60 protein-coding genes are annotated in these 44021 nt (G+C 67.0%); 16 read left to right on the forward strand and 44 right to left on the reverse strand.

The window, feature by feature from the left end:
* Positions 1-53 precede the first annotated feature (53 nt).
* The 29 genes from MNI96_RS21090 to MNI96_RS21225 all read right to left on the reverse strand — a co-directional run bounded on the left by MNI96_RS21090 (position 54) and on the right by MNI96_RS21225 (position 21170).
* Entirely contained in the window at positions 54-449 is a 396-nt protein-coding gene (locus MNI96_RS21090; RefSeq protein ID WP_249696408.1) for a hypothetical protein, read from the reverse strand.
* Positions 449-727, reverse strand: a complete 279-nt coding sequence (locus MNI96_RS21095; protein ID WP_249696410.1) for a hypothetical protein — start codon at positions 725-727, stop codon at positions 449-451. Before MNI96_RS21095 ends, MNI96_RS21090 begins: the two co-directional genes overlap by 1 nt.
* 195 nt (positions 728-922) lie before the next feature.
* Positions 923-1843, reverse strand: coding sequence for a lysozyme (locus tag MNI96_RS21100; protein ID WP_249696411.1), 921 nt, complete (start codon positions 1841-1843; stop codon positions 923-925).
* A 77-nt stretch (positions 1844-1920) separates the two neighbouring features.
* Positions 1921-2169: a hypothetical protein gene (locus tag MNI96_RS21105; RefSeq protein WP_249696413.1), complete on the reverse strand. Its 249-nt coding sequence runs from the start codon at positions 2167-2169 to the stop codon at positions 1921-1923.
* A 46-nt stretch (positions 2170-2215) separates the two neighbouring features.
* A complete protein-coding gene (locus tag MNI96_RS21110) occupies positions 2216-2533 on the reverse strand; it encodes a DUF7936 family protein (protein WP_249696415.1) in 318 nt (105 codons plus the stop codon).
* Positions 2534-2557: 24 nt separating this feature from the next.
* The gene (locus tag MNI96_RS21115; RefSeq protein ID WP_249696417.1) at positions 2558-3265 is read right to left on the reverse strand and encodes a phage tail-like protein; all 708 of its coding nucleotides are present in this window, start codon (positions 3263-3265) and stop codon (positions 2558-2560) included.
* A 76-nt stretch (positions 3266-3341) separates the two neighbouring features.
* Positions 3342-3860 (reverse strand): hypothetical protein, encoded by a 519-nt coding sequence (locus MNI96_RS21120; RefSeq protein ID WP_249696419.1) that lies wholly within the window; start codon positions 3858-3860, stop codon positions 3342-3344.
* Between the two features lie 2 nt (positions 3861-3862).
* Entirely contained in the window at positions 3863-4123 is a 261-nt protein-coding gene (locus tag MNI96_RS21125; RefSeq protein WP_249696421.1) for a hypothetical protein, read from the reverse strand.
* Between the two features lie 2 nt (positions 4124-4125).
* Positions 4126-4674, reverse strand: a complete 549-nt coding sequence (locus MNI96_RS21130) for a hypothetical protein (RefSeq protein ID WP_249696423.1) — start codon at positions 4672-4674, stop codon at positions 4126-4128.
* Entirely contained in the window at positions 4674-7319 is a 2646-nt protein-coding gene (locus MNI96_RS21135) for a phage tail protein (RefSeq protein ID WP_249696519.1), read from the reverse strand. The genes MNI96_RS21130 and MNI96_RS21135 overlap by 1 nt, the downstream gene beginning before the upstream one ends.
* Positions 7319-7774, reverse strand: coding sequence for a DUF6950 family protein (locus MNI96_RS21140; RefSeq protein ID WP_249696425.1), 456 nt, complete (start codon positions 7772-7774; stop codon positions 7319-7321). The genes MNI96_RS21135 and MNI96_RS21140 overlap by 1 nt, the downstream gene beginning before the upstream one ends.
* Positions 7771-8358 carry a hypothetical protein gene (locus tag MNI96_RS21145; RefSeq protein WP_249696428.1) on the reverse strand — a complete coding sequence of 196 codons (588 nt, stop codon included), beginning with the start codon at positions 8356-8358 and terminating at the stop codon, positions 7771-7773. Before MNI96_RS21145 ends, MNI96_RS21140 begins: the two co-directional genes overlap by 4 nt.
* Position 8359: 1 nt before the next feature.
* On the reverse strand, positions 8360-9001 hold the full coding sequence (locus tag MNI96_RS21150; protein WP_249696430.1) for a hypothetical protein: 642 nt from the start codon (positions 8999-9001) through the stop codon (positions 8360-8362).
* A gap of 4 nt (positions 9002-9005) precedes the next feature.
* Complete coding sequence (locus MNI96_RS21155) at positions 9006-11213, reverse strand: tape measure protein (RefSeq protein WP_249696432.1); 2208 nt, start codon at positions 11211-11213, stop codon at positions 9006-9008.
* The gene (locus tag MNI96_RS21945; RefSeq protein WP_283776620.1) at positions 11206-11331 is read right to left on the reverse strand and encodes a hypothetical protein; all 126 of its coding nucleotides are present in this window, start codon (positions 11329-11331) and stop codon (positions 11206-11208) included. The genes MNI96_RS21155 and MNI96_RS21945 overlap by 8 nt, the downstream gene beginning before the upstream one ends.
* 56 nt (positions 11332-11387) lie before the next feature.
* On the reverse strand, positions 11388-11753 hold the full coding sequence (locus MNI96_RS21160) for a gene transfer agent family protein (RefSeq protein ID WP_249696433.1): 366 nt from the start codon (positions 11751-11753) through the stop codon (positions 11388-11390).
* Positions 11753-12208: a phage tail tube protein gene (locus MNI96_RS21165; protein WP_249696436.1), complete on the reverse strand. Its 456-nt coding sequence runs from the start codon at positions 12206-12208 to the stop codon at positions 11753-11755. Before MNI96_RS21165 ends, MNI96_RS21160 begins: the two co-directional genes overlap by 1 nt.
* 74 nt (positions 12209-12282) lie before the next feature.
* The gene (locus tag MNI96_RS21170; protein ID WP_249696438.1) at positions 12283-12711 is read right to left on the reverse strand and encodes a DUF3168 domain-containing protein; all 429 of its coding nucleotides are present in this window, start codon (positions 12709-12711) and stop codon (positions 12283-12285) included.
* On the reverse strand, positions 12708-13184 hold the full coding sequence (locus MNI96_RS21175) for an HK97 gp10 family phage protein (protein ID WP_249696440.1): 477 nt from the start codon (positions 13182-13184) through the stop codon (positions 12708-12710). The genes MNI96_RS21170 and MNI96_RS21175 overlap by 4 nt, the downstream gene beginning before the upstream one ends.
* A complete protein-coding gene (locus MNI96_RS21180) occupies positions 13184-13525 on the reverse strand; it encodes a head-tail adaptor protein (protein ID WP_249696442.1) in 342 nt (113 codons plus the stop codon). The genes MNI96_RS21175 and MNI96_RS21180 overlap by 1 nt, the downstream gene beginning before the upstream one ends.
* A gap of 4 nt (positions 13526-13529) precedes the next feature.
* Positions 13530-14048 (reverse strand): hypothetical protein, encoded by a 519-nt coding sequence (locus MNI96_RS21185; RefSeq protein ID WP_249696444.1) that lies wholly within the window; start codon positions 14046-14048, stop codon positions 13530-13532.
* Between the two features lie 14 nt (positions 14049-14062).
* The gene (locus MNI96_RS21190) at positions 14063-14656 is read right to left on the reverse strand and encodes a head-tail connector protein (protein WP_249696445.1); all 594 of its coding nucleotides are present in this window, start codon (positions 14654-14656) and stop codon (positions 14063-14065) included.
* Between the two features lie 2 nt (positions 14657-14658).
* Positions 14659-14970: a hypothetical protein gene (locus MNI96_RS21195; RefSeq protein ID WP_249696447.1), complete on the reverse strand. Its 312-nt coding sequence runs from the start codon at positions 14968-14970 to the stop codon at positions 14659-14661.
* 68 nt (positions 14971-15038) lie between these two features.
* Entirely contained in the window at positions 15039-15479 is a 441-nt protein-coding gene (locus tag MNI96_RS21200) for a hypothetical protein (protein WP_249696449.1), read from the reverse strand.
* 78 nt (positions 15480-15557) lie between these two features.
* Complete coding sequence (locus tag MNI96_RS21205) at positions 15558-16829, reverse strand: phage major capsid protein (protein WP_249696451.1); 1272 nt, start codon at positions 16827-16829, stop codon at positions 15558-15560.
* A 10-nt stretch (positions 16830-16839) separates the two neighbouring features.
* Positions 16840-17685, reverse strand: coding sequence for a head maturation protease, ClpP-related (locus MNI96_RS21210; protein WP_249696453.1), 846 nt, complete (start codon positions 17683-17685; stop codon positions 16840-16842).
* A complete protein-coding gene (locus MNI96_RS21215; RefSeq protein WP_249696455.1) occupies positions 17682-18971 on the reverse strand; it encodes a phage portal protein in 1290 nt (429 codons plus the stop codon). The genes MNI96_RS21210 and MNI96_RS21215 overlap by 4 nt, the downstream gene beginning before the upstream one ends.
* An 8-nt stretch (positions 18972-18979) precedes the next feature.
* Positions 18980-20689 (reverse strand): terminase large subunit domain-containing protein, encoded by a 1710-nt coding sequence (locus tag MNI96_RS21220; RefSeq protein WP_249696457.1) that lies wholly within the window; start codon positions 20687-20689, stop codon positions 18980-18982.
* Positions 20676-21170 (reverse strand): hypothetical protein, encoded by a 495-nt coding sequence (locus MNI96_RS21225; protein ID WP_249696459.1) that lies wholly within the window; start codon positions 21168-21170, stop codon positions 20676-20678. Before MNI96_RS21225 ends, MNI96_RS21220 begins: the two co-directional genes overlap by 14 nt.
* A 982-nt stretch (positions 21171-22152) precedes the next feature.
* Here MNI96_RS21225 and MNI96_RS21230 point away from each other — a divergent pair.
* Complete coding sequence (locus MNI96_RS21230) at positions 22153-22839, forward strand: hypothetical protein (protein WP_249696461.1); 687 nt, start codon at positions 22153-22155, stop codon at positions 22837-22839.
* 184 nt (positions 22840-23023) lie between these two features.
* On the opposite strand, the gene nusG is transcribed toward MNI96_RS21230, so the two are convergent.
* The 13 genes from nusG to MNI96_RS21295 form a co-directional block, all read right to left on the reverse strand.
* Positions 23024-23593, reverse strand: coding sequence for a transcription termination/antitermination protein NusG (nusG, locus tag MNI96_RS21235; protein ID WP_249696463.1), 570 nt, complete (start codon positions 23591-23593; stop codon positions 23024-23026).
* A 343-nt stretch (positions 23594-23936) separates the two neighbouring features.
* Positions 23937-25535: a DUF5906 domain-containing protein gene (locus tag MNI96_RS22050; protein WP_249696465.1), complete on the reverse strand. Its 1599-nt coding sequence runs from the start codon at positions 25533-25535 to the stop codon at positions 23937-23939.
* Positions 25532-26791 (reverse strand): DUF7146 domain-containing protein, encoded by a 1260-nt coding sequence (locus MNI96_RS21245; protein ID WP_249696467.1) that lies wholly within the window; start codon positions 26789-26791, stop codon positions 25532-25534. Before MNI96_RS21245 ends, MNI96_RS22050 begins: the two co-directional genes overlap by 4 nt.
* Positions 26792-26895: 104 nt before the next feature.
* Complete coding sequence (locus MNI96_RS21250; RefSeq protein ID WP_249696469.1) at positions 26896-27102, reverse strand: hypothetical protein; 207 nt, start codon at positions 27100-27102, stop codon at positions 26896-26898.
* Positions 27099-27293: a hypothetical protein gene (locus MNI96_RS21255; protein WP_249696470.1), complete on the reverse strand. Its 195-nt coding sequence runs from the start codon at positions 27291-27293 to the stop codon at positions 27099-27101. Before MNI96_RS21255 ends, MNI96_RS21250 begins: the two co-directional genes overlap by 4 nt.
* Positions 27290-29152, reverse strand: a complete 1863-nt coding sequence (locus MNI96_RS21260) for a DNA cytosine methyltransferase (RefSeq protein WP_249696472.1) — start codon at positions 29150-29152, stop codon at positions 27290-27292. Before MNI96_RS21260 ends, MNI96_RS21255 begins: the two co-directional genes overlap by 4 nt.
* Positions 29149-30462: a DNA polymerase III subunit beta gene (locus tag MNI96_RS21265; protein WP_249696474.1), complete on the reverse strand. Its 1314-nt coding sequence runs from the start codon at positions 30460-30462 to the stop codon at positions 29149-29151. Before MNI96_RS21265 ends, MNI96_RS21260 begins: the two co-directional genes overlap by 4 nt.
* A 17-nt stretch (positions 30463-30479) precedes the next feature.
* Positions 30480-31958, reverse strand: a complete 1479-nt coding sequence (locus MNI96_RS21270) for a DNA-methyltransferase (protein ID WP_249696476.1) — start codon at positions 31956-31958, stop codon at positions 30480-30482.
* Positions 31958-32317 carry a hypothetical protein gene (locus MNI96_RS21275; RefSeq protein WP_249696478.1) on the reverse strand — a complete coding sequence of 120 codons (360 nt, stop codon included), beginning with the start codon at positions 32315-32317 and terminating at the stop codon, positions 31958-31960. The genes MNI96_RS21270 and MNI96_RS21275 overlap by 1 nt, the downstream gene beginning before the upstream one ends.
* Positions 32314-32646, reverse strand: coding sequence for a helix-turn-helix domain-containing protein (locus MNI96_RS21280; RefSeq protein ID WP_249696480.1), 333 nt, complete (start codon positions 32644-32646; stop codon positions 32314-32316). Before MNI96_RS21280 ends, MNI96_RS21275 begins: the two co-directional genes overlap by 4 nt.
* Positions 32643-32906, reverse strand: a complete 264-nt coding sequence (locus tag MNI96_RS21285; protein ID WP_249696482.1) for a hypothetical protein — start codon at positions 32904-32906, stop codon at positions 32643-32645. The genes MNI96_RS21280 and MNI96_RS21285 overlap by 4 nt, the downstream gene beginning before the upstream one ends.
* Complete coding sequence (locus MNI96_RS21290; protein ID WP_249696484.1) at positions 32903-33421, reverse strand: thermonuclease family protein; 519 nt, start codon at positions 33419-33421, stop codon at positions 32903-32905. Before MNI96_RS21290 ends, MNI96_RS21285 begins: the two co-directional genes overlap by 4 nt.
* Positions 33418-33885, reverse strand: a complete 468-nt coding sequence (locus tag MNI96_RS21295; RefSeq protein WP_249696486.1) for a hypothetical protein — start codon at positions 33883-33885, stop codon at positions 33418-33420. Before MNI96_RS21295 ends, MNI96_RS21290 begins: the two co-directional genes overlap by 4 nt.
* A 320-nt stretch (positions 33886-34205) precedes the next feature.
* Here MNI96_RS21295 and MNI96_RS21300 point away from each other — a divergent pair, with 320 nt between their 5' ends.
* Both MNI96_RS21300 and MNI96_RS21305 read left to right on the forward strand, forming a co-directional pair.
* Positions 34206-35006: a WYL domain-containing protein gene (locus MNI96_RS21300; protein ID WP_249696487.1), complete on the forward strand. Its 801-nt coding sequence runs from the start codon at positions 34206-34208 to the stop codon at positions 35004-35006.
* Positions 35007-35009: 3 nt separating this feature from the next.
* Positions 35010-35639, forward strand: coding sequence for a hypothetical protein (locus tag MNI96_RS21305; protein ID WP_249696489.1), 630 nt, complete (start codon positions 35010-35012; stop codon positions 35637-35639).
* Between the two features lie 5 nt (positions 35640-35644).
* Here the strand turns inward: MNI96_RS21305 and MNI96_RS21310 are convergent, their stop codons facing one another.
* Positions 35645-35863 carry a helix-turn-helix domain-containing protein gene (locus MNI96_RS21310; RefSeq protein WP_249696492.1) on the reverse strand — a complete coding sequence of 73 codons (219 nt, stop codon included), beginning with the start codon at positions 35861-35863 and terminating at the stop codon, positions 35645-35647.
* 17 nt (positions 35864-35880) lie between these two features.
* Here MNI96_RS21310 and MNI96_RS21315 point away from each other — a divergent pair, with 17 nt between their 5' ends.
* From MNI96_RS21315 to MNI96_RS21375, 13 genes are all read left to right on the forward strand, one after another.
* The gene (locus MNI96_RS21315; RefSeq protein WP_249696493.1) at positions 35881-36306 is read left to right on the forward strand and encodes a helix-turn-helix domain-containing protein; all 426 of its coding nucleotides are present in this window, start codon (positions 35881-35883) and stop codon (positions 36304-36306) included.
* A 164-nt stretch (positions 36307-36470) separates the two neighbouring features.
* Positions 36471-37106, forward strand: coding sequence for a hypothetical protein (locus MNI96_RS21320; RefSeq protein WP_249696495.1), 636 nt, complete (start codon positions 36471-36473; stop codon positions 37104-37106).
* 112 nt (positions 37107-37218) lie between these two features.
* Positions 37219-37437 (forward strand): hypothetical protein, encoded by a 219-nt coding sequence (locus MNI96_RS21325; protein ID WP_249696496.1) that lies wholly within the window; start codon positions 37219-37221, stop codon positions 37435-37437.
* Positions 37434-37703, forward strand: coding sequence for a hypothetical protein (locus MNI96_RS21330; protein ID WP_249696498.1), 270 nt, complete (start codon positions 37434-37436; stop codon positions 37701-37703). Before MNI96_RS21325 ends, MNI96_RS21330 begins: the two co-directional genes overlap by 4 nt.
* An 11-nt stretch (positions 37704-37714) precedes the next feature.
* Positions 37715-38140: a beta-sandwich lipoprotein gene (locus MNI96_RS21335; protein WP_249696500.1), complete on the forward strand. Its 426-nt coding sequence runs from the start codon at positions 37715-37717 to the stop codon at positions 38138-38140.
* A gap of 39 nt (positions 38141-38179) precedes the next feature.
* Positions 38180-38449: a DUF2312 domain-containing protein gene (locus MNI96_RS21340; protein WP_249696501.1), complete on the forward strand. Its 270-nt coding sequence runs from the start codon at positions 38180-38182 to the stop codon at positions 38447-38449.
* On the forward strand, positions 38442-38732 hold the full coding sequence (locus tag MNI96_RS21345) for a hypothetical protein (protein ID WP_249696503.1): 291 nt from the start codon (positions 38442-38444) through the stop codon (positions 38730-38732). Before MNI96_RS21340 ends, MNI96_RS21345 begins: the two co-directional genes overlap by 8 nt.
* Positions 38729-39286, forward strand: a complete 558-nt coding sequence (locus MNI96_RS21350) for a hypothetical protein (RefSeq protein WP_249696505.1) — start codon at positions 38729-38731, stop codon at positions 39284-39286. The genes MNI96_RS21345 and MNI96_RS21350 overlap by 4 nt, the downstream gene beginning before the upstream one ends.
* Positions 39283-39939, forward strand: a complete 657-nt coding sequence (locus tag MNI96_RS21355; RefSeq protein ID WP_249696507.1) for a hypothetical protein — start codon at positions 39283-39285, stop codon at positions 39937-39939. Before MNI96_RS21350 ends, MNI96_RS21355 begins: the two co-directional genes overlap by 4 nt.
* 106 nt (positions 39940-40045) lie before the next feature.
* Positions 40046-40423, forward strand: a complete 378-nt coding sequence (locus MNI96_RS21360) for a CobD/CbiB family protein (RefSeq protein WP_249696509.1) — start codon at positions 40046-40048, stop codon at positions 40421-40423.
* A gap of 242 nt (positions 40424-40665) precedes the next feature.
* Positions 40666-41724: a DUF5131 family protein gene (locus MNI96_RS21365; protein WP_249696511.1), complete on the forward strand. Its 1059-nt coding sequence runs from the start codon at positions 40666-40668 to the stop codon at positions 41722-41724.
* Complete coding sequence (locus MNI96_RS21370) at positions 41721-42149, forward strand: ASCH domain-containing protein (protein ID WP_249696513.1); 429 nt, start codon at positions 41721-41723, stop codon at positions 42147-42149. The genes MNI96_RS21365 and MNI96_RS21370 overlap by 4 nt, the downstream gene beginning before the upstream one ends.
* A gap of 166 nt (positions 42150-42315) precedes the next feature.
* Positions 42316-43491 carry a tyrosine-type recombinase/integrase gene (locus MNI96_RS21375; protein ID WP_249696515.1) on the forward strand — a complete coding sequence of 392 codons (1176 nt, stop codon included), beginning with the start codon at positions 42316-42318 and terminating at the stop codon, positions 43489-43491.
* Positions 43492-43676: 185 nt separating this feature from the next.
* Here MNI96_RS21375 and MNI96_RS21380 read toward each other — a convergent pair whose 3' ends face one another.
* The gene (locus tag MNI96_RS21380) at positions 43677-43904 is read right to left on the reverse strand and encodes a hypothetical protein (protein ID WP_249696517.1); all 228 of its coding nucleotides are present in this window, start codon (positions 43902-43904) and stop codon (positions 43677-43679) included.
* Between the last annotated feature and the right edge of the window lie 117 nt (positions 43905-44021).

Genomic DNA, 44021 nt, shown 5'->3' on the forward strand with positions numbered 1-44021 from the left:
GCCCGGCGGGTCGACCCGCCGGGCTCGCGCATGTCCGCCGCATCTCGTGTCGCCTATCGTCCGCCCCACCCCCTTATTGCCCCAAGGATCTTGTCCCAGTTGCTGGCCGTCCAGACGGCCATCACCATCACGCCGCCGCCGATCCACCACAGGGCGCGCGCCAGCTTGCCGCCCGTTTCCAGCTGCACCTGGCGCTTATTATAGTCGTCGACGGCCGGCTCCATCCGCTCGACCCGCGAGGACACGTCTCTGATCTCGCTCGCCGCCCTGTGCTGCTCGTGCCGCAGGTCTTCCAGCGCCTGATACACCGCCTTGCGGCTCTTGGCCGACGAGTCCCGCTCGCTGCGAAATTCGGCCACCATCGCCTCGACAGTACCCGTCAGCCGTCCGACCGACATTGTCAGGTCCGTGACGGCCTTGCGGATCCCGTCGCTTTCGGAATCCGCCATCACCACCCGCCCCCGCTCGTCGCCGCGTCATGCCGGGCGCACTCCGACCGGGTCCACACGCCGGCTCCGCAAAGGCCGGCGGCCGTCTCGTCGATCGCGTCCTGATCGCGCGGGCTTGCCCCGCGCGCACCGACCAGCGACGTGCCGACGATCAGCCGGGCCGAGCCCTTGAGGTCATCGCGCTGCGCACTCGTCGTCTGCGAGCCGCCACATGCCGCCACGCTCAAGGCAAAGACGACGCTGCACGCGAGCCCTGTCCGCTTCAGATGCCAGTTCATTGATTGCCGCCTCCGTTTCCCGTCTCGCCTGCTCCAGCGCGCTTGCCGCACCGGCATCGCTGCCCCGCTGGTATTGCCACTCGCCATGCGCCCACAGCGCAGCGGCGGCGATCAGACCGGCCAACACCAGCCGGCCGGCCTCGCTGCCCAGCAGCCACCGCAGGGCCGACCACGCCACGCCTGCCAGGGCGCCCATCAGCCGCCCCGAAACAGGTTTTCGACAGCGCCGCGGACGCCGGCCGGCACGGCGGCCCAGATGCGGCCGCGGTTGACCCAGGCCAGATAGCCGAGCACCGCGAGCGCACCGGTCGTGCCGAGGGCATAGGCGATGGTCGTCCAGTCGACATCCGCCACCTGCTCCGCAGCGACACCGGTGGCGCCGGCCGCCGGCGCCATCACCTTGGCCGCGGTGCCGGCACTCTGCGCCGTCAGCCGGCGCTGCGCCGTCGAGCGGCTGGCCGGCCCCCAGATGCCATCGACGACGAGCGGCGGATTGTCCTGCTGGAACTTGCGGATTGCCGCCGGCAGGTCCGTGACCGGATAGCCGAGCTGAGCCAGCATCTCGCCGGCCTCGGCTGCCGCATCGCCGCGCGCTGCAGCGCTTCGCGCAGCCTCGCCGCTGGCGGCCCGGCCATCGCCGTAATCGCCATCGCGCAGCAGCCGCGCCTCCTCCCGGCGGCGACGCACCAGCCCGGCCAGCTTGCGCCCGCCAGCGGTGTTGTAATTGGCGCCGAGGATGTTGGCCGCCCCGCTCACGTTGCCGGCCTTGAGCGCAACAGCCCATCGCCAGGTCAGCGCCCGCGGACCGAGGTTGAAGGCGACCGAACAGGACGCGTCGTGCTGGTGCTGCGGCAGCGGGCCAAGCACCCGCGTCACCTCGCGCCCGTATTCCTCGTCGATCATCTTGCGCAACAGCATGTCGGCCGTGGCGCGGTCGATGGTGTCGCCCATCATGAGGCCTCGACCATACCTGGCGCGCCAGTAGTCGGCAAAGATCCGGCTGCCCATGGTGAAGCCGTAACCGATGGTCAGCACCCCCACCGGGTCCTTGTAAGCCCGGCTGACGAAGCCCTCGTGCCGGGCGACGAAGGCAAGTCCCCTATCGCTGATCTGCATGTTGTCCGCCTCTTGAAACGACAAAGGGCCGCCCGCCGGCAGCCCCTTGGTCTTCAGTCCGTTGTGATGTCGCCCCGTCAGGCTTTCGCCTTCTCCGGCGCTGCCTTGGCCTCGCCGGCCGCCTTGGTCAGCCGCTCGTTGTCGGCCTTGAGCCGCGCGATCTCCTCCTCCAGCATCGCCTTTTCGGCGAGTACGCGGGCGATCTCGCCGGCATAGTTGGCCGCCTTGGCCGCCATCTCTTTCACGATGTTGCCGAGGTTGTCGTAGGCTCCGTTGATACGGATCGAGTTGAGGTCGAGCGGCTGGCCGCCCTGCGGTGTCGTCATGTCCTGTCCTTTCATTGGTGCGGGAAATCGGTCCGGAGCGGTCGGCTCACTCCCAGGGCACGGCGCGCGGCACCACGGCCGGCGCCTGCTGGTCGGCGATCAGATCCGCAATCGTGGCCTCGGCTGCGGCCATGTCCATCGCGTCGGCCAACCAGTCGAGAACCTGAGCCTTGGTCAGCGTGTCGTAGTCGCTGAAGGCCTCGGGGATCGGATCCGCCATATCGGCAGCCCCGTAGATCTCGGCGCGGTGCTCGCCCTCCTCACCGGCGAGGCGCCAGTGCACACAGGTGACGACATCCGCCAGCTCGCCCACGCTCGGCGCGGTGTCCAGCCGCTCGATGGTCCATGTGTAAGTGATGCTCATGATCGCTCCTTGTCCTCGGCGGCGTCAGTGCAGGTCGGTCCATGCTCCGCCGGCGCGGACCTGCAGCTTGTTGGTGCTGGAGTTGTAGAGGACCAAGCCATTCGGCGGGCTGCCGATCGCGTCGCGCTGCGCCGTTGTCATGCGCGGCGGCAGAAAGCCCCGCGCCGTCGATGTGATGTCGAGCGCAGCCGCTGCGTTCGGGCTGCTGGTGCCGATGCCGACACCCGTCGCCGTGACGCGCATCGCCTCGCCGGCCGATGAATGAAAGATGGGTCCTCCTGCGCTGTATCGGATCTGATCGTTCCGCCAGAGCTGCCCGACGCTGTCGTGAAATACGACTGAGGTCACGGCGTTCGCCAGAAAGTCATTGCGGATACGGCCGGACCCGCCAACATGCAGCGCTGCGGAGGGCGCGACGCCGACGCCGAGAAATCCCCCGACGGACAGACCGGCTGCAAATGTCGCAAATCCCGTGCTCCTGCTGACGCTGAGCACGTCGGTGTAATCCACCGCCGCGCCCGTCGGCGAGCGCTGCAGCGCGAAGGCATCCGCCCCGAACTGCCCCAGGCGCCAGCGCTCGGCGCCGCCCTGCTGGATGACCACCGCCGCCGTGTCGCCGGAGCCCCCGCGGTCGAGGGTCAAGAGCTTGCTGTTGCCGCTGACCGACAAGACCCCGTCATAGGCCGCCAGCAGGCTGTTGAGCCTGTTGAGAATGTCTTCTTCGGTCGCCACGGTGGCACCTCTTGCGCGCATGAAAAAGCCCGCTCGCGCGGGCCGGGAAAAACGGGAGATTGGGAAGGCCGAAGCGTCAGTTGAAACCGCCGACGGCGATGACATAGTCGATGGTCGCGGCCGGCAGGTTGAAGCCGAAGCCCTGCATGCCGGTGCGGCCTTTCACCCCATGGTCTTCGACCATCACGAGTTCGTTCGACTGGATTTCCAGGGTCAGATACTGGAGATGCGTTTGAACGTGCCGCCACCCGACATTGGCCACGTTGTAAAGCGGCGCGCGCTGGATGGTCACGAGCGAGCCGCCTATCGCCATCCACTCGCGGTTCCAGATCTGCTGGCTGTCGAGCTGCATCTCGATCCGGATCATGCCTTGGGCGAACGTCGAGCCAGCCTTCAGCGGCCCACCGGAGAGTGGCCAGATCCGTTGCCCGCGATAGTCGTCCTGGTTGGCGTTGTTGCTGACCACCGGCAGGTTGAGCGTGCCCGCAAAAATGTCGGTCAGGTACATCGCGCTTTCATCGGAATCGAAGGTCTTCACACCTGCGCCGCTCCACATCCGGAGCCGGCCGGCGTCGAGCACCACGCTTCCTGCCATGGTCAAACCCCCGTGGGTAGTGGCGGACGGTCGATCTCCATCACGTATTCTCGCGACGACCAGCCGAGCCCTGCGACGCCGAACGACGCAAAGACCAGGGCTTGCCCATAAGGACTGTACTGAGGGTCGAAGGTTCGGCCGAAATAGATCGGGATAGATGTCTCGCCCGCGTTCAATCGGATATGGCGCGTCTCATTGGTGACGACGGTCTGCCCGCCCTGCATGTAGAACTCTGTTGCGGATAGCCTGAAGACATCTGGCATGATCACACCGGCAGAGCGAAGTTTGTGATTGCGACCTCGTAGTCGAGCGCGTACTCGAACGTGTCGAAGGGGGTGAACCCAGGGCTGGTGCCCAGAAGGACCGTGACATCGGTGATGGTGATGTGCGTTTCGTCAACACCGAGCTGGATGTTCTTGTGGACGTATTGACCCCCATAAGGTTCCTGCTGCGAACTCCCGATTTGCAGCGTCCCCGAAAACGGCGCCGGGCCCGTTACCAGTGGCAGCGGAAAGAGCATCTCGCCCTCGGTGTTGATGGCGCGCAAATTGAGCACCTTGCCGAAAATGAGAGGGGCATATCCGCGCCCGTGCGGGTGTACCGGGTAGATCTTCTTGCCGCTGGCGTCATAGCCGCCGGCCGTGAGCGTCACTGTGCCGCTGATGACCTCAGACCCCACGATGTAATTCAGCGCCGAGTGGAACAGGACACGAGAGATATCCGCGTGCGGGTCGGCCTCGATGGGATCGGATTGCGGGCCGCGGTAGATCGCGACCTTTCCGTCCGGCAGGACGGTGGTAATCAGGTCTGTCATCAGCTCGTCACTCTCAAAATGCCGTTGTCCAGGTCGAACATCACCTTGCCGTTGGCGCTTTGGAGCACGCCGGCCGTGATGATGTTCGCCGACAGGGTCGGGATCACCGCCTCGTTGACGTAGAGCACACCGTCGACGAACAGGAATGGCCTCTGCGCCTGCCCGGTATTGGCCGGGTTGACGATCCAGAAGCTGTTGGCCTGGATGCCAAAATCGACCACCGGCGAGCCGTCGAGCGGCTGCAGTCCGGTGATCGTGAACCCACCGACCACGCCGCCGACCTGCACCGCCACGCCGTAGCGCGCTTCCACGCCGTCGATTGCCTCTGCCAGCACCGTCACGTCGGACGTGAGATCGTCCACCGTCGACTGCACCGCCGTGATGGCCGTGGCGCGCGCGCCCGCTTCCGTCGCGACCGCATCGTCGACATAGGTGATCGTCGCGCGGGTCGACAGCTCGGCGGTAAACGTCGCCTCCAGCGCGGTGGTGGACTGCACCCGCGCCTGCGTCTCGTCTGCGATCAGCAGCAGCGTCTCGGTAAACCGCGCCGTTGTCCGCAGGCTCTCCCGCTGTTGGGTGTCGACCTGAGCCCCCGCCAGCGTCGCCTCGGTGGTGATGCGGTGCAGCTGCTCGTAGATCGAGGACCGCAGGTCGCCGAGCGTATCGCTCGCCGGCACAGTCGCGCCGGTTGCCTCGTTGTAGAGCGCGCCCGCACTTTGCACCCGCCACTCGCCGCTGGTCTCGATCTGCTGCCAGTTCGACCATGTCGTGCGGCGGATCGGCACCGTGGTGATGGTGACGCGCACTTCGTAGTCGGTGCCCGCCATCAGGCTGCCGGCGATGGTGATCCCGTCCCAGTCGCCGCTGGCCGGCCGCGTGCTGCTGCGCCGCTCGCCGGCACCCGTCTCGCCGACCCGGCGATATTCCACCTCGACACTGCGGATCGTCTCGTCGGTGATCGGGTCCCAGCCCACCACCAGCGCCGGCACCGCCTGCCCGCCCTCGCCCTCCACCGTCGCCGTCTGCAGCGTCAGGCCGGAGACGTTCGTCGGCCGCGCCGGCAGGCCCGGCGGCGTCGGCGGCAGCGGCACGGTGGTCAGCGCCCCGGCGGTGAAGATCGAGGCTGACACTTCCTGCAGCGACAGGAAGATAAGGTGCCGATCTGTGTCGAGCGTGCGGTCCACCACCTGAAATGTGACGGTGCCGTAGCGGGCCGAGTCCCAGACGACCCAGTCGCCGGGCTCCAGCCGCCACCACTTCAGGCCGACCGGAATGCGAGCCGTCCGCTCGTGCCGATTCCGCTTTAGCGCAATGGTGGCGCAGCGCTGCGCCTGCGTGCCGCTCGGCATCTGCGTGCAGTCGAGGTCGGAGGGCAGCGTCGCACCCCCGTCCGCCGCCTTCATGCCGGCATCGCCGATGACGGCCGGATAGTCCTGCGGCTGCCAGCCGGCGGCCGGGTCCAGGAACTGCCCCCACACCTCGTTGACCAGGTCGAAAAAACTGCGGTTGTTGCTGTGAGACAGCGCCGCCGTCGCCGACAGGTCGGCATCGGTGATCGTCGCCACCGGCACCTGCGCCGCGCCCGCCTGGATGCCGTGATAGCCCGGCCCCTCGATGCGCTGGCCGGCCATGGCCTGCACCATCCGCTCGACGGCCTGCCCGTATTGCGGGCTGTCGTCGACGATCAGCGACAGGCGATAGCGCGGCTCGGTTCCGCCGCCGGGCACCGACACCGTTTCGTCGCAGACATTGGCCGCCGCCATGAACTGCGCCGACAACAGCCGGTAGCGGGCGCGGCCCATGCCGATCACCCGCTGGCCGTTCACATAGATCCCGGCCATGAAGTTATAGAGGCAGACCGCCGGCGCCTCGGAAAACTCCCAGGTCGACGGATCGTCCCAGCGATGCGAACCGCTCCCGCCCGCCGTCGTGTCCTTGCGCAGATCGTAGAGCCGCAGCCCCCGCACCACGAAGGTCAGCAGGTTGCCGTTGAGCAGCCCGGCGAAGGATTCGACGGACGCGGCATAGTCCGCTTCGATATGAACATAGGCCTGCCCCCGGCCGCGATGCGCGGCGGTCCACCGGCCGGACGGGTTTGCCGTCGCCACCAGTGTGGCATTCGACGCCTGGTCCGGCCGCCCGTCCCAGAACGTTGCCCACAGGCGCCGGGTGCCGCCGTCATCCGGCAGCGTCACCGCGTATTTGGTCCACCCCGTGCCGCTGTCCACCTGTGTCAGCGGCAGGCTTTCGGTATCCAGCAGGATTCCATCCAGCCCGTCGCACCACCCGGCGGACACCACATAGACCTGATCAAGCCGCTGGTTCACCGAGCCGCTGGTGTTGATATAGACGAGATGCCCCTTGGTCGCGGCGCGGCCGAAGATCGCCCGCTGGTACACGTCGCCGCCGAGCGTGACATCCGCCTCGTACCCGGCCGGCGGCTGCGCCTTCTGGCGCGGGCGCAGCACGTTGCCCAGGAGCTGCAGACCGACGCCGACGCCGATGGTCAGTACGGCGGACGCAATGGTCGCCGCCGTGCCGGTCAGCCCGACGGCCGCGACGATGGCGCCGATGACCGGCGCCGCCTCGGCCGGCGTGCAGGCGATCAGCACCAGCGCAAGAACAGCGACGAGAGAGAGACGCATCACGCCCCCACCTTCCAGACGACCGACAGGCTGAGCGTCGGCACCCTGACAGTGCCCTGCGGACCCTTGCCCCAGGCATCGGCCCCGGCGACGACGCAGGCGCAAGCGACACGAGCCCCTTCGGGGTCCATGACCTCGACAAGGCCGATATCGCCCCGCCGCGCCAGCGACGCCGGCACCCGGTCGAACACCGCGTCATAGGCATCCGTCAGCCATGCAAAGCCGCGCTTCCGGAACAGGCGCAGCGCGCCGATGCGAGTGGAGTAGCGCCCGCGCTCGTCCGGATAGGGATCGACGCCGACGACGGCCATGACGCAGTCCATGGCCAGCATGTGGCAGTCGCTGCCGCCTCGCCTTCCGCCCCATTCGAAGGGGCGGGAGGCATGGCCCGACAGCGCCGCGATCAGGCGCTCTTCCCAGCCGTCGAGCCGGGGCGCACGGGAAAGTCCGATCATTGCGCCCCCCACTTGTAGCGGGTGACGGCCGTCGAGCCGGCATGTTCGAAAAACGGATCGTCGACGCCGCCGGCAATCGCCTTCTGCGTCTCTACCCCGCGCTTGAGATAGCCGGCCTTGCGCAGGTCCGACTCGCCACTGCTGATCCGCGCGACCAGCGCATATCCGCCAGCCGGATCGTCCTCGGTGTCCAGCACGTCGAATATGCCTTCCGACATCGACAGCGGCACCGAGCCTTCCAAGGCGCCGGTCTCCAGCGAGAACAGGAAGCGCAGCAGCAGCACCGGCCGTCCGCGATAGCCATAGCCGCGCAGGCTGCCGAGAATGTCCGGCGTCAGTTCGCTGTTCGGCACGGCGGACAGGCGCAGGGTGAAGGCAGCCTCGTCGCCGCCCGTCGATGTCGTCGGATCGTCGATGGCGAGGATATCGCCGGCGCCGACGAAGGTGACGCCGTTCCACGCGAACTCGCCCTCGCCCCACCACAGCCCGTAGGTCCCTTCGGCGAAGTCGAAGAGGATGGCGTCGCGGATGCCGTATCGGCCGCTGTCCAGCAGCGCCTGGATGTCATTCGGAATGGACTGCATGTCAGGTCAGCCGCTGATAGGCTTCGATGGTCATCGGCAGGCGCTCGTGCGCGCGCTCGCCGGACCAGGTCTGCAGGATGAATTTCGCCTTCGGCCGGTCGAGGTTCGCGACCGCCGCCGTGGTGAACTGCGAGGTCATGATCTTCGGTTCCACCGTCAGGCTGGCGACCCCGGCCGTGGCGGTCACATCCTCCATCGCCATGTGCAGCCCGTAGCGCCCGTCTTCGACCAGGCCGATCATGTCGCCGGCCTTGAAGGCAAAGCCGGTCGGCAGCGTCGCCAGCGTCAGCCCGGTGGCGGAAATTGCAGTGACGGTCGCCGTCCCGTCGAAGGCGCCGCCGCCGTGACGGGTCAGCCCGTCAAAGCCGCCTCGATACATGCGCGGCAGCGGACGGTTGCGGCGCCATGCCAGGAACTCGCGCGCGCCGCCGAGCAGGCTTTCCAGGAAAGCCTCGATCTCCTGATAGGTCGCATCGTCCACCGCGCCGAGGTTCCAGGCGATGCGCCAGCGCGGTTGCGCCACCTCGATCACATCCTCGGTCCCGCCGCGAAACCGGTTGACCTGCATGTACCGGTCGAGCCGGAAATCCTCTCCCGGCACGCGCAGCACGGCCGGCAGATCCCGCGGAAAGGTGATTGCCATCGTGTCAATCCTCGAAGCCGGGGCGGGTGCTCATGCGCCTTGCGCGCCCCGCGGCGTCCCGCGCGATGCGGGGCACGGCGCGCCGGTTGTTCTCGCCGACGATCTTGACCGCCTGCCCCCTCGCCTCGGCGAGGATCGCCGCCTCGAGGCCCGGCGACAGGCTGATATGCACCTGAGATGCCGCGCCGCCCTGCTGCGCCGCGACCTTGCGGATGTCGGTTTCGCCGGGGTTGAACAGCGGCGGCGGCGGCGATCGACGGTCCATCGGGCTCGGCATGTTCCGGTCGAGCGTGGCCGCGGCCTTCTTCGCCCCCGGCGTTTCCTGCAGGATGCCGGGGATGATCGTGCCGCCTAGGAGTCCGCCGCTCCCGCCGCGGGTGCCGTTCATGCCGAACAGCGTGTCGAGGCCGACATTGAGCAGCCGCGAGCCGACATCCGCGAGCGCATCGGCAAAGGCCTCGGCCGCGTTCCGTCCGGCAATGAGATCGTCGACGATGTTGCCGACCGACTGCCGCAGCGTGTCGCGCATCTCCTCGGCATTGGCCACCGCCTCGGCCTGGCTTTCCGCCAGCTTCTGCGCCTCGACGCTCGCCGTGGCATAGGCTTCGGCGGCCGCATTGATCTGGGCTTCCAGCTCCGGGCCGACCTTGACACCGGCCTTTTCGGCGGCGGTCAGCAGCTCGCGCCGCGCTCGCGCCTTCTCGACCGCGTAGCCGTAGTCGTCGACCAGCGGGTTCAACCCTTTGCGCACATTGGTCTCGTCGCGCAGCGCCTCGGTCGCCTCGCGGATCTGGGCAAGCTCGCGCTGATAGGCGTTGAGCTTGCCCTTCTTGTCGTCTCCGGTGACCTTGTAATCGTTGATAGAGACGGTCTGCACGCCGCTGCTGCCGCTCGGTCGGGTCGGCGGCAGGGGCGGCGGCGCACCCGCGGGCGAAGGCGGCGCATCGGCAAGCGGCGGGCGCACGCTGGAGCCGGTCAATCCGCCGCGTCGAGGCCCGCCGCTCGTGCCGGTCTCGATCTCGACAAGCCTTCTCTCCAGCTCGGCAATGTCTCGGTCAAGCGCGGCGGCAAAACCGTTCTGAATTGCCGTCGCGCTCAGGTTCTGCCGCTCGGCCAACTTCTCTTCGAGCTGCCGAACAATATCCTGGCCAGCCGCCGGCACCATTCCGCGTTGCGCGGACAACTTTCCGAATGTGCCCTTGATCAGGCTCGTGCCTTCGAGGAAGTCGTCCAGCTCCTGCAGGCCGAGGCCGTTGCGCACGGCTTCCTTGAAATCCTCGACGGCCTTCCATGCCCCCGATATCGCACCTGTCCATTCCTGAATCGGCTTGGTGTTGTCGCGGAAATAATCGCCGACCGCCCGGATCACCTCTTCCATGCCGCCGAGCGTGTCGCGCAACGTCTCGCCGGCACCGGTCGCGTCGTCCATCTTGCCGGCCGTGTCGATCAGCACGTTCTGCAATCGCACGAACTGCTGCGACACCGTCGTCTCGGCGCTGGCGACGCGCTCCTCCAGCGTCACCGCGCCGGCCTGGAACGCCCGAAAGAACGCCTCCGAAGAAACCTTGCCGTCGGTCACCAGCTTTCGCAGCTTGGAGACCGAGCCGCCTGCCTCTTCAAGACCGGCAGCTGCCGCCTGTGCGATCGGCAAGGCGCCTTCCAGGATCGCGTTAAATTCTTCCGCCCGGATGATACCGGAGCCGAGACCCTGCGACAGCTGCAGCAGGGCGCCGCTGGCTTCTTCGGCCGACTGTCCGGAAACCCGCAGCGCCAGCGCCACCTTGTCGGTGAAGTCCAGCAGTTCGGCAGTGGTGACGTTCAACTCCTTCTGGACGATGGCCGCGCGGCCGTAGAGCTGCACCAGCGACTCCAGCGGCGCCGCATTATTCTGCGCCGACTGGAACAGCCGGTCGTAGACCAGTGTCAGCTCGTCGCCCGCAAGGCCGGCCGCCTTGAGCGAGTTTTCGACGCGCGTGGCCGCATCGGCAAAGCGCGTGGCAGCACGCACCACCTCGACACCGGCGAAAGCGCCGAGCAGCCCGCCGCCGACCCGCCGCAGTCCTTCGGTCAGATTGCCGTTTGCCTCGTCGAACCGCTTTTCGATCTGGCGAAGGTTCTTCATCGCCTCCCGGTTCGCCTTGTTCATGGCGCGCTCGAACTTCGTCACCTGCGCCTCCAGCGAGACGATCAGACGCTGTGTGTCGTCAGCCATCCTCGAAGCCTTCCACGCCCATTGCGGCGAGCCGAGCGGTGCTGATCTCGCGCCGCGGCTTCACCCCGTTCGCCTCGCTCCAGCCGGCGACCGCCCACCGGAATTCGGCAAGCGTCATGCAGCCGACCGGCTGCATCAGGACGCCCGCCCATTTGTAGATGTCGCTCCAGCGGATCAGCCCGCGCGGGTGCGCTTTCGCGTCCCGGTCGCCGGAGCCTTCGTTTTTCCCCGGTCGGCCTCGTCGCCGCTGTAGAGCGCGGCCATCATGATCGCCTGCGCGGTCAGCACCGACGCTGTGAGCGGGCGGTCTTCCACATGCCGCGTGACCATCTCGCGCGCCTCGGCCTTCGCCATGCCGCCGCCTTCGAGACCGAGGCGGATAGGCTGGATCACGTCGTCGACGCGCCATGTCCCGTCGCCGAGCCGCTTGAGCACATGCGCCGGCCCGGCATCGCATCGGTCCTGCAGCGCGCGCAGCAGGTCGATGGTGAGCAGGAAGGGGTGTTCCCCTCCTGCCCATGTCAGATCGATGGCCCGCATCAGGCCGCCGCCGTCAGCGTCGGCGTAGACTTGAAGGTCAGCTGGATATCGGCCGAGACCTGCTGCCCCTTCTCGCGCGCATTGTTGAGCTGCGTCAGCAGGCACGGACCGCTTTCCGTAGCGATGTCTCCGGACGCTGCGGCGGCATCGGTGACACGGGCGTTGAGCGCCTGGCCGCTATAGAACCAGGTCTTCATCTTGCCCTGGCTTCCGCGCGCCCAGAAGCCCGTCCCGCCCACAGTGACGTCGATGGACCGGACGCTGCGCGTGACATCCAGCGGCAGGCTTTCGTCCTCGCAGTCCGCCGGCGTCTCGCTGGTGTCGACATTTGCCGAGCGGTTGATCTGCACGCCGAGCAGTCCGCAGATCTTGGTATAGGTGCCGGGAGTTCCGTCCGGGTCGAACTCCACCTCAAGGACCATTTCCTCGAATTCCTCAAAGACAGGCGCTGCCATTCGACTCTCCATGCGCTGGCGCCGCCGGAAAGGCCGGCGGAGCTGGGGTCATTGCTTCTGAGTGTGATTGCCGGTCAGTCCGGCTCTTCGATATGGGCGGTGACCTGCACCACCCCGTGCGTCGTCGCGCCGTTGCGCTCGGTAAAGACGCGCACCAGCTCGACCCGCAAGCCGCTGACGGCGACGGTCTCGCCGACCAGCCGCGCCCGGCGCAGCCGACGCCGCACCAGGTCGGTCAGCGTCGATCCCTCGATCGATCCATAGGCGTCGGACCAGATGTCGACCTGCACCGTGGCGGATACCGCGTCGATGCAGTCGGCATCCGCATCCCGCAGATCCTTGCCGGCCACCCGGATATAGGCCGTGCGCGTGCTGCCGTCCGGCGCCATGAACGGCGATTCCTCCGGCACCCGGTCGTAGACATTGGCGGCAATCGCCATGATCTCCGGATCCGCCAACAGATGGTTGCGGATCAGGTCGTGCAGCTCGACAAGCGCCGTCATCTGCCACCCTTTCCGAAGGCGCTGCGGATAGCCCGTCCGATCGCCCGCGAGGCCTTGCCTTGCACCAATCGTCGCAGTGCGCGATAGGCAGGAAAAAAGAACGGTTGTGCCTCCGCACCGGGATGCTGTGCACCCTCGAAAAGCCCTCCGGCGAGGTGCGGCGCGGCCCCGAACTCGACAAGGTGCGGGTAGCGCACGCGGTCGTTGCCGGCGGTGATGATCGCCTCCGTCTCGCCCGCCGTCCTGCTGCCGCCCGGCTGGCTGTAGGCCGGCGTGGTCCCGCCCGGCCCCGTAACCTCTATGCTGCGCTTGAGATCGCCGTCATCTTCCGGCGCAAGGGAATACATCAGCTCCGCCATCTCCTGCGCCCCGTCGAGCGCGGCAATGCCGGCGGCCTTCTTTGCCGCATCGGGGATCGTGCGGCCGAGCTTCTTCTCCAGCTCCACCAGCCCCCTGATCCGCACCTTGGCCATCAGTCCGCCTCACCCCCAGCCTCGACCATCATTTCCAGGAATGCCCGGTCGCGCGTCAGGCGCGGCGGCTCCTTGACCTTCCACACCGTGCCGTCGTCGGCATCGACCGCTCGCCACCCGGCGGTGATCGAGCGCGTCGCCTTGCAGGCCCGAACCTTGACGATGCCAGACGAGCGGCCGGCGATGCGCCCGGCAGTCACCGTTTCGCCGCCCTTCAGCAGCATCACGCCGGCCCATCTCGTGAAGCACGCGACCCAGCCGGCGCGCGTGTTGCCGTGGCCGTCGTCGACCGGACGACGCTCCTCGAAGGTCAGCCGGAAGTCGAGATCTCCGGCGCTCATGGCGTCAGGCGCTCCGCGCCGCCAGGGCGATCTGGTAGGTGTTCGCCGCGCCGGACCCGTTGGCGATGCGGATGATGTCGCCGGTGCCGGCCGTCACCGTGCCGAGCCCCGCGGCAGCGCCGGCAAACAGCACCACACCACCGCCCGGCGCAATCGGGCCGAGCGTCGGTGCAGTGCCACCGAGGAAGCCGAGGAACGGGTTGGACCCGCCGCCGATGGTTAGTGCGGTGGTGTTGGCCGCCCCACTTCTCGGCTGATTGATCAGGTAGAAGATCACCAGCTCGGCCGCGTCGATGGTGGTGCCGTAGACATCCGCCAGCGCACCCGCTAGGTCTATGTCGTCGGTGCCCCCGCTGGCGACGGTGCGCTCCTTGAAATACGGCAGGTCCGCCTGGTTGACGCCCGTGCCGTTGGTCAGCGACAGGCGCTTTTCCATCACCGGGGTGAAGCGCGGGCCGCCGAAGTCGTTGTCGCCGCTATAGACGGCCGACAGCTGGGTGATCAGATCCATGCTCAAGGTCATGACCGGTCCTTCCGTTACACGCCGACTCGGCGATAGGGAGCGATCAGCGACGCCACGCTGAGCGGAAGCGCGCTGGTGATGTTGCCGACATTCACGGCCTCGCGGTTGCGATACCAATGCGCGACCAGCAGCAGCGCCGCCGTGCGCAGCGCATGCGGCACCTGCTCGGCCGCCCCGTACCCTGCGACCATGTCGACGCTCATGGCGTCCGCCCGCTTGGCGAGGCTCGGCCAGGACGCGCCGTCGCGCAGCCGGATCATCGACGACCTGGCGTCCTCGACCAGTTCCCAACCGTCGGCGGCGAAAGTCTGCGGCGCGTCGTCCGGATCGTAGTAGGTGATCTCCGCTTCACTGACGGCGCCGAAGGGCAGCCGCAGCACGCGCCCCGCCGGACGGCAGGCAAGGGATTGGCGCCATGTCTGCGACACGAGACAGCGGCCGAGGATCCCGGACCAGCCGTCGAGATGATCCGTCGCGGCCTCGATCATCGAGGTGATCAGCGCGTCGTCTTCCTCATGGTCCACGCGCAGGTGCTGCTTTGCCGAGGCGAGCGACACCATCGGTTCGCTCGGCGCCACGAGGCGCGTGGGGGCCTGCGCGTGGATCATGGTCACTTGTCCGCGGTATCTTCGCCGCTGCCCTCGCCGGCAGGGTCGTTCTGCGCCTCACCGTCATTGCCGGCGGCCGGGTCCTGGGAAGCGGAGGCGGGATCGTCTTCGCCGGTCTTCTCGCTGTCGCTCTTGGCGGGCTTCGCCTTCTTGGGCGAAGACTTCCGCGAGCTGGCGCCCGCTTCCTCGGCCCATCCTTCCGACACGGCCACCTCGGCGAGACTGCCGGTGATCTCCTCTCCGACCTCGATCTGCCGGGTCATGACCTCATTGTCCGGCCGCCCGGGAAACTGCTTCGTCACGATCGCTTTCATGTTCTGCTCCACCTTATTCCGGCACCGCGCGAACGCGGCACCGGATGGAGTTGCTGACTGACCGGCCGTCAGGCCTGGTCGACTTCGGGAGTGTCGGCCCCCTTCATCTTCAGCACCGTCGCCGCGATGGGTGTGCCGCTGCCATGGGTGCCGGAGAAATCGGCCAGCAGCTTCAGATAGCGGCGGCCGCCCTTGTAGCCGAAGCGATACACGGCGGCGGCGGCGTGCTCGGCCGTCAGCGCCTTGATGATGCCGCCGTCGCCGACGGCATCGAGGCCGAGCATGTCGGCGACGGTCACGGCCTCGTAGGTCGCGTCGTCGTCGGAATGCGTCAGCTTGAACTCGATCTTGTTGGTGCCGGAAAAGGTGATGCCACCGATGCCGACGGCCAGGATGATCTCGGCCGCCTGATAGCCCTGCAGGTCGATGGCCGGCGGGGTGTTGTCTGCGGCGAGTACCGCGGCGCCGATGGCCACGGTCGCCAGCATGTGGGAATGCACGTCCTTCATGGGTCTGGTCCTTGAGTTCGCGGGAAAGCGCGCGGGCAGCAATCGCCGCCCGCACCTGGTCGATCCGCTGCGCCGGCGTCAGCCGGTCGCGCACTTCAGCAGCTTGATGGCCTCGAAGTTCGCCACGCCGCCACCGACGCGCTTCGTGGTGTAGAAGAGGACATACGGCTTGGCGCTGTACTCGTCCCGAAGCACCCGCACGCCCTGACGATCGACGATCAGGTAGCCACGGCGGAAGTCGCCGAAGGCGATGGGCAGCGCGTTGGCGCCGAGCGCCGGCATGTTGTCGTCGGTATAGACCGGCTTCTGCAGGATGGTCGGCACCTCGGCCGCAGCCGTCGGCGGCGCCCAAAGGTAGTTGCCGTCGCCGTCCTTCATCTTGCGCACCGCCGCCATCACGGGATCGCTCATCAGCCACGAGGCCGAGCCGCGATAGCCCTGCTTCAGCGCGTAGTAGAGATCGATGAGCGCGTCGGCCGGGTTGCTGGCGGCAAAGCCGGCGGCACCGCCCGTCACCGTGAACCCCAGCTTGCCCCAGGCATAGGAGCTGTTGGCCACCGTGTCGTAGGACAGCAGCCCGCGCGGACGCTTCACACCACTGCCGGAGATGTAGGCTGCGCCCTCCTGCTCGGCAAAGGCGATGTTCACCTCGTCGGCCAGCCATGCGGCGATGTCGACGATACCGTCGTCGAGCATCGTGCGGGTGGTCGCCGGCATGGCGTAGAGCTCCATCACCTCGAAGGCGAGTTCGCGCAGCGTCGGAGTGCTGGTTTCCGGCCGACCCTCTTCCTCGCCGACCCAGCCGGAACTGGCCCCGCCCATATTGACCAGCTTCTTGTAGGTCTGGGTGCCGATCGGCATGACGGTGGCGAGCTGTCGCATCACCGACACCGTGCCAAGCACCCGGTCGATGGTGCTCGACACCTCTTCCGGCACCAGGTAGCCGCCATCGGGATCGGACTGCGTCGTCAGCTTGGCCTTGACCTCGAGGTCGCGCAGGCCATTCTGCTCGCCCTTGCGGAAGTAGGCCTTGAAGGCATCGCTGTGCTCGCGCTTCACCGGGTCCGCCGCCTCGCCGGCCCCGCCGCCGACCTTGAGCGCGGCCAGCGCCTGGTTCACGTCGTCCAGCGCCTTGGTCAGCTGCGTGACCTCGGCATTGATGCGGTCGACCTTCTCGGTCTGCACCACATCGGCGAACTTGGCGTTGATGTCCTTCAGCTCCTTGTCGCGCTCGTCCTTGAACGCCTTGAACGTCTGCTGCAGTTCGGCGAGGATCTGTGCCGCATTGCCGGCATCGGCGCGCACGCCGACAAGCCCGCGGGCGCGGGCATTGAGATTGATCATGCTCATGGCATGTCTCCTAGATGGTCCGGATGGTCTCGATCAGCTGCGCGATGGCAGCCGGGGAAAGGCCAGCGTCCTGCATGGCCGGAGGGGCAGCGTCATGCGTGCCCCGGAATGCTTCGCCCATCAGCCGCCGCCGCTCGCTGCGGGGCATGCCGGTTGCGGCGAGCGCGGCATCCAGCCGGCGCTTGCCGTGGGCGGATGTGGTGGCGTCGGGCTTCTCGTCCTCGGCCTTGAGCCCGTCGTCGACGCTGTCGGCAAAGCCGCGCGCGACGGCGTCGCTCGGCCCCATGAACGTTTCCGCGTCCATCAGGCTGACGATCTCCTCGCGCTCGATGCCGGTGCGCGCCTCGTAAATGTCGGTGATCGCGCTGTCGAACCCGTCGAACAGCTCGGCCGCATCGCGCATGTCGTGCCGGTTCCCGATCACGACGCCCCATGCGTTGTGCACCATCATGAAGGTGCCGAGGCCCATGCGGATCTCGTCGCCGGCCATTGCGATGATCGACGCGGCGGATGCGGCCCAGCCCATCACCTCGATGGTCACCTTCGCCGGGTGGTCCCGCAGCAGGTTGTAGATCGCGATACCCTCGAACATGTCGCCGCCCGGCGAGTTGATCTTGACCGTCACGTCCTTGTTGCCGATGGACCGGAGTGCGCCGGAGATCCGCTTGGCCGTGACACCGCCGCCGGTCCACCAGTCCTCGCCGATCACGTCGAACATGGTGATGGTCGTGTCGCTCTCCTCGCCCGCGGCAAGTGGGCGCTCGGCCCACTTCGCCAGCACGTCGGACGGCGCATCCCACTGGAAATTCTGCGGCCGGGTGATGCCTTCGATCTTCGGCAGCTTGCGCAGGCTCATGACGATTGCTCCTCATCCAGCGGCGGACCGCCATTGTGTCCGATGCCAGCCGCGTTCGGTGGGTCGTAGTAGACATCACCGCCCTCGCGCGGGTTCTGGTCTTCCAGCGCGCGGATCTCGTTCGGGCTGGAAACGCCCCACTGCAGCGCGCGTACATGCGCCTCCCAGCGGGCCTTGAGATCGCCGCGCACCAGGGCGGCACGGTTGAAGCGGGCATAGACGTCCGGCTCGTCATCGCCGACGAGATGCGCCGTGATCGTCTGTTCCCAGGTGGTGAAGTCGTCTTCCGCGCCGAACGTGACGAAGCCCTGCGTCTGCGCCTCGACGCCGGTGCCCCAGCTGGTCGACTTCTCGGTGTCGCCGATCATGTGCGGCGGCACCCCGAAGAACATGGCGATGTCGGTGCGCGAGAACTTGCGGCTTTCGATCCACTGCGCATCCTCGGCCGTCATCGACAGCGACTTGGGCTCCATGCCCTCCTCGAGGATCAGGAACTTGCCTTCGCTGTCGCCTCCGGCCCGGTAGCTGTCCAGGCTGGCACGCAGGTTCTCCAGCGCTTCCGGCGACAGCTTTTCAGGATGCGTCAGCGCACCGGCGGTGCGCGCCGCATTGCGGAACATGCTGCCGCCGTGATCCTCCATCGTCAGCGACAGGCCGATGGTCTCGCGCGCATAGCGGATGACCGAAACGCCCGTCACCCCGTCCAGCGACAGTCCCACCAAGTGGAAGATGTCGGACTGCGCGAACGCGACCTTGCGGCCGTCTCGCCGCGTGTAGGTGTAGGTGAGCGACAGATCGTCGAGCTGCTTCACCTGCATCCGGTCGGGATGCAGCGGATGCAGCGCGATGACCCGGCCGCGGGACCGCACCACCTGCGCAAAGGCATTGCCGCGCAGCAGCAGGTGGGCCTGCATCATCCGCATGAACTGCGACGGCGTCTGCCACCGGTTCGGCCGGCGCCGGAACAGCGTCCACAACGGGTGGTCGTGCGCGTCCTCGCGCGTCCGCTCGTCCACCCTGCGCTTGATGTGCAAGGGCAGGTTTGCCACCACACCGGAGCGCAGGCGGACGCAGGCGAAGACGGCGGCCACCCGCATCGCTGTTTCGGGCGTCACCGTCGCACCCGACGCCGACACGCGGCCCGAGCGCATCACCTCTTCCAGCTCCTCCGGCGTGGTAATCAGCACGCCTCCGCCCCTGTCCTGGACGGCGTTGCGCGGGGCAACGGAGCGCGAAGCGGCGTCGGCCGGCGCGCGGGCGCCGAACCAGTTCGACCAGAAAGCCATGAGGTCTCCTAGAGAACGAGGGCGCCGCGCGTCTCGTAGACCGATGGTCCGCCAGCCGCTTCGGGGTTGAGGAACATCAGCATCGAGGCATTGAACAGCGCCATCAGCAGGTCGATCTTGCCGGCGCCGCTGACCTCTTTCGTCACGATGTAGTTGCTGCCCTTGAGGACCTGCTTGGCGTTGCCGACGCACCAGGCCATGATCGGCTGGTCCCCGTGCAGGAACCGCCGGTCTTCGAGTTTGAGCGGCACCGAGGAAATTGCCGTCTGCAACTTCCAGCCCTGCGCCACCGCCTGCACCAGCGGCTGGTGCAGCTCTTCATTTTCCAGCGCGTCGAGCAACAAGGCCACGCCCGCACTGTCGAGGCCGATTCCTCCCGCCTCAGGCAGGAGGCCGCTGTCGAACACGCGCTTGCAGATCGCCGCAGCGCTGGCCGCCTGATCCTCGCCGGAGGCGGCGATCTCCAGGTCGCCGCATTCCTCGAACTGCCGCAGCTCGCCAGCAATGCTCTTGCGCCGCTCGAACACCGTAGCCCGTGCCCAGGCCTTGCCCCAGCCGAGCCATCGCTTGGTGACGCGCTCGCGGCCGATCACATAGAGCCCGGCCAGGTCGTCGGCGCCGCCCCAGTCGATGCCGATGGTGCAGACTTCCGAGCGGGCCAGCAGGTCGTCCAGTCCAGTCAGGCTGTCGTCGATGCAGCCGGCCCAGTGCAACGCGCCATCCCAGCTGTCGCCGCTGAGCCCCACGCCGATCTCGATGTTGAGATGCTGGCTTGCCCAGATCTGTTCGGCCTCGACCGTCGCCGTTCCGTTGTTCGTGTAGTCGTCGATCAGTGCCTGTGCATCGATCGAGCGGTTGAGGTTGGGCAGCAGCAGCGGCCAGTTGCCGGAGTCGCGCCAGAACTTCTCGTCGAGCTGCTTCTCGACCGGATACTCGTAGAGCACCGGCAGCATGATCGGCGCCGGCCCCGCCTTGCCGTCCCGGATCTTGCGGGCCTTGGAAAGCTCGGTTGCCCAGATGCCGGCGGGCCGCTCGTCGGATTGCGTCGTGATCATCAGCAGCCTGCCGCGCTGCTTGGTGATCGACCCGCCGCGAATCTGCTGCATCACCTTTGCAGCCTTAGGCTTCTTCCCGAGTTCGTGCACCTCGTCGATGAACGTGATGAATGGGATCTCGCCCGTCACGATCGTCGTGTCGAAGGTCTTCACTTCCAGCTGCGTTCCCGTCTTCCGACGGGTGATCGACTTCAGATGACTCTGAACCTGAAACAGTTTCTTCAACCGCTCGTCGAGGCCGATCATCCCTTCCGCCTGGTCGAACAGCCGGTCGGAGATGTTCTGGCTCGGCCCCACCACCAGCATTTGCCGGTTTGGAACGTCGAAAACCACAAGCGCGGTAAGTGCCAACGCCGCCACATAAGTGGTCTTGCTGTTCTTCTTCGGGACCATGCACAGCAGCTCCCAGACGATGGGCTGCAGGGTCTCCGGGTCCTCCGACGCCAGAAACGCACACATGATCTCGATGAACCATTCGCCGCAGGCCTCTCCCATCGTCGGAGTGCCGGGCACGTCCGGCAGCTTGAGGCGACGGAAGAACGCCTTTGCCTTGGCGGCCAGCCGCTCGTTGACCGGCACGTCCGCCATCGGCACGCGGCCCGCCTGGATGCGCTCCCACCAGTCGGGACAGGCGAAGAGTGGCAGGTCTTCAGTTAAGCGCACGCGACACGGCCTCCGCCTCCGCGTCCAACTCCTTCATCAACAGATCTTCCGCCTCCAGGGCCTGCAGCTTCTGCTGGTCCTTCTTGCCGGCGGCCGGGCTCGGTGTTGCGGTATCCTTCTTGGCCGCCGGAGCAGCGAAGGCGGCTTCCGCGAGCATGGCGTCGTTCCTGTCGAGCAACCGGCCGACCTCGCGCATGGCGCCGACGTTCCCGGCCACGGCCGCCTTCCAGGCCAGCTCGAAGCGCCGCGCCTCCATCCTGTCCCGCGCCGCCTCCCTCTGCCGGAGCTCGAAAAAATAATGCTTCCGGAGCGTCGGCAAGGTGATGTTCAGAACGGAGGCAATCCGCGCGTTCGACCAGCCGAGGGCCAGTAACATACTGACGCGATTGCGAGTTTCCGGCGTAACCGCATGCTGCGGCCGCCCGCGCCGCGGGGGCTCGTCCAGCATCGGGTTGCCGAAGAGGTCCAAAACGTCGCTCACAGGAAAAAAATCCCCGAATGAGATGGGCGCGGGTACGGGATCTGGGTGGGTTCCAGCCTTTTACCCCCCCCCCCGAGGGGTGTTGCATAACCGCCACAGTCGCANCTCGCTCCTCGCGCTGGACGATGCTGTCGTGCGCGGCCTTGCTTACCGTCTCTAGATTGCCGAGGTCCCAGAACAGCGCGGCATCGCCGCCATGCCGGCGCTTGTGATTGGCCACGGGCGCGGTCGGATCGTTTCCGGTACCGGCGCAGATGACACCGGTGCGCTGGCAGATGTAGCCGTCACGCTCGAAGCACTTGAGGCGCAGCTGGCGCCAACGCGCGGTGCGATACCACGAGCGCCAAGGCGTCAGGGCCTCGCGCTGCTTGTCGCGGGCGCGCTCGTCGCCGGGCGCGTAGCCAAGGCGCGGGGTCGCCGGCGAGAGACGCGAGCCGATGCTCTTAAGCCTGCCCATGGCTCGCGCCCTTCCGCTTCTGACGCTTGAAAGTCAACGAGCCCAGCCGGCCCGTTGAATTATCTGCAAATTGAGGGCAGAGCAGCCCGCCCGCGCCATCTGCAATCGCTTCATCAGGGTGATTGCAGATGAGCTAGCCGCACCTCTGGACAGTACGCAACGTCAGAAGCAAGATTTCAGGTGGTCTATTACTGATTCGTCAACTTCCGGGCGGCGCCTGAAACGGGCGGGCGACGGCCCGTGAAAGGAGGTGATTTGAATGAGTAAGACCAAAATTGGTCGAAACGCAGGTAACGGTCAGTTCACGTCGGTTAAAACCGCAAAGAACTCTCCCAAGACCCACGTCGTCGAGACCATCAAGAAGAAGTAGTCTAGGCTACTGAACGGTCGGGCGGGATTTCTTGGCGGGAGTGCCGCCCGATTGTCTTTTTTGGCAAACCAAGGTTACCAATTGGTTAACATTGGACCCGTGCGTTCCACTGCAGATAATTTGCGTTGCCATCGCATGAATGCGGGACAATTGACATGGAAGCTGCTGCCATCCAGAAGTGCAAGCAACGGCTTCGTATCGCGCGCAAAAGCCTCGATACCATGAAGTCTTGCGATAATTTTACCGATTTCTCCGACGCTTGGTATGGACTATTGACAGCATCGAAGAACGTGTACACCACGCTAGACGCAGGTGCCAAGACTTCCGCTCAGTCGCGACAGTGGTTCGGTTCCGTGGAGAGGTACAGAAAGCGCGACGAACTGCTGCAGTACATGTTTGAGGCTCGCAACGACGAAGAGCACGGATTGGGCACTGCAGTCGAGTTGCAGCCTCCGGTTCACGAAATCGGCGTAGCCGAAAACGGCGCTAGCCGAGCCTTTCGCATTGATGGAGGGCCGTTTCGAAACGTCATCTTTGAAGGAGGCAACCCAGGCATCAGATTTTTGGGTGGCATGCCCCCATACCTGAAGGTCACACCACTCGATGATAGACCGGTTGCTATCCGGCGAACTCCGGCAACAACGATTCTTGTCGAAGTCCATGCGCGGGGCAATAGAACTTACCCTCCTCCCGCCAGCCACAATGGTCAACCGCTCATTGACACTTCACCAATAGCGGTGGCCGAACTGAACCTCGCATACCTTGAGACGATAGTGGCCGAGGCTGAGCAGTACGTCCGCAAGCCACGCCTTTGGGGTAAGTCAAATCCGACGAGTAGATAGCACCCATGCAAAAACCCGGCGCGGGTGACCCCGGCCGGGTTGATGTCGTGTTCTCACGTGACCATAGAAAACCGTTGCGCCGCCTCCGCATATCCTGCGTGTTGGAGCGGCTGGGTCCGGAGCGGCAGTCACGCCCGCTATGCGAGGTCCGCGCGGATCCTCCGGTTCGTCCTGACCGCAGAAGCTACGCGCGCTTTCGCACGCTGTCAACGTCGACGGTAACGGCCACCTGCCGACCCATAAGGCCGAACTCGGCAGTCACCTCGCGCTTGCGCCGGCTGTATGCGCAGACTTCTGCCTGGAAGCCCTCGAACGGCCCAGCGACAATCCGGACCTTCTCGCCGAGCTTGAACGACACGACCGGCGCATCCGTGCGCGATGCCGCGCCGCTCGACGCATAGGCGATCACCCGCTTGAGATCGCCGAGCGGCACTCCCAGCGGCGCCCCGTCCGCATCGAAGCTCACCAGCCCTTCGACACCGTCGCAGCTGCGCACGTCTGCAAAGCACTGCCCCCGTGCGCGGTCAAGCCCCACGAACAGATACCGCGTGAACATGCCGACCTCGACCTCGATGCGCGGCCGGTTCGCCTTCTTCGCCCTGACCTTGGTCACCATCGGCCGATACACGGCCAGCCCCTTGGCCAGCATGCCAGCCATCGCCCGTTCCTCGCACCGCGGGTTGGTCCAGACCAGATACCAGTCGAAGGCCTCAAGGGGCCGGTGCGTGTGATAGTCCGCCTCAAACATCGTCATCGTCGCCGCCTTTCGCTTTTCCGCCGCTACGGCCGCCTCGCCGCCTTTGGTCCATGTGGTCCAGTCTGGTCCAGTCAACAAAACAGGGAATATGGACCACGTTCCTCGTTTGATTTCAGTCACTTGCCATCAAGGGCCATGTGGTCCAGGCATTTTCCCGCCTTGGAGAGAACAGGCCCGAAGGGGTAGACGCGCCTTCTCGCGCGCGCACGGGGCGCGAATTTGCGTGGACCATATGGACCACATGGACCAACCGTTGATTTCATTGGGTTTTCGCGGTCCATGCGCGCCCCGCTGGTCCACGTTCTGCCTGGACCACAGCCCGGCAGGCGCCGTTCTCCCCCTACCATCCTGCTCCCTCCAGCCCCGTACTGCCGGACACCGAGGGATCGGGGTTGAAGCCGTCGTCCGGCCAGTCGACCGCCTGCCCGACCGCGTGCTCGAACAGCACGCGCGCCTCAGGCAGGTCCGGGAAGACGTAGGCGCGCTTTCGCCCCGCGATGTCGCGCGGGCGCGTCTCCTGCAGCCCTGGGATCAGCTTCTTGAGGGCACGACCGAACTGGTTCATCTCGGCCCGGCGCTTGACGCCGACCTTGTCGGCCACCGCGAGATATTCGTCGTAGAGCGTCTGGCGCACGACATGGCCATCGGGCTGCCACGAGGTATCCGCGCGCAGCAGGCATCCCTCATAGAGCCGTTCGTAAATGAAGCTATCGACGCTATCGAGCGAGCGCAGTTTCTGCTCCAGCAGTGCCCCCGTGCGCGGGATCCGGCGCAGGTTGACCGATGCGAGATCGAAGCTCAGCAGGTCCGCGAGCAGTGCCTCGCGCCCCCCGTTGTCCAGCTCTTCGAACATCTCGCGGAAATAGGCGTGGTCCTCCTTCACGGTCGGCGCCACGTCGAGCACGCAATACCGCCGCTCGTCCTTGCCGGCCGGCACCACCCAGTCCTCGTTGGAGGTCATGAGCACACGCACGAAGTTGTCGAGCCGGAAGGGATCGACACCCTTGCTCTCGATCATCTGTGTCGTCGATGTGATGAGGCCCTTGAGCCGGCCCTCGGCGACCTTATCGCCTGCCCACACCGCTTCCTCGGCCTGCAGCAACAGGCAGCCGGACATGTGCGCGTTGAACTGGCCGGTGATGTAGCGCGGATCGTCCACCTGGAAGTAATGGGCAGAGATCAGCGACCCCATCACCTCGCCGAGCACGGACTTGCCCGTGCCCATCAGCCCGCGGATGACGATGGCCGTACCCATGCGCTCGCGCGGTCGCTGCATCATGTGCGCGAACCAGCCGAACACCCAGCGGAACAGGTCTGCATCGCCCCGGCAGATATTGGTCAGGATGTGATCGCGGAAGATCGCATAGCCGCCCGGCTTGGCCTTGGGCTTGACCGAGAAGCCGCGCCACAGGTTGAGATACCCCTTGGTGCCCTTGGCCTTGTCCGGATTTGGAAAGAACTCGATGCCGTCATACTGCCGGCGATCGCGCGAGCCCTCCCAACGCTTTGCCCAGCTGATCGTCTTGATCTTGCCGTCAGCGCCGACAACCTGCGTCGGCCGGTTGGACAGCAGCAGGCGGAAGGCCTCGACCTGCACCACGCGCAGACGGTCCTCCATCGGCGCATCGGGCTTTTCCCGCACCATGACAGCCTTGGAGCCGATCAGCACCAGCGCCCATTCCTTGTTGATCTTCTCGACCGAAAAGCCCCAGTCCTGCGGCGCCGCCGAGGCTCCCGGCGCGTCACCGCCTTCCTCGTCGTCGAGGTGATCGTCGGCGATCTCCGGCTGTTGCGCCGTCTCGATGATCTGGCGAATCTGCGCGGCCCGCGAAGAGGCCTGCTCTCCCCCGGCACGAGTTTCCCGCTCGGCATCGCCGCCGTTTGCGCGCCCGGCGTGCTCCCCATCCGGCGCGCCGTCCTGTTCCGGCTCGTCGTTCACGCCTGCCCCCTCAAGATGTCGTTGAAGTCCGCGCCCTCCGGCGCCCATGCGGTGCGGATCGTCCGCCCCGGCATCGCCCATCGGCGGGCGGCGCGGGCATGCACCTGGTCGGCCGTGAAACGGTCGCTGTCGCCATCGCCAAGGGTCAGGATCTCGCGCACGGCCTCCGGCGGCATCGGCGCCTTGGGGTCCGCGTCCGGCACCGGCCCCGGCACGCGCTGCGGCCGCCCGGCCTTGTTCCGCAGCACCGGGTGCGGCACGGTCTCCACCGCCCTGCCGCCGAGGTGCTGCAGGTCGATCGAGGCCCAATAGGCCGTGCGGTCGAAATCCGCTGTCCCCAGCTCGGCAACGGCCGGCGACAGCACCGTCTCGATGCCCTCGCCGCAGACCTGCCGGTCGAAGTGTGCCGGCGTAATCAGCCGGATCCATCCGCGCCGCTTGCTGCCGCGGATCTTCTTGGCCGGCAGGTCCTCCATCGTCTTCGGGCAGACCAGCTGCACCTTTTCGCCCGGCGCGCACGGGTCGAACCAGGTCATGTGTACCCCGGCGAAACGGTCGTCGTCATCGGTGATAGCCGCCAGCATCGCCGGGCCGTGATGCAAAACGAATAGGTGCGGTTTCTTGCGCCCCGCCACCGGCACCTGACGCCAGTAGTCGAGCCCGTCCACATGGCGCAGGCGCACCCGGTCCAGCACGGGGCCGAGCCCGCGCGCCGCCAGATACCCTTCCGTCTCGGTGCCCATGAGCGGCCGGCCGGAACGCCAGATCTCATAGGCCTTCCGGCGCTCTTCCTCGCGGTAGCTGTTTTCCTCGGCCGCGCGCTGCGCCTCGTCGCGGGCGCGCAGTTCGGCTGCCCGCCGGGCCGCCTCCGGGTCCACTGTGCCGCTCTTGCCGTCCGGCGCGTCCTCGCCGGTCAGCACCCGGCAGGCCTCGCGGAAGTCGCAATGCAGAATGAGCTGCGCCAGCGCGATCACGTCGCCGCCCGCGCCGCAGCCCCGGCAGTTGAACACGCGCTTGCGGGTGTTGATCGCGAATCTGTCCGTGCCGCCGCAGTCCGGGCATGGCCCCTCCAACTCGGACGTGCCGCGCAGCTTGAGGCCGCGCGCCCGCGCGAATTCGGCAATGTCGACGCCGCGTGCCCGGTCCACCCAGGCGGCAAATTCGGGGTTGTCTCGCATACTCGCCTCGATCTTCTGCCAGTCCGCGCGGGCCGCCGCGCATCTGCTCACCAGGTCCATTGCCAGTGCGCCGAGCATCGTCGGCGATCCCTCCGGACGGCGGGGAGGCGCCGACCGGCACCAAGCTTCCAGATCCCCGCCTATGGCGGAAATCCGACGTTCCTCGCCTGTCGCCTGTGTCATCATCGGTGCCCCACGCGCGCAGGAATCTGCACCAGCCATTTCGGGTGCGGACGCCGCCACACCAGCTTGCCGACCGATCCCGGCCGCTCCGGATTGTCCTCGTCGATCAGGATCAGCACGTCGCCGCAGGGCGACACGTCCACCGCCTCGCCGGCCCAGCCGGCATAGGGGCAGCGGTAGCGCTGGAGCGGGCCGGGATCGGTCATTCCGCAGCCTCCAAACCCCATTCGATGAGCAGTCGGACCTGCTCGCTAAAACTGGTGCCTTCCTCGACGGCGCGGGCCCGAACTGCGGCGAATGTCTCGTCGTCGAGCCGAACCACGACCTGTGTATGGTCGGGAAACCGCGGGTCCTTGGTGCCGCGCGCAACGGGCCGCTTTTGGGTGTGAGCACTCAACCCGCCACCTCCCCCAGCTCCGGCACGTCCACCGACAGCGCCACCGTCAAGGGCTGCACCCAGATCGGATCGTTGCTCAGCAGGAAGGTCTCGCCGGACCAGGCGAGCAGCAGCGTCCGCCCCATGACCTCGGCAATGGCCGTCGCCGCATCCGGCGGAACCGCATTGCCGATCCGCTCGCGCCAGGCGCTATCCGACGCGCCGTCCATCCCGAAGTGCTGCCATTCCTCCGGATCGAACAGCGATTGCAGCGCCGCCAGCTCCATGGTGGTGAACGGCCGATGGTGAGTTCCGTCCAGCGCGGTGATGCGGCAGACCAGCCGCTCGTCGGGCGCTGGCAGGGACATGGCGCCTCCGGTATCGCCGGACGGATCGATCGACGAGCCGCGCGGATCGGCGACGGACCACTTGCCGCGGTCGTACTTGGCGAAGGCCGGCACGGCGCCCGACGTGTCTTCCCACCGGGCAACGCCATAGTGCCCCTGCGACTGGTAGCTGCCGCGCCCATCGACAAAGGCGCGCGGGCGCGGGTCCGCCACGGCAAAGGCGCCCTGTCCGGTGGTGCTGCCGGCGATCACCGTGCCGGCAGCTTCCTCGTATGCGGTCACGCGATACTTGCCGGCGCCCTCGAAACCGCCGGTCGCGCGCGGGTCGGCAACGCATTGCCCGGTGCCATGGGCGCTCGTTACGGCGCGAGCCCGTCCGTCGAACGGCACGATGTGGAATTCGTTGCTGTGCTTGGGCGCCCCGTGGTGCCGCGGGTCGGCGACCGAGAACCGCCCCTGGCCGGGCGACTTGACGTTGATCACCGCGCCGGCCGTGTCCGGCCAGGACATGACGCCATATTGCGCGTATTCGCCGGCGCCGGCCGGTGCGCGCGGATCGGCGACGCTATAGGCCCCATTCGCGGGGCGGCTCGCACCCGCGACTGTGCCGGCCGGCTCGCCCCACCGGTTCACGCCGAGCACACCGCCACGCATCTCCGGCACGATCAGGTAATCGGCAAGCTGCCCATCGGTGACGTTGAGCTTGTTGAGCGAGCGCCAGTCCGACCCCGCCTCGACAAAGGCGAGACGCACCCATGTCTTCCACTGCAGCGCGGGAAGCCGGTGCATCGGGTGCAGCGGCTCCGGCCCCGGCACCGGCAGCAGGTCCAGCACCTCGCCGACGGCGCGCAGGCGCCGCTTGGGCGGCTCATAGAGGAAGGGCGGCACCTTCTCCCGGTGCCGTGCCACCATCAGGAAGCGCTTGCGGCTTTGCGCCAGCGCCCCCAGCTCGCCGCAGTCGTGCACCGTCTCGGCGAAGGCGTAGCCATAGGCCGCCAGCAGCGCCTGGATACGGTTCAGCAAGGATCGACCCCGGTTGGCGATCCGGGGCACGTTTTCGAACAGGAAGAACTCGGCCGGATCGTCCTTGTAGGCCTCCAGCGCCAGGAACACCGCCCGTTCCGCCAGCTGGTTGAGCGCCTGATACTTGAGGGCCTTGCTCGCCTTCTCGCTCAGCAGCCCGGAGAAGCCCTTGCACGGCGCCGAGACGAACCAGATATGCGGCCGCTCGTAGCCCATGGCGCGCTGGATGTCGGCCGGCGTCGCCTCGCGCCAGTCCTCCGGCGGCTCGGCGCCGTGAAAGGCCCGGTACTGGTCGAGCGACATCAGGTCGAGCACGGTGCCGGGCACCCCGGCGAAGCGCTCGAAATCGCGGATGCCGGCCGGGTCGATGTCAACGCCGCCAAGGTTGCGGAACGTGCCCTTGAGGTTGCCGACACGGGCATTCGCCTTGCGGAAGCCCTTGGCACCAAAGCCGGAGCCGCAGCACAGGTGCCCGACGAGGATTTCCTTGATGAGATCGAGCGCGTTCACTCCGCCGCCTCCAGCGCCGCGCCTGCATCCGCCGCGCGGGCGGCCAGACGGCTGGCAACCTCGGACACCACGCCGTCAAGGCGGCGGAGGAAGCGCATCGGCATGATGATCACCCGCGGAAGCGGATCGGCCGCGCCGTCCTGCACCGCCGGCGGCTCGGCATCGCCCTGGCGCGTGACGCAAGCAGGGCGGCCGAGGCCGTCATAGGCAGGGAGCCCGTGACGATCATCCCCGCGGTCGTAGCGCAGCCACATATGGACCCGCTCGTTGCCGCGCCAGACGCCCAGCATGTCGCGCAGGTAATAGACGTTGAAGCTGGCGACCATCGGGTCGCCTCGCTCGTCTGCCGGTCCGACCCACAGCCACGACGCCTTGCGCAGCGCCTCCTCGCCCGTGCCGGCATCGGGATTGACCGACGTCAGCGCCACGCGCCCGGCGGCCAGGACGAGTCCCGCCGCCCGGTTGGTGGCATCACCCGACAGCGCGGTCAGCCGCGTCAGGGCCTCGCGCATTTCCGCGCGGTCCAGGTCGACCCGCATCAGCGAGACCGCATCCCCGTCGTTCCTTTCGCCGACCAGACGCCGCCAGTCGGGGAAGGTGCCGTCGATCAGCTTGGTCGAGATCGTGCCTGCCGGCACATGCATCCGCAGCCAGGTCTTGCCCAGCTCGATCCGGCCGATCGTCCCCGCCGAGACCATCAGGTTGACCGCATGGCGCGGGATGATCGGCCGCACACCGTCCGGCAGGCCGACACCGCTGGCATGGCTGGCCAGCCGGTGCCCGTCCGTCGCCACCATCTCGCGACCGTCCAGGCAGACGCCGTTGAGGTAATAGCGCGTCTCTTCCGTACTGATCATCGGCCGGCAGAAGCGCAGGGCATCCATGAAGCGCTGGTCCACGTCGCCCGACCACACCTCGAATTCGGCCGGCGCCAGCTCCGGCCACTTGTCGGCGGGCATGGTCGGCAGGCGGTAGCGCGCATCGCGGAAGCGCAGCACCGCCTCGCCCTCCTGCGCCGTCTCCAGCCGCACCATCTCGGCAGTCGGCAAGTTGCTCACCAGGCGCAGCAAAACCGCATGGTCGATCAGGAACACCGCCCCGCCACCCGCCAGCCCGTCCGGCGCATGACCGATCACCGCGAAATCGACGCTGTAGAAGACGTCCAGGTCGGTGGCGTCCAGCCGCCCCGCCCCGCCCGAAGCGGTGATGCGCACACAGGCCAGTACGGGCACCCGCACCCAGCGCGGTATCACCGGCTTGACCAGCCTGAGGGCCTTTTTCAGCTGCCCTGCCGTCGTCTCGATATGCATGTGCAGTGCCTCCAGTCTCACAGGTGGGAAAAAAGCGGCCCGGCATCGGGCATGTCGTCTCGGTCAACGCGCGCCTTGGCGATCTCGCGCTTGCGCTCGTCCGCGCCCATCCAGTCGCGGCGGATCCGCGCGGCTGCCATGTCCGCATAGTCGGGATTGAGCTCGATCAGCGCGGCCCGCCGCATCAGGCGCAGCGCCACAAGCGCGGTAGTGCCGGCACCGCCGAACGGGTCGAGCACCAGGCCGCCTTTCGGGCAGCCGGCGCGGACGCACCGGGCGGCAAGCTCCGGCGGAAAGGTCGCGAAGTGTGCATCTCCGAAAGGTTTGGTCGCCATGCGCCAGACCGTGAGATCGGCGACGCGCGGATCCGGCTCGTCCGCCGCCGGCTCGTAGTTCCGCAGCAAGCGCCCCTCGCCGCGCGGTGTCGCATCGAGGTTCGTGTGATTGATCTGCCCCGCGTGGCGAGGCGATGCGATGTCGGCGGCACGTTGCTTGGCCCGCCATGTGTCGCGCGCCTGCTGCAGACCTTTGTGCGGCGCTGACACGCCTGATCCGTTGGCCGCGCCCTCGTATTTGCGGGCCATCCTCTTGTTTCCTGCAGCTTCACGCCGCACTTGATTGTGCCGCTTAGCGTCGTGCGGGCCATCGGTCGCCCAACCAGCAGGCGCCCTGTCTGCATCCTCGTCGCTCGCCCGCCCTTGCCTCACCTCGTCCGCGTCGTAATAGGCGCCGAGGCGCATCCAGCGCGGGCCGTCCACGTCCGGCCGGGTGATCAGCGGACAGCGTTCGGCGAGGTCCGGCGCGAAGCTGATCTCGCCGGTGTCGCGGGCGCGCCACACGTCGCCGTCGCCGCTCTTGGTCAGCAGGAATATCTTTTCGTGCGCCGTCGCCGGCCGCGCCGTACCGGAACTGTCCGGCATCGGGTTCGACTTGCCCCACACGATTTCGGAGCGCACCCACCATCCGGCATCCTGCAGCGCGATCGCCAGCCGGTTCGGGATCATGCAAAGGTCTTTCGGCTTCAGGTAGCCGCCGGAGACGACCCGCCCGCCATGCGCGGCGGCAAGGCTCCCCTTGTTGCCGCCGCTGCCGACACGGGATGTCTTCTCATAGGCGTCGACATAGATCGGCCCGACGGTCGAAAACGGCTTGTCGCGGAAGGTGCGGTCGTCGGTGCCGATTGCCTTTGTGTCGGCGGCCGAGCGCCCGTTCGGCGCCGTCGCATAGCAGTCGCCATAGTTGAGCCACAGCGTGCCCGTGGGCTTGAGCACCCGGCGCACCGCATCGAACACCGCCACCATGACGTCGAGATGTTCGGCAAGCGTCGGCTCCAGGCCGATCTGCCCGGCGACGCCATAGTCGCGAAGCCCCCAATAGGGCGGCGACGTCACCACGCAATCGACGCTGTCCGGCGCCATCGCGGCCAGCCGCTCCAGCACGTCGCCGACATGCAGCAGGCACCGCCCGTCGCCGAGGATATCGAGGGCTGCCGACATCAAGCCGCCCTCCCCGCATCGCCTGCGACGGCGTCGAAGAGGTCGGCAACGGGGGCGGCCTGCAACCGCCCCCGCGCCTTGACGGTGGAGCCCGGCCCGCCGGCCTGGCGGCGCCAAAGCGCGCCGAAGGTCTCCACCTGTGCGGCCCGCCGCCGCAACTCGTCCAAGGCCTGCCGCAGCTTGCGCTGCAGCGTGGCATTGCGCCTCTGCAAGTCGGCGGCCCGCGCAGCCTGATAGTCCGCCCGCAGTTCGGCCAGCCGCAGCTGCGCCGGCACGTCGTCCGGGCGACGCTCGGCGGCGGCGCGCGCACGGTCCAGCAACCGCGCCAGCTCGTCAAGACTGGTTTCCCGGCCCATCATGGCCGCGCCTCGCGCGAAGCATCGGCGCCGTGTTTCACCACTGGTTCCCCGTGAAACACCCCCTTGTGAAACGCGCCCTCGCAGCGGTGCCGGTCGATGGCATCCAGCAGCGCGAAAGGGTCGATGTCGTGCAGCCGCGCCAGCCGCAGATAGCTGATCGCCGAAACCGGCTTGCCGTGCTCGGCATGGCTGATCACCCGCGGCGAGGTGCCGGCCCTGGCCGCCGCATCCCGGACGGTCAGCCCGGCCCGCTCGCGCGAGCGGCGGAAGGCCTTGCCGATGAAGGCCAGTGCAGCCGCGTCCGAACCATGATCGAGGGTGCTGGTCATGCCGCCGCCCTCCGGTCGCTCGCACCCGCCCGGTCGGCCGTGCGGACAAGCTCCGCCTGCGACAAGCCACACCAGGCGGCGACGCGCAGCAGCGCCCCATCGGTCACGATCTGTCCCTTGCGGATTGCCGAGATCTCGCGCCGCAGTTCGCGGCCGGCACCAGATGCCCCGTGATGCAGCATCCGCGCTGCGGCAAAGAGCGCCAGCACGCGCCGCGCATGGTCGCGCTGCGCCGGGGTCAGGCTTGCCGGCGCGCTCACCACCCGGCCCTCCGGCACACGTCCCGCGTCGAGCGATAGTCGACGCGCCGGGCAAGACCGGCACCGACAAGCACCCGCTCGGCATCGCCGGCCGTCGAGACGACGCGCGACAGCTCGCGCCCGTAGCGCCCCTGCCTGCCGGCCGGGGTCACCCGTGCCGCCGGATCGGCCAGCACCCGCGCCAGCACCCGCCGCGCCTCGATGCCGCCCCGGCTGTCCATCTCGGCCGCATCCACACAGGCGAGCCGGTGCTTGGTGCCACGCAGCCAGAACGTGTCGCCGTCGACCACACAGGTGACATGCCGCGCCGCCCGGTCGCCGCCCCGGCACACTGCCAGCGACGGCGCCGGCACGGGTACGGGCACGGGCCTCACGGTCTCTTGCGCCATCGCGCCCTGCGACAGCACCACCGCCGCAAAGGCGATCCCGACGGCCGCCCCCAGGACCATGGCGACGACCGGCGCCAGCCAGCGAAGGACATCTGCGCCCCTGGTCTCGAAACCCTGCATCCTCATGACCGGCCCTCCCGTGCCATCGGCATCACCTGCGCGCCGCGCCTTGCCCGCGCCTCCAGCAGCCCCTGCAACAGGGCGATGGTGCGGCGGATGTCGCCCATGTCCTGCTCCGACACCTCGCCGTCGGCGAGGTCCTGCACGCACTGGCCGAGCGCGGCCATCGCATCGCTGATCAGGGGTGCCGGCGCGGCCTCCCGCTCTGCCAGGTCGCAGCCGGCCTTGTCGGCCAGCCATTCGGCCAGCGACCGGATGCCATAGACCTGCGTCAGCAAACCGGCGCGCAGCAGCGACAGCTCGCCGTCGCGATCCGGGTCCGCCGCCGCATAGAGTGTCCATTTGGAGACGCCGAGCGTGTCGGCGGCGGCAGCGATGCCCTGCTCGCCGGTGCGTGCCTCGATCTCCTCGAACGCGCGGGCAACGGCGTCGTGTACGCCGCCGGATCGGCGTGGCTTGATCGGCGTCATAAATGGAGCCTCCAAGTTGACATAGACGTTGGAAATGCGCGCAGCCGGCCCGCGTGGCAGTTTGACCTGGCCTCGGGACCGCCTCCTCGAGGGGAAAGAAGAGGCCGGCGGCGGGTGTCGCCAACCGCTGCCGGCCACGCCGCCAGCAGCGAAGCGCAGCTGGCGGGCAAAAAGGAGAAAGACGGCCGACCGTGCGCACGCACGGCCGGCCAGTTGCTCCGCCGGTCAGGCAGGCCGGAGCGGGGGGAGAGGAGAGAGATGGACGGACGCCGCCCGGTTGTGCTGAGATCGCCCCTGCAAGTTCTGCTGGGAGGCAACACATGGACAACATCAGGATCGCGGGTTTCGCCGCACAGGCTTCGCTGCGCATGGAGCGCCGGGCCGTCCCGCCGCCGCCGCGTCCCGTTGTGCTGGTCGCGGACGACGAGGACGACAGCCCGGTGGACGAGGACCGCCTCGGCTACGCCGAAGGGCAGTCCTTCATGATCGAGTACGAGTCCTCGTCCGGCGAGCTGACGAGCCGGCGCATCACCGTCTTCGGTATTCGTCAGGGCGCCAGCGGCGTTGCCGTGCTGCACGCCAAATGCCACGAGCGCAATGCGCAGCGCATGTTCCGGGTCGACCGCATCCTGTCCTGCATCGACTATGACGGCGAGGTGCACGACGACGTGCCGGCCTTCATGTCGATGACCTTCGGCATGCACCCGTCCGCCTTCGACGAGATCGACCAGCGCGATTTCCGCCGACGTTGGGAGCGCTTGCGCGTCCTGGTGCGGCCCCAGGCCGTCCTCTTCGCCGCCCTCTCCCGGTCCGATGGGCTCATGCGCCCGGATGAGGTCGGCATCGCCATGGACCACTGCTGCCACATGGCGATGCGCGCCGAGCTGGAGCCGGAGGAAGACGAGCTCGCGGCCCTGTCGCGCTACATCACGCGCCAGCGTCCGGGCGAGGATGCCATCCTGTCCGCGCTCGAGGCCCTGGCCAATCGCGACACGCGCGACATCACGCGCTTCCTCGCCTCGGCGGTCGAGCTGATCGACATCGACGGCATCCGCCATCCCGGCGAAACCGCCATGCTGAACGATCTGTCGTCGATCCTGATCGGCCTGAAGGTGGTGTGAGCGATGCAGCGAACAATCACGACAACCCTCGCCATTATCGCCGCCGTCGGCGTCCATCACGCCAACGCCCAGATGTCGCCGCTCGGTCTGGCCATCGCGCTGCGGGCCTGCCAGGAGGTTACGGACGACGCGGCGCGGCTGAAATGCTTCGACGCCATCGGCAAAGCCAATACACCTGCCGAGGACGCCGACGGTGATGCACCCAACCGCATAGGCGCCTGGCACATCCAGCGATCCAAGGACGCCATAGACGACACCGTGTCGGTGGGTGCGACGCTGCCGAACGTCGAATCCTCCCGGCAAGCGGCGTACTTCACCTTCCGCTGCAAAGCAGGCGAGTTGAACGCATGGGTCAGCTTCCCGCGGGAGTACTTCACCGACGACGTCTTGGCGGTCACCTACCGGCTGGATACCGACCAGCCGGAGAAGGCCACCATGTTTCTGTCGAGCGACAACCACGCCTACGGCATATGGAATGCCAGTCAGGCGAACAGCTTGCTGGCCGCCATGATCGGACGGAAGAAACTGGCAATTCGCATCGAGGAAAAGGACGGCGGGCGCGCCGAAGCAGTCTTCGACTTGGCTGACATGGAAGCCGCCTTTCAGCAGACCGCAGCGGGTTGCATGGAGTGACGCCATCATGACGCCACCTCGCGCTCGGGTACGATCAGCAGATCAGCATGGGAGACCTCGCCGCCCGTCGCATCGACAATGGCTTGCCGGTACCGCGCCCGCGGCTCCGCCACACGATTCTCCCACTTCCAGACCATGCCCTTGGTCGCGCCGACGAGCGCGGCAAAAGCCTCCAGGGTAAGCTGGTGGCGTTCGCGATAGAGGGTGAGTGGGTGTCTGGACATGCAGCGGAGTTTCTATAATGGAAACCATTTCGTCAAGCGGGAAACGATCCGCAGTTTCTATTTTCGATAACGCCTTGATTTTGCGGCAGTGCGATAATTTCCGCATGCCGACGCGGATCCACCACACGAACAATCGCCGACCCGCTCACGTTTATCTGCGCGAGTGGCTGGAGTTCCGTGCCCTGACAGCCGAGCAGCTGGCAGGCCGCCTTGATACGAGCAAGAGTGTCGTGTCGAAGCTGCTCAACGGCAAACAGCGCTACAATCAGGATTGGCTGGAGCGCATTGCCTACGCGCTAAACTGCGAAGTCCCTGACCTTTACCGCGATCCGCAAGCGCCGACCCGTGACGAGCTTCTACAGCGCGCCACGCCCGAGCAGCTGCAACAGATAATCGACTTCGCGAACTATCTCATCAACAAGACCGGCACCGACGGCAAATAGACCACGCACGCCCTCGACGATCGGCGCCCGCCTGACGCTGGCAGCGCCTTCGCGAAGCGCAGTTCGATGTTGCGCACTGGTTTCTATTTGGGAAACTTTTCGCTTGACTTGCTGGTTTCCGTTTTAGAAACTCCCTCCCCATCGCCACCCGATGGGGAGCAACCATGTCCTTCGATCATCATGCCGGGATCACGGCCCGCTACCGGCGCTATCGCCGGCTGAACCTCCGCGCGGCGGCCGGCATCGTGTCGGGCACGGCCATCGCGCTCGTCGGGGCAGGGTTTGGTAGCGATCAGGTCGTACTGGCCGGAAGCCTCGTCACCATGGCGACGACCGCAGCAGCCATGACGGTCGATATCGTCTGGGCGCGCCGCGACCGGGTCGATCCCGTCTGGCGTCACGCGCCAGGCTTCTCACCCAGCCACTACCAGCTTTACCGCACCGGCGATGGCGAGCGATCCGCCGATCGCGCAAAGGGCGATCCCGCCGGGCTTGTTGCGGCGCGGGCGCCCCTTCGTCGCGAACATCGGCCGGCCATGGTCATCGACCCGCACGCCGGAAACGCGCGGGTGATTGATGAACTCGCCGAGACCGATGAAGACCATGCCGACGCCGAGCAGCACGCCGCCACTGCTGCCCGCGGCGCCCAGGCCGACTGCAAGCACGAGGCCGGCGGCGACCGCCAGCTTATACCACTCGTCGAACGCCTCGCCCGGCCCGATCCCCGCCATTCCGATTCCCCCAATCCGACACTGCCCGCCGCCATTCAACCGGCGCGCGCATCGTCCGTCGAGAGGTAAAAGCCATGACCGCCCTGCGCCGCATCGAGACGGCCACAGCTGCCGTTGTCTTCTTCATCGGGATCGCCTGGCCGCTCGCCGAGATCGCCCTGCACGCGGCGAGGTGACCCCCATGACCTATACGTCCCACGCGATCACCCTGCACACCCGGCACGTGCCGACCATCCTCGCCGCCCTGCGCGGCGCGCGCGAGCGCAAGGCCGCCGTCCTTACCTATTCGGACAGGGCGGATGCGCCCCCGCGCATGCTGACCGACGGCGAGCGCGCGATGCTGCATATCGACATCGCCGACCTGGACGATGCCATCGCCGCCATCGAGGCCGCGCGATGACCGGCCAGATGCACCTTTCGCTCCCCCCCGTCGTCGGCGAGGTCGCCGGCCGGCCCGGCTGGCTCGACGTGGCGATGGTCCGCCACCGCGCCACCGAGCGCGCCGTGCTGGTCAGCCCCGACGGCAACACACGCCGCGCGATCTGGCTGCCCCTGTCGCAGGTCGAGGTGACCTGCCGCGAGACCGACGAACTGCAGATGACCGGCGGCGTGCCGGTGATCGTCACCATGCCCGAATGGCTGGCCCGCGAGCGCGGGCTCAAGTGAGGAGACTACCCATGAAGAACTTGATGATCGCCGCCGCAGTCCTCGCTGTCGGTCTCGCTGGATGCCAGGACGACGCGAAGATCGCATCGCGGAACCTCAGCAAGGCTGCCGACAACTTCGAGATCGTCCGACGCGTCGTCTTCTACAACGGCATCACCGGCAACTACATGCTGGAGATCACCGGACGCTGCTCCATCGAGGACCAGACGACGCAACTGGAGCTGACCTGCAAGGATGGCCCCGATCGGTTCTCCAAGCACTTCCTCGGGCTTTCCGACAACGTCACCTACTTCGCCGAGCAGGTCGGCGCTGTCGACGTATCCGTCTTCCACACGCGCATCACCTGGAAGCCGCAGTCGATCATCCCGGATGTGGACCTGCGCACGTCCGGTGAAGAGCTTTTCGAAAACGCATCCGAGAAGAACCAGGCCGATTGATCGACAGGCCGACGGCCCCACCAACTGAGGAGCACTCCCATGACCGAACCCGCCAAGACCAACGGCATCGCCGGCGACCAGCTGCGCGCCTTTGTCGAGCGCATCGAGCGCCTCGAGGAAGAGAAGAAGAACATCAGCGACGACATTCGCGAGGTCTACGCCGAGGCCAAGGGCAACGGCTTCGACGTGAAGACGCTGCGCAAGGTCATCGCCCGTCGCAGGAAGAGCGCGCACCAGCGCGAGGAAGAAGACGCGATGCTCGACCTGTTCGAGCACGCCCTCGGCATGGCGGGAGGCGGCGATGTGTGAGGGCAAGAGTGAGAACACGCCGGAGCGGTTGCTGTATTTGGACATCGGCGAAATCGTCCTTGAAGACAACTCTGAGGTCACGATTGCGACCTTGGACCAGCACCGCGGCGATTTGGGCCCACTGCTAGCCGCCGCACCTGAGATGCATCAGGCGTTGCCCGACCTGTCGTCCGTGATCACGTGGCTCGAGAACGGGTGCGATCCACTCAAGGCCCGCGATGAATTGCTTATCTACAAGGCGCGCATCGACGAGGCAAAAGCCAAAGCGGAGAGCTGGTCATGACCGCCCTCACCCGCCGCTCGCTGCTGCTCGGCGCCACGGCGCTTGCCGGCACTGCCGCCCTGCCGCCCGTCGCATGGCCGCCGTCCTTCGCCGAGATCATGGCCGAGAAGGTCGCCCGCGCCGACCAGGCTGCCGCCCGCCTGCCGGCATGGATGGTCGGCACGCCGGACGAATACGACTGGCAGGTCATCCGTGCTGCCACGGAAGAAGAGGCCATCGCCGAATGGCTCGACGACGTGGGTATCGAGTGCGAGTGCGGCGAGGTGCTGGACAGCGGCGAGGTCATCGGCCCCGAGGATTGCTATCGCTGCAGCCACAGCGTCGAGGCGGAGCGCTCCACCTATTTCGACGACATCGACAACCCGAAGGCCGGCGATTGGTTGCGGGCCGGCATGGGCGCCCATTGCTCGCGCTGCGACGAAGAGGTGCACGTCGAAGCCGGCGGCCACGCCATCGGAGACGAGGCCGTCTGCGAGGACTGCATGACGCTGGAAGACTGGCGCATCGCCGACCCGGAGCGCGCGGCGGATATGGAAGCGGAGGACCTGGCATGAACATCGGAGATTTGATCAGCAAGGCGGTGGCCGAAAAGCTCGACAGCGCCTTTGTCGAAAAGGAAGTCGAGACGCGCATTGCGAAGCTGGTGGAGGACGCCGTCGACCAGGCGCTGCGCGGCTATTCGGACACTGGCAAGAAGGTCCGGGAGGCGGTCGAGGAAGCCTTGCGTGTCGACCGTCTCGACCTGCCGAGCTACGGCGCCACGGTCTGCGCGATTCTCAAATCCCAGATCGAGGCCAACGTCGCAACCCTGGTCGCCGGTCAGCTCGCTGAGGACATGGAAGAGCTGCTGAAGTTGGCCCCCAAGGAAATCCGTCTGTCCGAGCTGGCCGAAGAGATGATCAAAGACAGCCACTGCGACTACGGGCCGGCAATCACCGTCATCGTCGAGCCGACCGAATACAGTTCGACATGGCTGTACCTCGACGAGACTGAGCACCACGAGAAGACGCGCGATTGCCGACACCGACTGTTGATCGGCGAAGACGGCAAGATCTCGGGCGGTTGGTTCAGCCACCGCAAGATGGATGACGGCCGCTATATCGGCGCCAGCTATGGCCTCGAGCAGCGCCTGCGCGCCTTCGTGGCGTGCGGCACCAGGATCATCCTCGACGAGGACAACGTCGTCACCAGCGTCGGCGACTACTGACACCCGCGCCCTGCCCCGGATCACCGGGCGCGGGCCTGCCGCCGGCAGCGGGGTATCTCCTCCCGCCCCGATGCCGGCGGCACCACCACACGACGAGGCCACGAAGATGAAAGCCATGCGCAAATACGTCGTCGAGATCGGAGCCGGCATCCTGCAGGCGATCTTCGTCGTGACGCCCGTCTTGCTGGGGCTTTTCACCGTCGCCCTCGCATACCTGGGGTCATGGAACGACGCGGTTTTGATTGCCGTGGTCCTGCTGGCATACGTCCTCAAGTCTCGCATGCTCCGCGACGAGGCCGCCGAGCACCGGCTGGCAAAGCAGCATGTTGCCGATATGGAGACGGCGCTGCGGCAGGCGGTCGAATACCTCGAAGGCGATCGCCCGACGGTCACCTGCGGCGGTCATAAGAACATGCACCTGCGAGCCACGATCCGCGCCGCCCTCACTGCCCACAAGACCCGGAAGGCTTCCTCCCATGGCTGACCTGATCCGGAAACGGCGCCCAGTCCTCGGGCCGAAACATCCGCTGCCAGATCGGCCGCACAACGATCTCAGGATCGCGCGCCCCGCAGGCCGTGCAGCGGAACCGCTGCACGGGGAAAAGCTGCGGATTCTGCGTCGAGACGAACCAGGCGGTGCGGCCGCAGCCGCACCGAAGGAAGACATCAAATCTGTAGCCTATCCGCGCCATCCGAGAACGTTACAGGAACAAACGAGGCTTTGCCATGGCTGACCGCACATCCATCAGCTGGACCGATGCGACGTGGAACCCGCTTGCCGGCTGCTCGCGCGTCTCCGAAGGCTGCCGCAATTGCTATGCCGAGGCCATGGCCGCGCGCTTCAACAAGCCCGGACAATGGGGCGAAGGCCTGGCGACCATGGTCCGCACGCCGGACGGCAGGTCCGCGCCGCGCTGGACGGGCGAGGTCCGGTTCAACGAGGGCGCGCTCGGCCAGCCGCTGCGCTGGCGCAAACCGCGCCGCATCTTCGTCAACTCGACGTCCGACCTGTTCCATGAGGCGGTGCCTGACGAGTGGATCGACAAGGTCTTTGCCGTCATGGCCCTGTCGCCGCAGCACACGTTCCAGATCCTCACCAAGCGGCCGGAGCGGATGCGCGAGTACATGCAAGGCGTGCAGTCGAACATCCCCAACCTTGGCCGGATGCCGCTTGAGCGCATCCACCTGGCTGCCGCAGCTCACATGGAAGGCGACGGCGGCGTGATGGACATGCTCAAGGAGCGCGGCAACGTCTACAGTCTGTATCTGGATGCGCCATGGCCCCTGCACAACGTGTGGCTTGGCGTCAGCGTCGAGGATCAGGTGACGGCCGATGTCCGCATTCCGTATCTGCTCGCGACGCCGGCCGCCGTCCGCTTCATCTCGGCCGAGCCGCTGCTGGGGCCGGTGGATCTCGCGAGTTCTATCGATCTGCCGGGAGGGTATGAGGAGGTTTTCCCACTCGGCATCCCGCCCGAACGGCGCGACGAGTTGGAAGGGCCGAAACCGCCGCGCCTCGACTGGGTGATCGTCGGCGGCGAAAGCGGCCCGCGCGCCCGGCCGATGCACCCCGATTGGGTGCGCAAGATCCGCGACCAGTGCACCGATGCTGCCGTGCCCTTCCACTTCAAGCAGTGGGGCTGCCACCTGCCCGCTGGCCAAACCGCGACGCAAAGCGGTCTCTGGAACCCCTCCTGCGGCAGCACTCTTTTCACCACCGTAAAGAACGCCGGCCGGCGTCTCGACGGTGTCGAGCACATGGCCTTTCCGGGGGTGACACCATGAAAGCCCTCACCGTCCGCCAGCCCTGGGCATGGGCGATCATGATCGCGAAGCCGGTCGAGAACCGGTCGCGCCGGTTCAACTATCGCGGCCCGCTGCTGATCCATACCAGCCAGCAGGAAGAGACCCACATGGTCGACCAGGTACTGGAGCTGATCGCCGACGAGACCGGCACAGCCGTCTCGCTGCTGCGCAACGCCTACCGCCAGCAGGCGGCACGCGGCGCCATCATCGGCGCGGTCACCGTCACCGACTGTGTGACAACGCATGCAAGCCGCTGGTTTACCGGGCCGCATGCGCTGGTGCTGGAGCGCCCCCAGCGCGCTTACCGGCCGGTCCACTGCCGCGGCCAGCTCGGCTTGTGGCAACCGCCGGCCGATGTCCTGGCCGCGCTCGAGATCCCCGGATACACGGAGGGAGTGAGATGACCGACGACATGCCCATGTCGCTGGAGGAAGCGTGCCGCGTCCTGTTGCGCGGGCTGGTCTCCGTATCCACCTTGCGCGCCGCGATCCGGGCGGGCACTCTTTCGGCCGAACGCCTGGGGCGCGGATACAGCGTCACGCCGGCTGACATCAGGGAATGGAGAGAGCGATGCCGCGTCCCGGCAAAGGCGCCCGCCTGTGGCTACAGCCAGAGCGCCGAGACAAGCAAGGCCGCATCACCGAGCGGTCAATCTGGGTCATCCGCGACGGATCGGCAAAGCGTAGCACTGGCTGCGGCGCGGATGCGCGTGACGAAGCTGAGAGACAGCTCGCCGACTACATCGCCGAAAAGCACGACCCTTCCCGCCACCGCAATAACCGCGCGGAACTGATCCCCGTCGCCGATGCCATCGCCTCCTACTCCGAAGAGGTCGCGCCGACGCATGCCCGCCCGCGCGAGACGGCAGCACGCCTCAATCGCTTGCTGGATTTCTTCGGCATAATGCAGATGGCCGATGTCAACGGCAGCACCTGCCGGCGCTATGTCCGCGAGCGCGGCGCCGAATCCGCCGCCCGCCGCGAGCTTGAGGACCTGCGCTCAGCCTTCCGCCACTACTACAAGGAAGGCCATGTCGACCGGCTGATACCGATCGTTCTGCCGCCGAAGTCCACCAGCCGCGAGCGATGGCTGGAGCGCAGCGAGGCGGCGCGGCTGCTTTGGGCGGCGTGGCGGCTCCGCCAGAAGTACAAGGGCAATGAGACCCGCCGCGCGACCGCGCAGCATGTCGCCCGGTTTATCCTGGTCGCGCTCTACACCGGCACGCGCGCCGGCGCCGTCTGCGGCGCGGCGATCCGCCCGACTATCGGCTGCGGCTATGTCGACCTGGACACGGGCATCTTCTACCGACGGCCGCCGGGCGAGCGCGAGACCAAGAAGCGCCAGCCCCCTGTCGCGCTTCCCGATCGTCTCATGGCGCATCTTCGCCGATGGGAGCGCAAGGGTCTGTCCGGCACCCATGTCGTCGAGTGGCACGGCAAGCCGGTCACCAAGATCAACAAGGCGTTCCGCGCGGTGCGCGAGGCGGCGGGCTTCGGCGACGATGTTGTCCCGCACACACTGCGCCACACGGCGGCGACATGGCTTGCCAGGGCGGACGTGCCGTTCGGCCAGGCGGCAGACTATGTCGGCATGAGCGTCGAAACCTACGAGCGTATCTACCGCCATCACGCCCCATCCTATCAGGACCAGGCGCGGCACGGGATCACGTCCAAACCGGCACCCCGACAGAAACCCGACAGAAACTCCGGAACAACAAGGGAACAAAGAGCGGGTCAAGGCGGCTGAAACCCGCCAATCCTCGGCACTTTTTCTGCCGCATAACCGTTCGGGACGAGGGGGTCGCAGGTTCAAATCCTGCCACTCCGACCAACAAATTCAGATACTCAGCTGATATGCGCGAGTCCTGAAAAGGCGTAGCCCGACAGGTATTCGGGCGAAAACCTCGCCAGGACCAGCGCCTTTCTGCTTGCTTACCCTGCAAGCAGGGTCGCGACGAAGCCGATCACACCGATGGCGATGGCCAGCACGGGAAAGAGCGGCAGCCGCGACAGGCGGCCTCGTGCGCGGCGGGCCGAGGTCTGGGCCTTCGCCTTGCCGAACAGGCCGGGGCCGCCGGGCTCAAGGTCTTCCGAAAGAAGCTTGAACTTCTTCGGAGCCCCCCATTTCAGCCGGCGGAACCTGTAGAGATTGTCCTTCATCGCAGCAGAATGCCACGCAGGTCTTTCTGAAACCTGTAGCTGCAACCAGGCATTTTCGGCAAGTTCGCCTCACGCCAAGCCGCGTGGGCCGATCCCGCATCTCTGCCACGCGTCGTG

Source organism: Stappia sp. WLB 29, assembly GCF_023507705.1.
Lineage (GTDB): Bacteria > Pseudomonadota > Alphaproteobacteria > Rhizobiales > Stappiaceae > Stappia.

Excerpts from the sequence above, each read along its gene's own strand:
- MNI96_RS21090 (WP_249696408.1), bottom strand. The coding sequence starts at position 449 with ATGGCGGATTCCGAAAGCGACGGGATCCGCAAGGCCGTCACGGACCTG.
- MNI96_RS21095 (WP_249696410.1), bottom strand. The coding sequence starts at position 727 with ATGAACTGGCATCTGAAGCGGACAGGGCTCGCGTGCAGCGTCGTCTTT.
- MNI96_RS21100 (WP_249696411.1), bottom strand. The coding sequence starts at position 1,843 with ATGCAGATCAGCGATAGGGGACTTGCCTTCGTCGCCCGGCACGAGGGC.
- MNI96_RS21105 (WP_249696413.1), bottom strand. The coding sequence starts at position 2,169 with ATGACGACACCGCAGGGCGGCCAGCCGCTCGACCTCAACTCGATCCGT.
- MNI96_RS21110 (WP_249696415.1), bottom strand. The coding sequence starts at position 2,533 with ATGAGCATCACTTACACATGGACCATCGAGCGGCTGGACACCGCGCCG.
- MNI96_RS21120 (WP_249696419.1), bottom strand. The coding sequence starts at position 3,860 with ATGGCAGGAAGCGTGGTGCTCGACGCCGGCCGGCTCCGGATGTGGAGC.
- MNI96_RS21125 (WP_249696421.1), bottom strand. The coding sequence starts at position 4,123 with ATGCCAGATGTCTTCAGGCTATCCGCAACAGAGTTCTACATGCAGGGC.
- MNI96_RS21130 (WP_249696423.1), bottom strand. The coding sequence starts at position 4,674 with ATGACAGACCTGATTACCACCGTCCTGCCGGACGGAAAGGTCGCGATC.
- MNI96_RS21135 (WP_249696519.1), bottom strand. The coding sequence starts at position 7,319 with ATGCGTCTCTCTCTCGTCGCTGTTCTTGCGCTGGTGCTGATCGCCTGC.
- MNI96_RS21140 (WP_249696425.1), bottom strand. The coding sequence starts at position 7,774 with ATGATCGGACTTTCCCGTGCGCCCCGGCTCGACGGCTGGGAAGAGCGC.
- MNI96_RS21145 (WP_249696428.1), bottom strand. The coding sequence starts at position 8,358 with ATGCAGTCCATTCCGAATGACATCCAGGCGCTGCTGGACAGCGGCCGA.
- MNI96_RS21150 (WP_249696430.1), bottom strand. The coding sequence starts at position 9,001 with ATGGCAATCACCTTTCCGCGGGATCTGCCGGCCGTGCTGCGCGTGCCG.
- MNI96_RS21155 (WP_249696432.1), bottom strand. The coding sequence starts at position 11,213 with ATGGCTGACGACACACAGCGTCTGATCGTCTCGCTGGAGGCGCAGGTG.
- MNI96_RS21945 (WP_283776620.1), bottom strand. The coding sequence starts at position 11,331 with ATGACGCTTGCCGAATTCCGGTGGGCGGTCGCCGGCTGGAGCGAGGCG.
- MNI96_RS21160 (WP_249696433.1), bottom strand. The coding sequence starts at position 11,753 with ATGCGGGCCATCGATCTGACATGGGCAGGAGGGGAACACCCCTTCCTG.
- MNI96_RS21165 (WP_249696436.1), bottom strand. The coding sequence starts at position 12,208 with ATGGCAGCGCCTGTCTTTGAGGAATTCGAGGAAATGGTCCTTGAGGTG.
- MNI96_RS21170 (WP_249696438.1), bottom strand. The coding sequence starts at position 12,711 with ATGACGGCGCTTGTCGAGCTGCACGACCTGATCCGCAACCATCTGTTG.
- MNI96_RS21175 (WP_249696440.1), bottom strand. The coding sequence starts at position 13,184 with ATGGCCAAGGTGCGGATCAGGGGGCTGGTGGAGCTGGAGAAGAAGCTC.
- MNI96_RS21180 (WP_249696442.1), bottom strand. The coding sequence starts at position 13,525 with ATGAGCGCCGGAGATCTCGACTTCCGGCTGACCTTCGAGGAGCGTCGT.
- MNI96_RS21185 (WP_249696444.1), bottom strand. The coding sequence starts at position 14,048 with ATGACCTTGAGCATGGATCTGATCACCCAGCTGTCGGCCGTCTATAGC.
- MNI96_RS21190 (WP_249696445.1), bottom strand. The coding sequence starts at position 14,656 with ATGATCCACGCGCAGGCCCCCACGCGCCTCGTGGCGCCGAGCGAACCG.
- MNI96_RS21195 (WP_249696447.1), bottom strand. The coding sequence starts at position 14,970 with ATGAAAGCGATCGTGACGAAGCAGTTTCCCGGGCGGCCGGACAATGAG.
- MNI96_RS21200 (WP_249696449.1), bottom strand. The coding sequence starts at position 15,479 with ATGAAGGACGTGCATTCCCACATGCTGGCGACCGTGGCCATCGGCGCC.
- MNI96_RS21205 (WP_249696451.1), bottom strand. The coding sequence starts at position 16,829 with ATGAGCATGATCAATCTCAATGCCCGCGCCCGCGGGCTTGTCGGCGTG.
- MNI96_RS21210 (WP_249696453.1), bottom strand. The coding sequence starts at position 17,685 with ATGAGCCTGCGCAAGCTGCCGAAGATCGAAGGCATCACCCGGCCGCAG.
- MNI96_RS21215 (WP_249696455.1), bottom strand. The coding sequence starts at position 18,971 with ATGGCTTTCTGGTCGAACTGGTTCGGCGCCCGCGCGCCGGCCGACGCC.
- MNI96_RS21230 (WP_249696461.1), top strand. The coding sequence starts at position 22,153 with ATGGAAGCTGCTGCCATCCAGAAGTGCAAGCAACGGCTTCGTATCGCG.
- nusG (WP_249696463.1), bottom strand. The coding sequence starts at position 23,593 with ATGACGATGTTTGAGGCGGACTATCACACGCACCGGCCCCTTGAGGCC.
- MNI96_RS21245 (WP_249696467.1), bottom strand. The coding sequence starts at position 26,791 with ATGCTCGGCGCACTGGCAATGGACCTGGTGAGCAGATGCGCGGCGGCC.
- MNI96_RS21250 (WP_249696469.1), bottom strand. The coding sequence starts at position 27,102 with ATGACCGATCCCGGCCCGCTCCAGCGCTACCGCTGCCCCTATGCCGGC.
- MNI96_RS21265 (WP_249696474.1), bottom strand. The coding sequence starts at position 30,462 with ATGCATATCGAGACGACGGCAGGGCAGCTGAAAAAGGCCCTCAGGCTG.
- MNI96_RS21270 (WP_249696476.1), bottom strand. The coding sequence starts at position 31,958 with ATGTCGGCAGCCCTCGATATCCTCGGCGACGGGCGGTGCCTGCTGCAT.
- MNI96_RS21275 (WP_249696478.1), bottom strand. The coding sequence starts at position 32,317 with ATGATGGGCCGGGAAACCAGTCTTGACGAGCTGGCGCGGTTGCTGGAC.
- MNI96_RS21280 (WP_249696480.1), bottom strand. The coding sequence starts at position 32,646 with ATGACCAGCACCCTCGATCATGGTTCGGACGCGGCTGCACTGGCCTTC.
- MNI96_RS21290 (WP_249696484.1), bottom strand. The coding sequence starts at position 33,421 with ATGAGGATGCAGGGTTTCGAGACCAGGGGCGCAGATGTCCTTCGCTGG.
- MNI96_RS21295 (WP_249696486.1), bottom strand. The coding sequence starts at position 33,885 with ATGACGCCGATCAAGCCACGCCGATCCGGCGGCGTACACGACGCCGTT.
- MNI96_RS21300 (WP_249696487.1), top strand. The coding sequence starts at position 34,206 with ATGGACAACATCAGGATCGCGGGTTTCGCCGCACAGGCTTCGCTGCGC.
- MNI96_RS21305 (WP_249696489.1), top strand. The coding sequence starts at position 35,010 with ATGCAGCGAACAATCACGACAACCCTCGCCATTATCGCCGCCGTCGGC.
- MNI96_RS21310 (WP_249696492.1), bottom strand. The coding sequence starts at position 35,863 with ATGTCCAGACACCCACTCACCCTCTATCGCGAACGCCACCAGCTTACC.
- MNI96_RS21315 (WP_249696493.1), top strand. The coding sequence starts at position 35,881 with ATGGAAACCATTTCGTCAAGCGGGAAACGATCCGCAGTTTCTATTTTC.
- MNI96_RS21320 (WP_249696495.1), top strand. The coding sequence starts at position 36,471 with ATGTCCTTCGATCATCATGCCGGGATCACGGCCCGCTACCGGCGCTAT.
- MNI96_RS21325 (WP_249696496.1), top strand. The coding sequence starts at position 37,219 with ATGACCTATACGTCCCACGCGATCACCCTGCACACCCGGCACGTGCCG.
- MNI96_RS21330 (WP_249696498.1), top strand. The coding sequence starts at position 37,434 with ATGACCGGCCAGATGCACCTTTCGCTCCCCCCCGTCGTCGGCGAGGTC.
- MNI96_RS21335 (WP_249696500.1), top strand. The coding sequence starts at position 37,715 with ATGAAGAACTTGATGATCGCCGCCGCAGTCCTCGCTGTCGGTCTCGCT.
- MNI96_RS21340 (WP_249696501.1), top strand. The coding sequence starts at position 38,180 with ATGACCGAACCCGCCAAGACCAACGGCATCGCCGGCGACCAGCTGCGC.
- MNI96_RS21345 (WP_249696503.1), top strand. The coding sequence starts at position 38,442 with ATGTGTGAGGGCAAGAGTGAGAACACGCCGGAGCGGTTGCTGTATTTG.
- MNI96_RS21350 (WP_249696505.1), top strand. The coding sequence starts at position 38,729 with ATGACCGCCCTCACCCGCCGCTCGCTGCTGCTCGGCGCCACGGCGCTT.
- MNI96_RS21355 (WP_249696507.1), top strand. The coding sequence starts at position 39,283 with ATGAACATCGGAGATTTGATCAGCAAGGCGGTGGCCGAAAAGCTCGAC.
- MNI96_RS21360 (WP_249696509.1), top strand. The coding sequence starts at position 40,046 with ATGAAAGCCATGCGCAAATACGTCGTCGAGATCGGAGCCGGCATCCTG.
- MNI96_RS21365 (WP_249696511.1), top strand. The coding sequence starts at position 40,666 with ATGGCTGACCGCACATCCATCAGCTGGACCGATGCGACGTGGAACCCG.
- MNI96_RS21370 (WP_249696513.1), top strand. The coding sequence starts at position 41,721 with ATGAAAGCCCTCACCGTCCGCCAGCCCTGGGCATGGGCGATCATGATC.
- MNI96_RS21375 (WP_249696515.1), top strand. The coding sequence starts at position 42,316 with ATGCCGCGTCCCGGCAAAGGCGCCCGCCTGTGGCTACAGCCAGAGCGC.
- MNI96_RS21380 (WP_249696517.1), bottom strand. The coding sequence starts at position 43,904 with ATGAAGGACAATCTCTACAGGTTCCGCCGGCTGAAATGGGGGGCTCCG.